This is a genomic window from Arthrobacter crusticola, from assembly GCF_004357995.1.
GTDB classification, from domain to species: domain Bacteria; phylum Actinomycetota; class Actinomycetes; order Actinomycetales; family Micrococcaceae; genus Arthrobacter_D; species Arthrobacter_D crusticola.
The window spans coordinates 55,794-113,464 of the sequence record NZ_SMTK01000005.1 but is presented as its reverse complement, the minus strand read 5'-3'; the positions used below and the strand labels follow the sequence as shown (position 1 = coordinate 113,464).

The following is a 57,671-nucleotide window of genomic DNA, read 5'->3' as shown; positions in this document are numbered from 1 at the left end:
AGCGACCCCAACTGGATCACCCCGGAGATCTACACGGCGTTCGAGACCCTCGACTGCCTCGACCCCGCCGCGCTTGAGCCGAGGACCGAACCGGCCCCCGCCGACCAGCCCCTCGTCGCCTGCGAGCCCGAAACCCAGGGCAAGTACATCCTGGGTCCGGTCGAGGTGCCCGGCACCGACATTGAGGACGCGACCTTCGGAACGGCCCGCAGCCAGCAGGGCCAGGCCCTCAACAGCTGGGTCGTCAACATCGACTTCAACGACAAGGCCACGAAGACCTTCCGCGAAGTCACGGAGCGGCTCTTCGCCTTCGAAGACGGCGACCCCCGCAACCAGTTCGCCATTGTGCTGGACGGACGCATCGTCTCCGCCCCCACAACGGAGGCCGTAATCCCCGACGGCAACCCGAGCATCAGCGGCAGCTTCACCGAGGAGTCGGCCGCCACCCTCGCCGAGCAGCTGAAGTACGGCGCCCTGCCGATCAGTTTCGAGATCCAGAGCGAGCAGCAGATCTCCGCGACCCTCGGCGCCGACCAGCTGCGCCTTGGCCTCATCGCCGGCCTGATCGGCCTGGCGCTGGTGGCCGTGTACTCGATGTTCCAGTACCGCATGCTCGGCCTGGTCACCATCGCCTCGCTTGTCGTGGCCGGCGTCCTGACCTACCTGGCCATCGCCATCCTGGGCTGGACGGAGAACTACCGGCTGTCCCTGGCCGGTGTGGCAGGCCTGATCGTCGCCATCGGGCAGACCGCGGACTCCTTCATCGTGTACTTCGAGCGGATCCGCGACGAGCTGCGCGACGGCAGGGGCATGATTTCCGCCGTGGAGAACGGGTGGCGCCGCGCCAAGCGGACGGTGCTCGCCTCCAAGGCGGTCAACCTCCTCGCAGCCCTTGTCCTCTACTTCGTGGCCGTCGGCAACGTTCGCGGCTTCGCCTTCACCCTGGGCCTGACGGCCATCGCGGACCTCGTCGTCGTGTTCCTGTTCACCCACCCGGTCCTGCGCCTGCTGGCCCGGACCCGGTTCTTCGGCGAGGGCCACAAGTGGTCCGGGCTTGACCCGGAGCGTCTGGGCGTGGCGCCGCTCTACCGCGGAGCCGGACGCTTCCGCAGCCCCGCCGAGACGGCCGCCCGGCCGGCCGTAGCGGCCAAGACGAAGAACAAGGCGGCCGCCGGCGAGGCGGAACGCCGCATGACCATTGCCGAGCGTCGCATCGCGGAGCAGCAAAAGGCATTGGCCGGACGCGGCCCCGCCGAAGAGAAAGAAGACAACCGATGAAGCGCAGCAGCTTCGCCGACTTCGGTAACGAGCTCTATTCCGGCAAGCGGTCCTACCCCTTCGTCGCCAAGCGGAACCTCTGGTTCATCATCGCCGCAGCCGCCGTGCTCCTCTCGCTGATCATCCCGGTGGTCAAGGGCGGATTCAACCTTGGCATCGACTTCCGCGGCGGCTCCGAGTTCACCGTGTCCGACACCGCCAACACCGACATCGCGGTGGGGGAGAAGGCCGTCACCGCCGTCGTGCCCGAGGCTGTCCCGCGGGTCACCAACATCGCGGCCGAGACCATCCGCGTCCAGACCGAGCGGCTCAGCGACGACCAGACGCTGAGCGTGCGCGACAACCTCGTGGAAGCCTACGGCGTCGGGCCCGAACAGGTGACCTCGAGCTTCGTCGGGCCCACCTGGGGCGAGGACGTCAGCCGGCAGGCGCTGATCGGCCTGGTGGTGTTCGTCCTGCTGGCCGCCGTGCTCATGGCCCTGTACTTCCGGACCTGGAAGATGTCATTGGCCGCCATGAGCGCCCTGGTGGTCGTCATGGTCGTGACCGCCGGGCTGTACTCGCTCAGCGACTTCGAGGTGACCCCCTCGGCGATCATCGGCTTCCTCACCATCCTCAGCTACGCCCTGTACGACACGGTGGTGGTGTTCGACAAGATCCGGGAAAACACCGCGGAGCTCTCCGTGGACTCCAAGCGGACCTTCGCCGAGCAGGTGAACCTCGCGGTCAACCAGACGCTGGTGCGCTCCATCAACACCTCGGTCGTGGCGGTGCTGCCGGTGGCCTCAATCCTGTTCATCGGTGCCTACCTCCTCGGCGCCGGAACGCTCCGCGACCTGTCCCTGGCGCTGTTCATCGGCATCATCCTGGGCACCCTGAGCACCATCTTCGTCGCCGCGCCGATGTACGCCTGGCTGCGGCTGAATGAGCCGGAGATCAAGGAGCAGGAAAAGAAGGTCCGGCAGCGGCGGGCGCTCCAGGCCGCAAACGCCTGATCCGGGGGTGCCGGCGGTGCAGCTCCTGCGCCGCCGGCACCGCTAGACTTAACGGTGTGCACTCCCGAAGGGCATGAGAGGTAGCCGACGCGCTGAGGATAAGGGCTGAAATGGCTGAAGCGGTAACACCCGCAGAGCGGTCCACCACCGGCCGGACACCACCGCCGGCCGCTCCATCGCGTCCTGTGCCCGGCCCGCCGCCCGCCGCTCCGGCCGCAGGTCCGAACTGGATCGCGGCGCCGGTCGCACCGGCGGCAGCCCAGGCCGCTCCGGCGGCCGCTCCGTCCCGCCTGCCCGGGTCCGAACCGCCCACCCCCGGCCGCCGAGGGCGCACCCGTGCCCGCATCGCGCGGCTGACCGGGCGCGGCTCAAGCGGCTACTCGCCGGTGCTGGAGCCGCTCCTGCGTACGGTGCGGGCCAACAACCCCAAAGAGGACCTGGACCTCATCCAGCGCGCCTACCTCGTCGCCGAGCGCAGCCACGAAGGCCAGATGCGCAAGAGCGGCGACCCGTACATCACCCACCCCGTGGCGGTCGCGACGATCCTGGCCGAGCTTGGGATGTCGGGGACCACCCTGGCCGCGGCGCTGCTCCACGACACCGTCGAGGACACGGCCTACACCCTCGATGAGCTGCGCCGGGACTTCGGCGCCGAGGTCGCCATGCTCGTCGACGGCGTCACCAAGCTGGACAAGGTCTCCTTCGGCGACGCGGCGCAGGCCGAAACGGTGCGCAAGATGGTCGTGGCCATGGCCAAGGACATCCGGGTGCTCGTCATCAAGCTTGCCGACCGGCTCCACAACGCCCGCACCTGGCGCTTCGTTTCACCCGAGTCCTCGGCCCGGAAGGCCCGGGAAACCCTCGAGATCTTCGCCCCGCTGGCCCACCGGCTCGGCATGAACACCATCAAGTGGGAGCTCGAGGACCTTTCCTTCGCTGCCCTCCACCCGAAGGTGTACGAGGAGATCGTGAGGATGGTCGGGGACCGCACCCCCGAGCGCGAGAAGCACCTGAACCTGATCCGCGACCAGATCGACGAAGACCTGCGCGCGGTGAAGATCAAGGCCACCATCACCGGGCGGCCCAAGCACTACTACTCGATCTATCAGAAGATGATCGTCCGGGGCAAGGACTTCGACGACATCCATGACCTCATGGGCGTCCGGGTCCTCGTGGACAGCGTCCGCGACTGTTACGCAACCCTCGGCTCGCTTCATTCGCGCTGGAACCCGCTGCCCGGCAGGTTCAAGGACTACATCGCGATGCCGAAGTTCAACATGTACCAGTCCCTCCACACCACGGTGATTGGCCCCGGCGGCAAGCCCGTCGAGATCCAGATCCGCACCCACGACATGCACCGGCGGGCCGAGTACGGTGTGGCGGCGCACTGGAAGTACAAGAACGGGGCCGGCAAGGCTGCCGAGGCCCCCGACAGCGGAGACCTCGGGTGGCTGCGCAGCCTCGTCGACTGGCAGCAGGAGACGGCCGACCCCAACGAGTTCCTCGACTCGCTGCGCTTCGAGATCAACGCCCGCGAGGTGTTCGTCTTCACTCCCAAGGGCGAGGTCATGGCCCTGCCGGCCGGCTCCACCCCCGTGGACTTCGCCTACGCGGTGCACACCGAGGTGGGGCACCGGACGATCGGTGCCCGCGTCAACGGCAAGCTCGTGCCGCTGAACAGCGAACTGAACCACGGCGACTGGGTTGAGATCTTCACCTCCAAGGCCGAAGGCGCCGGGCCGAGCCAGGACTGGCAGGGCTTCGTCAAGAGCCCGCGGGCCCGGAACAAGATCCGGCAGTGGTTCACGAAGGAGCGCCGCGAAGAGGCCATCGATAAGGGCAAGGACCTGCTCACCCGCGCCATGCGCAAGCAGAACCTTCCCCTGCAGCGGATGATGACTCATACCGCGCTGCTCTCCGTGGCCCAGGAGCTCCACCACCAGGACATCGCCGCCCTGTACGCAGCGGTCGGCGACGGGCACACCTCCGCCCAGAACGTCATCGAGCACCTCGTGGCGCTTATGGGCGGCCACCAGGAGGCCGAGGAGGACCTGGCCGAGCCTGCGGTCGCCAGCCAGCCGCGCCGGCCCAAGTTCTCCGACTCCGGGGTGACGGTGCGCGGCGTCGGCGACGTCTGGGTGAAGCTCGCCCGGTGCTGCACGCCGGTTCCCCCCGATCCGATCATCGGGTTCGTCACCCGCGGCTCAGGGGTGTCGGTGCACCGCTCGGACTGCCGGAATGTCCAGGAGCTGCGGGATCAGCCGGACCGCATCGTGCCCGTCGAATGGGCCCCGACACAGTCGAGTGTGTTCCTCGTCGAGATCCAGGTGGAGGCACTGGACCGGAAGAGCCTGCTCTCGGATGTGACCCGGGTCCTTTCGGAGAACCAGGTCAACATCCTCGCCGCGAGCGTCAATACCTCCTCGGACCGCGTGGCCATGTCGAAGTTCGCCTTTGAGATGGGCGATCCGAAGTACCTCAACCACGTGCTGGCCGCCGTACGGCGGATCGATGGCGTGTTCGACGTCTACCGGACCACCGGCTCGCAGCGGCGCACCTAGGACGGGACCTGGGCCTCTGTCCCGGTGAGCGGGACGGGCCGTGGGTCATCTCTCCCGGTCCGGGTCCTCGTCCTTTCACCGCTTGCGCAGCGTGCGCCAGGTTGGGTTCCCGGCGCCGTGCGGCTACGGCCGTGCCCCTGAACCGCCGGCGTCGGTCCGGGCCTGCCCGAGCCGGGCGAGGGCACGGGCCTTGCCCGGTACCCTGCGCACGCCCGCCAAAGCCGCCTCCACCAGCCGCAGCGGACACTCGAGCCCCGGCGCGGCGGCCAGGGCGGCCAGGATGTCGACGGCGGTCTCCTCGGGCCCGTGGACGGCGATATCGAGGGCGGTGCGCAGCGGCGTCGTCACCGGCACGCCGCCGACGAGATTGACGTCGAAGGGTCCCAGCGCCACCTGGTGCATCGTGGTGGCCCCGAACGCCGGGACCGCGGTAGTGCGCCGGCGGTGGTCCGTGACCACGCTCAGCAGCGGCGGTGGCGGCGCGCACCCGTACACCCAGGCCGCGCATTGGCGGGCCAGCGCCACGCGGCCGCGCAGCGGGGCCGGAAGCGCGTTCGCCGCCGCACGCGCGCGCACGGCCGCGTCTTCGGGGCAGTCGGTGCGCCGGTAGGTCTCCCGGTAGACCCTCCTGACCAGGCCGTCGAGGGTCATCCCCTGAAGTTCGACGGCGCTGAAGAACTCCCCGGCATGGAAGAGCACGGCCTCGCCGGGCGGCTGCCGCCCGGCGGGGCCGGCACGGGCCCACGTGTCGCGGACGACCCGGACGGGGGGAACAGTGGAGCCGGTGCTCAGCGGTGACATTGCTCAAGCATTCCGAACCCGGCACGGCAGGGAAAAGCCCCCGGGGCCCGATGTGGAAAAACGGGCTCCGGGGGCTTCCGCCCGGACGCGGGGCTGGGAGAAGCGTGCTAGGAGAAGTCCTGGGCCGACCGCTGCAGCATCTCGAGCCACTGCTCGCGGGCGGAGAGGGCATCCTTCGCGGTGGAGATCCGTTTGGCGTCCCCGGCCTTCTCGGCCGCCTCAAGGTCATCCTTCAGCGTGGCGATGGTGGCCTGCAGCTGGCTCAGCGCGCTGTTGGTGCGGGCCTTGGTCTCAGGATTCGTCTTGTGCCAGTGCTCGTCCTCGGCCGCCTTGACGGCGTCCTCAACGCGGCGCAGGCCGGCGTCCATCCTTCCGATGTCGGCGCGCGGCACCTTGCCCGCCTCCTCCCAACGGTCCCGGATCGATTGCAGCGCCTTCTTGGCCGCGGCGACGTCCCTCACGGGCAGCAGCGCGGCGGCCTCCTTCAGGAGGGCCTCCTTGGCCACAAGGTTCGCGCCGTACTCCTCGTCGACCGCGTCGTTGGCCGACTTGCGGGCCTCGAAGAAGCGGTCCTGGGCGGCGCGGAACCGCGCCCACAGGGCGTCGTCGTCCTTGCGGCTGGCCCGCTTCGAGGCCTTCCACTCGTCCATCAGGCGGCGGTATTCGGCCGCCGTCGCACCCCAGTCGGTTGAACTTGAGAGGCTCTCGGCGCGGGCGATCAGCGCTTCCTTAGCGCGCTTGGCCTCGGCGTTGTCGCTGTCCAGCTGGGAGAAGTACGCGCGGCGGTGCCGGTCGAAGATCGTTCGGGCGGAGCGGAAGCGCTTCCACAGGGCGTCCTCGGTGCCCCGGCCCAGACGCGGACCGTTCTTCTGCGCGGCCTTCCACAGCTCGAACAGCTCGTTCATGCGCGTGCTGCTGACCTTCCACTGGACGGTCGCCGGGTCGCGGCCCGCCAGTTCCTCCGCCTCGGCGACGATCGCCTCGCGGGCGGCAAGTTCCTTGGCCTTGAGCTCGTCCTGGGCGGCCCGCTCGGCTTTCTCGAGCCCCGTGATCGCCTCGGTCAGCGCGTCGATGCGCGCCTCGAGGGCCGCGACGTCGCCGACGAGCTTGCGCTCGGCCACCTGGCTGCGCAGGTGCTTGGCGGTCTTCAGCATTTCCGCCGACGGTGCCTTGCCCTTGACGCGCTGCTCAAGCAGTGCGACCTGGCTGACGATGTCGTCATACTTCTTCACGAAGTAGGCGAGAGCCTCTTCCCGTGAGGCGTCGGGGTACTGGCCGACCGGGTGCTCCTCGCCGTTGAGGAGAAGGAAAACATGTCCGTCGTCCTCGACGCGGGCGAACTTTTCCGCCTCGGCCAGCGGAGTGCTGTGCGCCGGGGGGACCGCCAGCGGGGTCTGGGCCTTCTTCAGGGGCCGCGGCGCCATCGCTGTCGGCAGGGGAGCGCGCGGGGCGGCGGGTGCTGCGGGCCTCGCCGGGGCGGGGGCCGGTGCCGGGGCTGCTGGGCTTTCCGCGGCCGGGACGGCTGGGCTCTCCGCGACTGGGCTTTCTGGAGCTGCCGGGGCAGCTGGGCTCTCCGCGGCTGGGCTTTCTGGAGCTGCCGAGGTGTCCGTAGCGGCCGGGTTCTCTGGAGCTGCCGGAGTGTCCGTAGCGGCCGGGGTCTCCGGAGCGGCCGGGGTGTCAGCGACAGCGGTATCGGTGGGCTCGGTCTCCGGAGCCGGCGGGGTCTCCGGAGCTGCCGGGACCTCCGTGGCCTCTGTCCCGAGTGCGGCGGGGGCCTGCTCCCCGGCGGCCGGAGCGGCGTCGGTGGGACCCCCAGCTGCGGGGGCGTCAGCGCTGGCCGTCGCTTCCGCTGGCACGTCAACGGCGGAATCCACGCTGGGGTCCTGGGCCACTGATTCGTCGTTGATGGTCATTTCGTCGGATTGCTGACTGTCTGTCACCGCTATAAGTCTTTCGCTCGATGGATGGCACGGACCGGTCCGCCGCCATTTCGTTCAGAGATAAGGAGTCTATCGTTCCGGGGGCCGCAGGGGTTCCGTGTGTAGCGCTGCTCTTTCAGGGGCCTTCACCGCGTTTTCGCGGGGCACCCGGTCAGCCCCTAAAATGAGTGCCGCACCGGTGGAAGCGCCTCCCTGGCTGCATCGATCAAGGAGAAACGCCCCATGGCCCGTAAGGCATCACTGTCCGGCTTCCCGGAATGGCTTCCGCAGGAGCGGCTGATCGAGCTGCATGTGCTTGACACACTGCGCCGCGTGTTCGACCTCCACGGCTTCTCCAACATAGAAACCCGGGCCGTTGAGACCGTTGATCAGCTGCTGCGCAAGGGCGAGATCGACAAGGAGGTCTACGCCGTCTCCCGCCTGCAGGCCGACGAGGCCTCCGCGTCCGAGGCGGGCCTTGCCCTTCACTACGACCTCACGGTGCCGTTCGCCCGCTACGTCGTCGAGAACGCCGGCCACCTCGCCTTCCCCTTCCGCCGTTCACAGATCCAGAAGTGCTGGCGCGGGGAGCGCCCGCAGGAGGGGCGGGCCCGGGAGTTCACGCAGGCCGACATCGACGTCGTCGGCGACGGCGTCCTGCCGTTCCGGTACGACGTTGAACTGGCCCTGGTGGTCGTCGAGGCGCTCGGCGCGCTGCCGATTCCCGACTTCACGCTTCGGGTCAACAACCGGAAGCTCGCCGAGGGGTTCTACCGCGGCATCGGGCTCACCGATACCGCCTCCGTGCTGCGCAGCATCGACAAGCTCGAAAAGATCGGCGCCGCCAAGGTGGGGCAGCTGCTGCGCGAGGAGCTCGGTGCCACCGACGCCCAGGTCGACGCCGCCATCGCCCTCGCGGCGATCCGCACCCCCGATACCTCCTTTGTGGCGCAGGTGAGGGCGCTCGGGGTGTCCGACGACCTGCTGGAGGAAGGGCTGACCGAGCTCGAGCAGGTCATCGCCGAGGCGTCCAAGCGGGCACCGGGGCGCGTCGTGGCGGACCTGAGCATCGCCCGCGGCCTCGACTACTACACCGGCACCGTCTACGAGACGGTCCTCAACGGCCACGAAAGCCTCGGCTCCATCTGCTCCGGCGGGCGTTACGACAGCCTGGCGGCGAAGGGCAACCGCACCTTCCCGGGCGTCGGGCTGTCAATCGGCGTCACGCGGATCGTCTCCCGGATCCTCAGCCAGGACTTCGCGGCAGTCTCCCGGCAGGTTCCCACCGCCGTCCTGGTGACCCTCGCCGACGAGGACTCCTGGTCGGCGGCCCAGGATGTCGCCGCGTCGCTACGGGCCCGCGGCATCTCCGCCGAAGTGGCTGCTACCGCGGAGAAGTTCGGCAAGCAGATCAAGTTCGCCGACCGCCGCGGCATCCCGTTCGTCTGGTTCACCGGCGCCGACGGCACCCATGAGGTCAAGGACATCCGCTCCGGGGCACAGGAGGCCGCCGACCCGGATTTGTGGACCCCGCCGGCCGAGGATCTGGCCCCGCAGGTGCTGCGCGTCCCGTAGCGCGGCGCACTCGAGGACGACTGGCCCACCCGAAAACGAGCGGCGCGCCCCACAGCGGCCGCTGCGCCCAAAACGACACGCGGGCCAGATATATCCGGCGCGGATGTCGCAATCGCGTGCGTTTTCCGCCCGAGGTCAGCGGCCGACGGAAGGGTCAGCCGCGGGCGGACCGCCGGTTCCGGCGCCGGAGCACGACGGCGCGGCCCGCAACGCCGACGGCGAGGATCGCCGTCATGGTCAGCACCGAGGTCACGGGCAGGGTGAACGCCAGCAGCAGGCACCCCGCGGCGCCGACGACATTGAGGATCTTCGGGGCGTACCACTGGCGTTCGGTGAGGGTGAAGGCAGCCACGTTGGCCACCGCGTAGTACAGCAGCACCCCGAAGCTTGAGAAACCGACGACGGTGAGTACATCCGTCGTCAGCAGCAGGACAATCACGACGACGGCGGTGGCGGTATCCGCCGCCCACGGCACTCCGAACCGGGACCAGATCGCCGCAAGGGCCCCGGGCAGGTCGCCCTCCCGGGCCATGGCGAGGGTCGTGCGGCCCACCCCGGCGATGAGCGCCAGCAGCGCACCAAGGCTCGCCAGGGCGGCGGCCAGCGTCACGGCCAGCACCGCGGTCCCGGCGGCGCTTCCCCCGGGCCCGCCGCCGGCATCGCCAGCCGCCAGGACGGCGTCGCGCAGGGGCGCCGTGGAATCGCCCAGCGGTCCGGCGCCCAGGGCGGAGAGCAGCGCGGCGGCGAGGACGAGGTAGAGCACGAGGGTGAACCCGAGGGCACCGAAGATCGCCCGGGGAATGTTCTTGCCGGGCTCGCGCACCTCTTCGCCCATGGTGGCGATGCGCGCATACCCGGCGAAGGCGAAGAACAGCAGGCCGGCCGCCTGAAGCACGCCCCAGGGCCCTCCGGCCGGGGGCGTCCACGGCTGCGGGGCCGACGGCCCGGCGAAGGCCACGACGGCGGCGAAAGCCAGAACCGGCACGACCAGGGCGACGACGGCCCGCGTCATCAGTGCGGTGCGGGTGACGCCGAGCAGGTTGACCGCCGTCAGCCCCACGACGGCGGCAACCGCGGCCGGGGTTTCGTACCCGGGGGCGGCGTACAGGCCGAAGGTGAAGGCCATGGCCGCGCAGGAGGCCAGCTTGCCCGTGACGAAGCTCCAGCCCGCGACAAAGCCCGGCCACGGGCCCAGCTGGCGCCTGCCGTAGAGGTAGGTGCCGCCGCTCAAGGGATGCACTGTGGCCAAGGCGGCACTGGCGGCTGCGTTGCAGTAGGCGATGAATCCGGCCAGCACGACGGCGGCGGGAAGCAGGCTGCCGGCGGCCGCGGCGGCCGGACCAAACACGACGAACACCCCGGCACCGATCATCGATCCGATGCCAACGGTCGTGGCGTCGAATCCGCCCATCGAACGCCGGAGTCCCGGAACGTTGCTCATCCGTTGTGCCCTTTCGTGGAATGCGACCCGATGGCCGGCGGAACGCCGTGCCGGGCAGGACGCCGGTCATGGCGCGGCTGCTGGCCGGGACGGCTGCGGTTGACCGGTAAACTCGGACACGTTTGATCTAACACTTAGCAGGTGAAGCTCCGCCTGCGGTACTTCGGTAGGAAGGAATGCTGTGCTGCGCACGCATGAACTCGGCTCGCTCGGATCCGGGCATATTGGACAGACCGTCACCCTGACCGGCTGGGTGGCCCGGCGCCGGGACCACGGCGGCGTCGCCTTCCTCGACCTCCGCGACGCCTCCGGCGTAGCCCAGGTCGTCGTCCGCGAGGAGGAGGTCTTCTCCACCCTGCGCAACGAGTACGTCCTGCAGATCACCGGTACGGTGCAGAAGCGTCCCGAGGGCAACGAGAACCCCGCACTGGCCACCGGCGAGATCGAGGTGATGGCCGACCAGGTCGTCGTCCTCAACACCGCCGATCCGCTGCCGTTCCAGATCGACGAGCACGTCGAGGTCGGCGAGGAGGCGCGGCTGAAGCACCGCTACCTCGACCTGCGCCGCCCTGCGCCGCAGAAGAACCTGCGCCTGCGCTCGGAGGCCAGCCGGGTGGCCCGCGAGCTGCTTCACGCCGACGGCTACGTCGAAATCGAAACCCCCACCCTCACCCGCTCCACCCCCGAGGGTGCGCGCGACTTCCTGGTGCCCGCCCGCCTGGCCCCCGGCTCCTGGTATGCCCTGCCGCAGTCGCCGCAGCTGTTCAAGCAGCTGCTTCAGGTCGGCGGGTTCGAGAAGTACTACCAGATTGCCCGTTGCTACCGCGACGAGGACTTCCGCGCCGACCGCCAGCCCGAGTTCACCCAGCTGGACATTGAGGCGAGCTTCGTCGAGGAGGACGACATCATCGCCCTCGGTGAGCAGCTGATCACGCGCCTGTGGAAGCTGATCGACGTCGAGATCCCCACCCCGATCCGCCGGATGACCTACGCCGACGCCATGGCCAAGTACGGCTCCGACAAGCCCGACCTGCGCTTCGGGCTCGAGCTCACCGAGCTCACCGAGTTCTTCAAGGACACCGGCTTCGGCGTCTTCAAGGCCCCCTACGTGGGCGCCGTCGTCATGCCCGGCGGAGCCTCCCAGCCCCGCCGCACGCTCGACGCGTGGCAGGAGTTCGCCAAGCAGCGCGGCGCCAAGGGCCTCGCGTACGTCCTGATCGACGACGACGGCAGCCTCCGCGGCCCGGTCGCCAAGAACCTCAACGACGCCGAGCGCGAGGGCCTCGCAGCCGCCGTCGGCGCGAACCCGGGTGACTGCATCTTCTTCGCCGCCGGCGAGAAGACGCCGTCGCGCGCCCTGCTCGGTGCGGCACGCGTCGAGATCGGCCACCGCACCGGACTCATCAAGGACGGGGACTGGGCCTTCGTGTGGGTCGTCGACGCCCCGATGTTCGAGCCGGCCTCCGCCGCCGTGGCCGCGGGTGACGTCGCCGTCGGCGCCGGTGCGTGGACCGCAGTGCACCACGCCTTCACCTCGCCGAAGCCCGAGTTCCAGGACACCTTCGACACCGACCCCGAGAGCGCGCTGGCGTACGCCTACGACATCGTCTGCAACGGCAACGAACTCGGCGGCGGATCGATCCGTATCCACCGGCGCGACGTGCAGGAGCGTGTCTTCGCCGTCATGGGCCTGAGCGCGGAGGAAGCCCAGGAGAAGTTCGGCTTCCTGCTCGAGGGTTTCAAGTACGGTGCCCCGCCCCACGGCGGCATCGCCCTGGGCTGGGACCGGGTCGTCTCGCTGCTCGCGGGCACCGACTCGATCCGCGACGTCATCGCGTTCCCGAAGTCCGGCGGCGGCTACGATCCGCTGACCGCCGCTCCGGCGCCCATCACCCCGCAGCAGCGCAAGGAGGCCGGGGTGGACGCCCGTCCGAAGTCGGCCGAACCGTCGAAGCCGGCCGAAGGCAAGACCGCCCCCGCGGAGGCTTAGCTCCCGGCCCAGGGACCCGACGCGCGGCCTACCGGCCAGCCCGCTCGAAACTGCAGCTCACCACGTCTCCGGCCACCGGAAGCGTGGTGACCTGCAGTTTCGGCGGGCTTTTGCATTTCCGGCGTGCTTCCGCCCGCCGTCGCCGCGCCGTCGCCCCGCTGCCACCCGGCTTCCGCCCGCCGTCGCCGCGCCGTCGCCCTCCACCCCGCCGAGTGTGCAGGTCACCACGTTCTGCGGCCGGGAAAGCGTGGTGAGCTGCAGTTTCGGGCGGGGGAGCGGGTGCGTGTCCACGCGGGCCTTGACGGTACCAACAAGCCCTCGGGCGTACCCGCATTCCCTCCGCAACGGGTGTGCCGTTCGCCACATCATTACGTCAAATAAGGGAAGTGAGCTGCCGGTTCGGGATGCAGGAGCAGCTCGAAATCCGGGAACTGGCGCGATTCTCCGGGGTTCGTGGAGCGCGGCCCGTCGAAAATAGCCGGCGGACCGTCACCGGGAGTGAAATAACTCGGTCAGGTCCCGCGTTGTGGAAGAATCATACAAGTACGTGCTCCGGGGTCGGTGTAATTCCGAACCGGCGGTTATAGTCCGCGACCCGGTGGTGACTGCGCATCCGCGCGGGAGCCCTCGGTTGAGCCGGTGAAATTCCGGCACCGACAGTTAAAGTCTGGATGGGAGAAGCACGAACAGCAGGACGCCGCCGACGCGTCCCCTTTCTTCGGGGACTGTGCCGCGGAGGTCCACGCTGGCGGCTCCGCCACGCGTGGCCTGAGTCGCTTCAGCTGTCGTCACCCCGAGCCGTTGAGACGGTTAGGAACGACATGGATCTTCTTCAGTGGCTCTTCGAAGCCCGCATTCCCGTAGGCAGCAGTTCCCTGCTGCTGCGTGAGGTCATTGGAAACGTTTTCGGCCTGCTCAGCGTCCTGGGCGGCATGCGCCGGCGCGTCTGGGCCTGGCCTGTCGGCATCGTGGGCAATGTCCTGCTCCTGACCGTCTTCCTCGGTTCTGCCTTCGGCGGAGCCGGCACCGTTGACCTTCTCGGTCAGGCCGGCCGCCAGGTGATGTTCATCGTCGTCTCGGTCTACGGCTGGCGCCAGTGGCAGGCAGGCCGGCAGGCCGCCGGCTCGGCCGTCACCCCCCGCTGGGCCTCCGGCCGGGCGCGCATCGGGCTGGTCGCCGGGATGATTCTCGGCACCGTGGCCCTTACCCCGTTGTTCCGTGCCCTGGGCTCGTACGAGCCGGTATGGGCCGACGCCTGGACCTTCGTCGGCTCCCTCCTGGCCACCTTCGGCATGGCCAAGGGCTGGGTCGAATTCTGGCTGATCTGGGTCGCCGTGGACATCGTCGGGGTTCCCCTGCTCTTCAGCGCCGGCTACTACGCCAGCGCCGTCATGTACCTGATCTACGGCGCTTTCACCATCATCGGGTTCGCCGTGTGGACCCGCGAGCGCCGACGGGCGGAGGCCCGGCTGGTGTCCGCCGTCGATGCCCCCGTGAAGCAGATCCAGTGACGCCAGCAGCACAGGATCCGCGGGCCCTGGACCCGGCCGAGGTCCGCGCCATGGACCGTGCCCTCGAGCTTGCCGCACAGGGAGTGCGCGGCGCCAACCCCCTGGTCGGCGCGGTCGTGCTGAGCCCCGAAGGGCAGGTGCTCGGCTCCGGGTACCACCGCGGGGCCGGCACGCCCCACGCCGAGGTCGCCGCGCTGGCCGACGCCCGCTCCCGCGGCGCGGACCCGGCCGGCGGCACCATGGTCGTCACCCTCGAACCGTGCAACCACCAGGGACGCACCGGGCCCTGCTCCGCGGCCATCCACGCGGCGGGCATCCGCAGGGTGGTTTTCGCCGCCCCCGACCGCACGGCCCAGGCCGCCGGAGGCGCCCGCTGGCTTCGAGACCGCGGCGTCGAGACCGACGGCGGACTCCGACAGACGCAATCGGAACACCTTAACGGCCGGTGGCTGCGCGCCACCGCCCAAGCCCGGCCCTTCGTCACCCTCAAGACCGCGTCGAGCCTCGACGGCCGGGTCGCGGCGGCCGACGGCACGAGCCAGTGGATCACCGGCAGCCAGGCCCGCGCCGACGGCCACGCCATCCGCGCCCGGGTCGACGCCGTCCTCGCCGGCACCGGCACGGTGCTCGCCGACAACCCGCGCCTGACCGCCCGGCCGGTCCCTACGGACGATGCCGGAACCGCCGGCAGCACGCCCCCGGCCCAGCCGCTGCGCGCCGTCATGGGACTGCGCCCGGTGCCCCAGGACGCCGCCGTCCGCGGCCCGGGATTCCTCCCGTTGGCCACCCGCGATGTCCCCACGGCCCTGGCCGAACTGCACAGCCGCGGCGTCCGCCATGTCCTCGTCGAGGGAGGCCCCGGAATCGCCGGGGCGTTCCTGGCGGCGGGGGCCGTGGATGAGCTGGTCAGCTACATCGCGCCGGTGGTGCTGGGCGAGGGGACGCCGATGTTCCCCCCGGTCGGCGTGCCGACGCTGGCCGCCGCGCACCGGTGGGTCCCCGACCCGGCCGGCGGAGGCGCCGTCACCCAGCTGGGGCCGGACGTGCGCCTGCGCCTGCGCCCCGCCGACGACGACAATGGCACACCAGCCGACCGCACCGCCGCCGACCGCACCGCCGCCGATCGCACTGCAACCGCAGCGGGCACCGCGACCGGCACACCGGCAACCCCGTCCACCCCCCAGCACAACCAGGAGTAAGCCATCTTCACCGGAATCGTTTCAGAACAGGGACGCGTCGTCTCCCTCGACCTCGCAGCCGACGGGGAAAGCGCGGTGCTCGTCTTCGAGGCGGCCGCCACCGGCACCGACCTCACCCCGGGTGCCTCCATCGCCGTGAACGGGGTCTGCCTTACGGCGGTCCAGCTCGACGGCGCCAGGGTGGCGGTCGACGTCATGGGCGAGACCCTGCGCCGCACCACCACCGGCACCCTCACACCAGGGGCACCGGTGAACCTCGAACGCTGCGTCCCCGCCGGAGGCCGGCTCGACGGGCATGTCGTCCAGGGCCACGTTGACGGTCTCGGCGTGCTGCGCGAACGCGAGGACCTCGGGACGTGGCACCGCCTCCGCTTCTCGCTGCCCGCCTCCCTGGCCCGCTATGCCGCCGAGAAGGGCTCAATCGCGATCGACGGCGTCTCCCTGACGGTGACCTCGGTCAGCGCCCCCGAGGAGCAGGACCCCTGGTTCGAGGTGGGACTGATCCCCACCACCCTCGCGGAGACCGGCCTGGGAACCAAGGTGCCCGGAGACCCGGTCAACCTGGAGATGGACGTGCTGGCCAAGTACACCGAGCGCCTGCTCGGCTTCGCCCGCGGAGCGACGACGTGACCTTCGAGACCGCCCCGGTGCGGCTCGACGGGATCGACGCGGCGGTTGCGGCCATCGCAGCCGGGGGAGCCGTCGTCGTGGTCGACGACGCCGACCGCGAGAATGAAGGCGACATCATCTTCGCCGCCGAAGCCGCAACCGCCGAGCTGATGGGCTGGACCATCCGGTACACCTCGGGCGTGCTGTGTGTTCCGCTCGAGCAGGGGGCCGCCGACCGCCTGAACCTGCCGCCGATGACCGCGGTCAACGAGGACGCCAAGGGCACTGCCTACACGGTCTCCTGCGACGCGGCGGCCGGCGTCACCACCGGGATCAGCGCCGCCGACCGGGCCCGCACGGCCCGCGTGCTCGCCGACCCCGCAAGTTCCGCCGGCGACCTCACCCGCCCGGGCCATGTCTTCCCGCTGCGGGCAGCGCCCGGCGGGGTGCTCCAGCGCCCCGGCCACACGGAGGCGGGGATCGACCTGTGCAAGCTGGCGGGCCTGCAGCCGGCCGCTGTCATCTCCGAACTGGTCCACGACGACGGCGGCATGATGCGCCTGCCGGCCCTGCGGGCCTTCGCCGACGAACATTCCCTTCCCCTGATTTCCATCGAGGACCTGACCCACCACCTGCGGTCCGCGGGCAACACCGCGCCGTCCCCAACCCCTACAGAAACACCAAGGAGAACCCCATGAGCGGCCACGGAGCACCAGTTATCGACATCAGCGGCGTCAGCACGCAGGAAACCCCGCTGAAACTGGCGGTCATCGCTGCGAGCTGGCACACCGAGATCATGGACGGGCTGCTCGACGGCGCCCGCCGCGCCGCCGCCGAGGCCGGCGTGGAGACTACCGAGGTGCGGGTCCCGGGCAGCTTCGAACTGCCGGTGGCCGCGGCGCGGATGGCACCGCACTTTGACGCCGTCGTCGCCCTCGGGGTTGTCATCCGCGGCGGCACCCCGCACTTCGAATACGTCTGCTCCGCTGCCACCGACGGCCTCACCGAGGTCAGCGTGCGCACCGGCGTGCCCGTCGGCTTCGGCGTGCTCACCTGCGACACCGAGCAGCAGGGCCTGGACCGCGCCGGGCTGCCCGGTTCCAAGGAGGACAAGGGCCACGAGGCGGTCACGGCGGCCCTCGCCGCTGCCGCCGCCCTGCGCCCCTGGAAGATGTAGTCCCCGGCCCGGGGGCGGAGGTTTTTGTCACACCCCGCCCCCCGGATGCGGAACCCGGCGGGGAACCCAGTAACGTTGGCACGGTGAAAACCTTTGATTCCCTCTTCGAGGAGCTCAGCGCGAAGGCCACCGCCCGCCCCGCCGGGTCCAAGACCGTGGCCGAACTTGACTCCGGCGTCCACGGAATCGGCAAGAAGGTCGTCGAGGAAGCCGCCGAGGTATGGATGGCCGCCGAGTACGAGTCGAACGAGAACGCCGCCGAAGAGATCTCCCAGCTGCTCTACCACCTGCAGGTCCTCATGCTCGCCAAGGGCCTGACGCTCCAGGACGTCTACAAGCATCTGTAGCCGCACCGCGGCGCAGATCCCAGACCCTCATCCTCTTCGAGCGAAAGACTCCCCAATGCTTCGAGTAGCAGTTCCCAACAAGGGCGCGCTGTCCGAATCCGCAACCGCCATGCTGGCCGAGGCCGGCTACCGCCAGCGCCGCGATCCGCGCGAGCTGGTCCTGGTCGACCCGGACAACGACATTGAATTCTTCTTCCTCCGCCCCCGCGACATCGCCGTCTACGTCGGCTCCGGCACCCTCGACGTCGGCATCACCGGCCGTGACCTGCTGCTCGACGCGCAGGTCAAGGCCGAGGAGCTCCTGCAGCTCGGCTTTGGCGCTTCCACCTTCCGCTTCGCCGGGCCGGTGGGGGACTTCTCCTCCCTCGAGGAGCTCTCCGGCAAACGCCTCGCCACCAGCTATGACGGGCTGCTGCGGGACTACCTCACGGAACGCGGCGTGAACGCCACGGTGGTCCGCCTCGACGGCGCAGTGGAATCCTCGGTGCGCCTCGGAGTGGCCGATGCCATCGCCGACGTCGTCGAAACCGGGACCACCCTTAAGGCCGCCGGGATGGAAATCTTCGGCGAGCCCATCCTTCGCAGCGAGGCGGTGCTGATCGGGCGGGCCGAAGGCCAGGCGCCCGCCGGACTCGACGTCCTCCTGCGCCGGCTGCAGGGCGTGCTCGTGGCCCGCCAGTACGTGATGATGGACTACGACATCCGCAAGGAACTCGTCGACGAGGCCGCCGCCCTCACCCCGGGCCTCGAGTCGCCCACTATTTCCCCGCTGCGCGACTCCGACTGGGTCGCCGTGCGCTCCATGATCAAGCGCAACCAGACCAACCGGGTGATGGATGAACTCTACGAGCTGGGCGCGCGCGCCATCCTCGTCAGCACCATCCACGCCTGCAGGATCTAGGGGGCTTCCATGGCTGTCGCAATCCGTGTCATTCCCTGCCTCGACGTCGACGCCGGCCGCGTGGTGAAAGGCGTCAAGTTCGAGGACCTCCGCGACGCCGGCGACCCCGTGGAACTGGCCCACCGCTACGACCGCGCCGGCGCGGACGAACTGACCTTCCTCGACGTCACCGCGTCCTCCTCCCAGCGGGAGACCACGTTCGACGTCGTCGGCCGCACCGCCGAAGAGGTCTTCATCCCGCTGACCGTCGGCGGAGGTGTCCGCAGCACCGCCGACGTCGACCGGCTTCTGCGCTACGGCGCCGACAAGGCCTCGATCAACACCGCCGCCGTGGCGGAGCCGGCCCTCATCGACGACATCACCCGGCACTTCGGCTCCCAGGTGCTGGTCCTCTCCCTCGACGCGCGCCGCACACGGGACGCGCAGACGCCCTCGGGCTTCGAGGTGACCACGCACGGCGGGCGCACCGGCACCGGGATCGACGCTGTCGCCTGGGCGCGGGAAGCCGCCGACCGTGGGGTCGGGGAGATCCTGCTCAACTCAATCGACGCCGACGGCACCAAGGACGGGTTCGACCTCGAACTGATCCGCGCGGTCCGCGCGGCGGTCGGGGTGCCGCTGATCGCCTCGGGCGGCGCAGGGGCGCCCGAGCACTTCCCGCCGGCCGTGGCGGCCGGGGCCGATGCGGTGCTGGCGGCCTCGATCTTCCACTTCGGGCCTCCCGACGCCATCGCGCAGGTCAAGAAGGCCATCCGGGATGCCGGGTACCCCGTCCGCTAGGACCCGACTTTCACGCGCCGGCTTCCGGCGGCAGGGCCCCGGAGGCCGTCAGGGCCCGACGTCGGCGCTTTCGAGCAGCGCCACAGCGTCGGGCCGGCCCTCGAAGGTGACCAGAGCCTGCCGCCGCCGTCCGTGGGCGTGGAGGAGCAGTTCGGAGGGTTCGCCGACGATCGCCACCGACACCGGCGCGCGGCGCGCCACATGGCGGGGCCCGTCGGGGCGCACCAGCACGACGCCCACATCCACTCCCCGGTAGAGCAGGGCGGCGCGCTTGATCAGTTCGGTCCACAGCGCCGACGAGTACCCCTCATCGAGGGCGCGCGGCGCCCACCGGGTTCCGGCCCGCCGGACATCCTCGGTGTGGACGAAATATTCGACGAGGTTCGCATTCCGGGCGATGCCGCCGATCCGCAGGGGCGAGAGCGGGGGAGGGCCGGCCCGGAACTTCTCCACCAGGGCGGTGTAGCCTTCCGCGGTGGCCGCGGCCTCCGCCGTCCTGCGCACCGCCCGGTCCGCGGCCGGCGCCAGCGGTTTCACCACCAGGCCCAGCCCGTGGGCCGGCCGGTGCTCCCGAAGGTACAGGTGGGCCGCCAGTTCCCGGGTCCGCCAGCCGTCACAGAGCGTGGGGGAGTCCGGTCCGGCCGCCATCAGGGTTTCGGCCAGAACCTCACGGGACGGAGTGACATAGCGCATCACTGGAAAAGCTAGCATGAAGCGGCTCCCGTGGGGACGCTGCGCGGGGCGCGTTGGCGCGGCACTAGAATTGGTTCCGATGTCTTCTCCCCAGTCCGGCCCCCCGCCCGCCGCGGACCCCGCCCTCCGCCTTGACCCCGACGTCGCCGCCGCGCTCAAGCGCGACGACGCCGGGCTCGTCGCCGCCATCGTGCAGCAGTACGACACCCTTGAAGTGCTCATGCTCGGCTGGATGGACGAGGAAGCCCTGCGGCGCACCCTCACCACCGGCCGCGTCACCTTTTACTCCCGCTCCCGCCGGGAGTACTGGCGCAAGGGGGACACCTCCGGACACACCCAGTGGGTGAAGTCGGTGTCCCTCGACTGCGACGGCGACGCCCTGCTCGTGGCCGTCGACCAGGTCGGCGCGGCCTGCCACACCGGCACCCGCACCTGCTTCGACGGCCGGGAACTCGATGCCGTGACCGGCAACAGGGACGACACCGTCGCCGCCGGAAGCAGCGCCGCCGGAAGCAGTGCCGACGGAAGCAAGGAAGGCTAGGCGCATGCAGCAGCTCGGAACGATCAGCCCCACCCTCGAGGAGTTCCGCCGCCTGGCCGCGGACCGCCGGGTCATTCCGGTCTCCGTGAAGGTCCTGGCCGACGCCCACACGCCCATCGGGGTGTACCGGAGGCTGGCCGACGGCCGGCCGGGCACCTTCCTGATGGAGTCGGCCGCCGGCGGGGGCGTCTGGTCACGGTACTCGTTCATCGGCTCCAAGTCCCGGGCCACCCTGACCTCCCGCGGCGGCGAGGCGCACTGGCTGGGCGAACCGCCCGCCGGGGTCCCGACCTCCGGCAGCCCCGTGGACGCGGTGCGGCTCACCGTCGAGGCGCTGCGCACCGAACGCTTCCCCGGGCTTCCGCCGTTCACCTCCGGCCTCGTCGGGTTCGTCGGCTGGGAGGCCGTCCGGCACTGGGAGCGCCTGACCAGCCCGCCCGAGGACGACCTCAACCTGCCCGAACTGGCCATGTGCCTCGTCACCGACATGGCCATCCACGACAACTCGGAAGGCTCGCTCACCCTCGTCGCCAACGCCATCAACTTCGACGGCTCCGACGAACGGGTCGACGAGGCCTGGCACGACGCCGTGGCCCGTATCGACCGCATGCTCGCCGCCCTCGCCGAGCCCGCCGACCAGCCGGTCTCGGTCCTCGGCACGGCGCCGGCGGCGGAGCTGATGGAGCGGGTCCGCGAACGCTGGGACGAACCGCTCTACCTGGCCGCCATCGAGCGCGGAAAGCAGGCGATCGTCGACGGCGACGTCTTCCAGGTCGTCATCTCGCGCCGCTTCGAACTCGACTGCGACGCCGCGGCGCTCGACGTGTACCGGATCCTGCGCACCACCAACCCGAGCCCCTATATGTACCTCTTCAGCCTCGAGGACGCCGACGGCAGGGAGTACTCCATCGTCGGGTCCTCGCCCGAGGCCCTGGTCACGGTCACCGGGGACGAGGTCATCACCCACCCGATCGCCGGATCGCGCCCCCGCGGGGCCGGCCCTGAGGAGGACCGGGCGCTGGCCGAGGAGCTCAAGGCCGACGATAAGGAAAAGGCCGAGCACCTCATGCTCGTGGACCTGGCCCGCAACGACCTCTCAAAGGTCTGCCGGCCGGGCAGCGTCGACGTCACCCAGTTCATGGAGATCGAACGGTTCAGCCACATCATGCACCTGGTCTCCACCGTCGTCGGGCGCCTCGCCCCCGGCCGGAGCGCCTACGACGTCCTCGCGGCCACCTTCCCCGCCGGCACCCTCTCCGGGGCGCCCAAACCCCGCGCCCTGCGCCTGATCGATGAGCTCGAGCCCCACCGGCGGGGCATCTACGGCGGCGTCGTCGGCTACCTCGACTTCGCCGGCGACATGGACCTGGCCATCGCCATCCGCTCCGCCCTGCTGCGCGACCGAAGGGCGTACGTGCAGTCCGGCGGCGGCATCGTCGCCGACTCCGTGCTGGCCGACGAGGCCCTCGAGACCGTCAACAAGGCTGCCGCCCCACTCCGGGCCGCCCTGGCCGCCTCCGGCCTCCGCCCGGCCGGCAGCTCCGTTCCTGTCGCCCCGGCGGCCGCGCGATGAGCGCCGCCCGGCCCCCGCGGGGACAGCGCCGCGGGACGGTGGTGCTCGTGATCGTGGCGGTGGCACTGCTCGCCTTCGGCACCACCACCCAGACCTGGCTCGAGGTACGCCTGCCCGAGGACGCAGTGCAGACCCCTGACCTCGCCGTTCCCGGCAGCGAGGCCGCCACCCCGGTGAGCGCCTTCGCGCTGGTGGCACTGGCCGCCGCCCTGGCCGTCTCCATCGCCGGACGGGTGGCGCGGTGGTTCGTGGCCGCAATCCTGCTCATCGCCGGCGGAGGCATCCTCCTGACCAGCATCCGCATCGCGCTCGACCCCGCCGCGGCCGCCGCCCCCGCCATCGGCGAGGCCATCGGCATCAGCGGCGGCACCGGCGCCACGGCCGCCGCCACCGCCCTGCCCTGGCTGGCCGCCGGCAGCGGGCTGCTCCTGGCCGCCGCGGCGGTCTGGGTGGCCCTGGCGGGCCGGCACTGGGAGCGGGCCCGGCGCTACGAAAGGACCACCGGGCCGGCCCCGGCGGCCCGGGGGGCGTCCTCCCACGCCACGGACATCGACAGCTGGGACCGGCTGACCCACGGGGAGGACCCAACCCGCTGACTCCGGTCCCGGAGGCCGGACGTGCAGGGGTGCGGCGGGTCGGTGGACCGGCGCCGATAATGGCAGAATGTACGAAGACACCCAGAAGGAGAATCACCATGGCAGAGAACACGACCGCAGCCACGAACCGGAACTCGCCTGAGAGCCATGCCCAGATGGGTGATGAGACGATCGGCCACGGCAACAGCCCGGCGGCGTGGACCTGCGTCCTGGTCATGATCCTCGGCGCTGCTGTGTCCTCCTTCGCGTACATCTTCGCCAGCACCGAGGGCAACCGCGACACCGGCACCGTGCTGTTCTGGATCGGCATTCTCATCATGTTCGTCGGCCTGCTCGTCGGCTTCGTCATGCGCAAGGCCGGCTACGGCGTGGGCGGATCGAAGCTCAAGAACAACGGCCACTAGGTGAGTGTCCTCGACGACATCATCTCCGGCGTCCGCGAGGACCTGAGCGTCCGGACGGCGGAGGCGCCCCTGGCACAGGTGCGTGCCCGTGCCCTCGACCGGGCACCGGCGGCCGATGCCCTGGGCGCGCTGCGCGGCGACGGACGCACCCTCTCGGTGATCGCCGAGGTCAAGCGCAGCAGCCCCTCCAAGGGCGCGCTGGCCGCTATCGCCGACCCGGCCGCCCTTGCCGCACGCTATGAGGCCGGCGGCGCCGCCGTGGTGAGCGTCCTGACCGAACAGCGCCGGTTCCACGGCTCCCTAGCCGACCTCGACGCCGTCCGGACGAGCGTGGACATCCCGGTTCTGCGCAAGGATTTCACCGTCGAGGACTACCAGATCTGGGAGGCACGCGCGCACGGCGCCGACCTGGTGCTGCTCATCGTCGCCGCCCTGAGCGACGCGCAGCTCGAACACTTCCTCGGTCGAACGCACGAACTGGGCATGAACGCCCTCGTCGAGACGCACACGGCCGAGGAGGTCGAACGCGCCGCGGCCGTGGGGTCCCGGATCATCGGCGTCAACGTGCGCAACCTCAAGACGCTCGACATCGACCGGGCGGTCTTCGCCGACCTGGCCCGCCGGATCCCGCAGGACGCCGTGACCGTCGCGGAGTCCGGTGTCCGCGGCATCGGCGACGTCGAGGAATTCGCCGCCCAGGGGGCCCGGGCGGTCCTCGTCGGCGAGGCCCTCGTCCGCGGGGAGGACCCGGAGGCCGCGGTGGCGCAGTTCCGTGCGGTGCCGGTGCGTGATCTTCCCGGACTGCAGCAGCGATGAGGCGCCCGCCGCTCTGAGGCGGGCAGAGGAGCCCCCGCCGGGGCCCCCGGAAGCGAATCCGGCCGGCAGCAGCCGGCCCGAATGGATCCAGAACAGGAAAGCTCATGACACACCAGCACACCGGCGGCCGGGCATCCGAGCCGGCCGCGCAGATCGACGGCGACGCCGCAGCGGCCTTCCTGAGCCACGAGGGCCGTCCGGAGAGCCTGCGCCACGCGCCCGGACCCTACTTCGGGGACTACGGCGGACGCTGGATGCCGGAGTCGCTGATCGCAGCCCTCGACGAGCTGCAGGAGACCTTCGAGGCGGCCAAGGCCGACCCCGGGTTCACCGCCCAGGTCGCCGAACTCAACGCCACCTACGCCGGCCGGCCGTCCCTGCTGACCGAGGCCAAGAGCTTCGCTGCCCACGCCGGCGGCGTGCGGGTCTTCCTCAAGCGCGAGGACCTGAACCACACCGGGTCGCACAAGATCAACAACGTCCTCGGGCAGGCCCTGCTGGCCAAGCGCATGGGCAAGACCCGTGTCATCGCCGAGACCGGCGCCGGCCAGCACGGGGTCGCAAGCGCCACGGCGGCCGCCCTCCTGGGGCTCGAATGCGTCGTCTACATGGGCGCCGAGGACACCCGGCGGCAGGCGCTGAACGTGGCCCGCATGCAGCTGCTCGGGGCGGAGGTCATTCCGGTGACCAACGGCTCCCAGACGCTCAAGGACGCCATTAACGACGCGCTGCGCGACTGGGTGGCCAATGTCGACACCACCCACTACCTGCTCGGCACCGCCGCCGGCGCCCACCCGTTCCCGGCGATGGTGCGCTACTTCCACGAGGTGATCGGCGAGGAGGCCCGCACCCAGATCCTGGAGCAGACCGGGAAGCTTCCCGATGCCGTCTGCGCCTGCGTAGGCGGCGGGTCCAACGCCATCGGTATCTTCCACGGTTTCCTCGATGACCCCTCAGTGCGCCTCTACGGTTTCGAGGCAGGCGGCGACGGCGTCGAGACCGGACGCCACGCCGCCACCATCACCCTCGGCCGGCCCGGAGTGCTCCACGGCGCCCGCTCCTACCTCATGCAGGACGAGTACGGCCAGACGATGGAGTCCCACTCCATCTCCGCCGGCCTCGACTACCCCGGCGTCGGCCCCGAGCACGCCTACCTCGCCGACATCGGCCGGGCCTCCTACGAGCCGGTCACCGACCGCGAGGCCATGGACGCGTTCAAGCTGCTGTGCCGCACCGAGGGGATCATCCCCGCGATCGAGACCGCGCACGCCCTCGCCGGGGCGCTGAAGGTCGGCCAGCGCCTGGCCGCGGACCTCGCGCCCGGCGAACAGGCCTCCGACAAGGTCATCATCGTCAACCTCTCGGGGCGCGGCGACAAGGACGTCGCGACGGCGGCGGAGTACTTCGACCTGCTGCCCGACGACAGTGCCGAACAGGAAATCGCCCAGGAAGGGGAGCAGCTGTGAAGACCCTGTCCTCGAAGGCCGCAGCGGCGGTTGAAAAGGCCCGCGCCGAGGGGCGCGCGGCCCTGATCGGCTACCTGCCCGCCGGGTTCCCCGACGTGCCCACCACCATCGAGGCCGCCCTGGCCATGGCGGCCAACGGCGTCGACCTGATCGAGATCGGCATCCCCTACTCCGACCCGGTCATGGACGGGCGCGTCATCCAGGACGCCACCGTCCAGGCCCTCGCCGCCGGGTTCACCGTGCCCCAGATCTTCGACGTCGTGCGTGACATCACCAGCGCCACGGACGTCCCGGTCCTGGTCATGACCTACTGGAACCCCGTGATGCGGATGGGCGTGCGCGAGTTCGCCGCGCGCCTGGCCGAGGCCGGCGGGGCCGGACTGATCACCCCGGACCTGATTCCCGACGAGGCCGCCGAGTGGATGGCCGCCTCCGACGAGTTCGGCCTGGACCGCGTCTACCTTGTGGCGCCCTCAACCTCGCCGGCCCGGATGCGCAGCACCGTCGAGGCCAGCCGCGGCTTCGTCTATGGCGTCTCGGTCATGGGCATCACCGGCGCGCGCACCTCCGTGGGCGCCGCCGCCCGCGCCGTCGTCGATGACGCCCACGCCGCCGGCGCCGAGCGCGTCTGCGTCGGCCTGGGCGTCTCGAGCGCCGCGCAGGTGGCGGAGATCGCACGCTACGCCGACGGCGTCATCGTCGGCACCGCGCTGGTGGCAGCACTGCGCGACGGCGGGGTGCCCGCCGTGGCCGCCCTGTGCAAGGACCTCAGCACCGGAACCGGAAAGAATCCCTCATGAACGCCGTCTCTGCCCTTCCCATGCCGGTTCCGGCCTCGATTCCCAGCCCGCCGGCGGAATGGGCGAGCTTCAGCCTGGGCCCGCTGACCATCCACCTCTACGCCCTGTGCATCCTGCTGGGCATCATCCTGGCCCTGTGGCTGACGCAGAAGCGGTTCGCCCGCTACGGCGGCCGGCCCGAGGCCGTCTGGGACGTCGCCGTCTGGGCCGTTCCCTTCGGGATCATCGGCGGCCGGCTCTATCATGTGTTCTCCTCGCCCGATGCCTACTTCGGCCCCAACGGGGACCTCTCGCTCATTCCGCAGGTCTGGCTGGGCGGCCTCGGCATCTGGGGCGCCGTGGCGCTCGGCGCCGTCGGGGCGTGGATCGGCTGCCGCCGGGCGGGGATCCGCCTGTCGGCCTTCGCCGACGCCGCCGCACCCGGGGTGCTGCTGGCCCAGGCCATCGGCCGCTGGGGGAACTGGTTCAACCAGGAACTCTACGGCGCACCCACCGACCTGCCGTGGGGCCTCGAGATCGACGCCGACAACCCCGCCTTCCCGGCCTCCGCCGAGCCGGGCACCCTCTTCCACCCCACCTTCCTCTACGAGTCCCTGTGGAACCTCGCAGGGGTGGCCCTGCTGCTGCTGGCCGACCGCCGCTTTCGACTGCGCGGCGGGCGGATGTTCTGGCTGTACGCCGCGTACTACACGCTCGGGCGCGTCTGGATCGAGGCGCTGCGCATCGACGACGCCGAGATGGTCTCCCTGTTCGGGATCACCGCACGGCTCAACGTCTGGGTTTCCATCGTGGTGTTCCTGGTCTCGGTGGCCATCCTCGTGTACCTCAGCCGCCGGATGCGCGGCACCGGTTCCCCCTCGGTGTACCTGCCCGGCCGGGAGCCTGCCGCCGAGGCCGTTGGTGACGGGACGGCCGGCGCGAATGCCGCCACCGACGCGAAAGCCACCGACGCGAACGCCGCTTCCGGAGCCGCTGAGGACGCGGATGTCCACGGGACGGACGCGTCGGCGACGCCGGAAAACGGCCGTGGTAATCTTTCGGAAACACATGGCTCCTCAGTGACCCCAGGGTCACAGGACCCCGCGAAGGCGGAGCCACGGGACTCGGCCTCCCGAACACAGTCCCCGGGCCACCGCCCTTAAAGGACGCATCCGGACCACACCGACGTGGCTCACCGGGTACCGGCCGGGCCACCCCTCCGGCGCCGCTACCCACGGCTTGCCAACGCGGCACGGCGACAGTTGTCTCCGCCCCGCGCCACCGGCTGCCCGGAACACCATTGCGACAAGTACGACCGGCGCCCGCCTGCTCCCGTGGGCGCCCTGGGGCCAAGGCCGTCCCCTCCCGACGCTCCATTCTGGGGGAAGGACTCTTCGAATGACCGCTGAACACCCGAACACCGCTCCCGTTCCGGGAGAGGCCACCGGCTCCGCTCCGTCCGAGGGGGAGGCCGGCACCGCCACCTCGCCCTTCGAGCGTTTCGCCGCGCTTCCGCCCGCCTCCGGGCTCTACAACCCGGAGAACGAGAAGGACGCCTGCGGGCTGGCGGTCATCGCCACCCTGCGCGGTGTGCCCGGCCATGACATCGTCGACGCCGCACTGACCGCGCTGAGGAACCTCGAGCACCGCGGTGCCGTGGGCGCCGACGAGGGCACCGGAGACGGAGCCGGGCTGCTCACCCAGGTCCCGGACGAGTTCTTCCGCGCCGTTGTCGACTTCGAGCTGCCGCCGGCCGGCTCCTACGTCGTGGGAACGGCGTTCCTCCCGGCCGAGGACAAGGAGCTGGAAACGGCGCGCACCGGCATCGAGTCGATCGCCGCGTCCGAAGGGCTGGCGGTGCTCGGCTGGCGGGTCGTGCCCGTCGTCGCCGACCTGGTCGGCGCCATGGCCCGCGCATGCATGCCCCACTTCGAGCAGGTGTTCCTCGCCCCCGTCGACGGCGCGGTCACCGACCTCGACGCCACGGCGTTCCGGGTGCGCAAGCGGGCCCAGAACAAATACGGAGTCTACTTTCCCTCGCTGTCCTCGAAGACGATGGTCTACAAGGGCATGCTCACCACCGCCCAGCTCGAGCCGTTCTACCCCGACCTCTCCGATTCCCGCTTCAAGACCCGGCTCGGCATCGTCCACTCCCGGTTCTCCACCAACACCTTCCCCTCCTGGCCGCTGGCCCAGCCGTTCCGCACCATCGCGCACAACGGGGAGATCAACACCGTCAAGGGCAACCGCAACTGGATGCGGGCCCGGCAGTCCCAGCTGGCCAACCCGCTGCTGGGGGACTCGCCCGAGGAGCTCTTCCCCATCTGTACCCCCGGCGCGTCCGATTCGGCCTCCTTCGACGAGGTCGCCGAACTGCTGACCCTCTCCGGCCGGCCGATCACCCACTCGATCATGATGATGATCCCCGAGGCCTGGGAAAACCACGCCACCATGGATCCCGCCCGCCGGGCCTTCTACCAGTACCACTCAATGCTCATGGAGCCCTGGGACGGACCCGCCGCGGTGTCCTTCACCGACGGGCGGCTCGTCGGGGCCGTCCTTGACCGCAACGGGCTGCGCCCGGCGCGGTACTGGGTCACGGAGGACGGCCTCGTGGTGCTTGCGTCCGAGGTCGGCGTCGTCGACATCGCCCCCGGCCGTGTGGTCCGCAAGGGGCGGGTCTCCCCGGGCAAGATGTTCCTGGTGGACACCGAGATCGGCCGCCTGATCGAAGACGAGGAAATCAAGGCCGAGGTCGCCGCCGCGAACCCGTGGGCGGACTGGGTGCGCGAGAACCTGCTCTCCCTCGAAGACCTGCCCGAGCGCGAGCACGTGGTTCACACCAAGGCCTCAATCAACCGCCGGCAGCGGACCTTCGGCTACACCCAGGAGGAACTGAGGATCCTGCTCGGTCCGATGGCGAGGACCGGCGCCGAACCGCTGGGCGCGATGGGCTCCGACACCCCCGTAGCGGTGCTCTCCAAGCGGCCCCGGCTGCTGTTCGACTACTTCGTGCAGTCCTTCGCGCAGGTGACCAACCCGCCGCTTGACTCCATCCGTGAGGAACTCGTCACCTCCATGGGCCTCTCAATCGGCCCCGACGGCAACCTGCTCTCCACCGGGCAGGTCCGCTCCAAGCAGGTGGCCCTGAAATTCCCGGTCATCAACAACGACGAGCTCGCCAAGATCGCCAACCTCGAATCCGACGACGGCGACCGCCTCACCGTCCGGGTGCGGGGGCTCTACCGGCACGACGGCGGAGAGGCCTCGCTGCGGGCACGGCTGGCTGAGATCTGCGAGCAGGTCTCCAGCGCCCTCAACCGCGGCGTGCAGTTCGTCGTGCTCTCGGACCGCGACTCGAACGCCCAGTGGGCACCCATCCCGTCGCTGCTGCTCACCAGCGCCGTCCACCACCACCTGCTGCGCAGCGCCAACCGCACCAAGACCTCCCTGGTCGTCGAGGCCGGCGACGTCCGCGAGGTCCACCATGTGGCGGTCCTGATCGGCTACGGCGCCTCCGCGGTGAACCCCTACCTCGCCATGGAGAGCTGCGAGGAACTGGTCCGTAACGGCGACATCACCGGCGTCACCGCCGAGGCGGCCGTCGCCAACCTCATCAAGGGCCTCGGCAAGGGTGTCCTGAAGATTATGTCGAAGATGGGCATCTCCACCGTGAGCTCCTACTGCGGGGCGCAGACCTTCGAGGCGCTCGGACTCGCGCAGGAGCTCGTCGACGAATACTTCCACGGTACGCAGACCCAGCTCGGCGGCGTCGAACTCGACGTGATCGCCGCGGAGGTCGCCGCACGCCACGCCGCCGCGTATCCGGAGGACGGCATCGAAGACCCGCACCGCGTCCTCGACAACGGCGGGGAGTACCAGTGGCGCCGCGAGGGCCCGGCGCACCTGTTCAACCCGGAGACGGTGTTCCGGCTCCAGCACGCCACCCGCGAACGCCGGTATGACATCTTCAAGACCTACACCCGCGGCGTGGACGACCAGTCACGTGAGCTGATGACCCTGCGCGGGCTGCTGAAGCTGCGCGGCGGGGAACGCCCGCCGGTGCCGCTCGACGAGGTCGAACCCGTCTCGAGCATCGTGAAGCGCTTCTCCACCGGCGCCATGAGCTACGGGTCCATCTCCAAGGAGGCCCACGAGACCCTGGCCATCGCCATGAACCGGCTCGGGGCGAAGTCGAACACCGGTGAGGGCGGGGAGGACACCGACCGCCTGCTCGACCCCGAGCGCCGCTCCGCCATCAAGCAGGTGGCCTCCGGCCGGTTCGGCGTCACCAGCCTCTACCTGACCAACGCCGACGACATCCAGATCAAGATGGCCCAGGGGGCCAAGCCCGGCGAGGGCGGACAGCTGATGAGCCAGAAGGTCTACCCGTGGATCGCCCGCACCCGGCACTCCACGCCGGGCGTCGGGCTCATTTCGCCGCCGCCGCACCACGACATCTACTCGATCGAGGACCTGGCGCAGCTGATCTACGACCTGAAGCGCTCGAACCCCGCGGCCCGGGTGCACGTGAAGCTCGTCTCCGAGGTCGGCATCGGCACGGTGGCTGCCGGCGTCACCAAGGCCAAGGCCGATGTCGTGCTGGTCTCCGGGCACGACGGCGGCACCGGCGCCAGCCCGCTGAACTCCCTGAAGCACGCGGGAATGCCATGGGAGCTCGGCCTTGCGGAAACCCAGCAGACCCTGATGCTCAATGGGCTGCGCGACCGTGTCGTCGTGCAGGTCGACGGACAGCTGAAGACCGGACGCGACGTCGTGATTGCCGCCCTGCTGGGAGGTGAGGAGTTCGGCTTCGCCACCGCGCCGCTGGTCGTCTCGGGCTGCGTCATGATGCGCGTGTGCCACCTGGACACCTGCCCGGTGGGCGTTGCGACGCAGAACCCCGAGCTGCGCAGCCGGTTCACCGGTAAGCCGGAGTTCGTGGTGAACTTCTTCGAATTCATCGCCGAGGAGGTCCGCGAAATCCTCGCCGAGCTCGGCTTCCGCACGCTCGAGGAGGCTATCGGCCGCACCGAACTGCTCGATATGAAGCAGGCACTCGACCACTGGAAGGCCGACGGACTGGACCTCGAGCCGATCCTGCGCGGCGGCGAAACCGGCCCGGACACCCCGCGGCGGAACCTCACCACGCAGAACCACGAGCTGGACAAGCACTTTGACAATCGTCTGATCAGCATGAGCGCCGAGGCCCTGGCCAACCGCTCACCCGTGCGGATCTCCGTGGACGTGGTCAACACCGACCGCTCGGTGGGCACCATGCTCGGCTACGAGGTGACCCGGCGGTTCGGCCTCGATACCCTGGCCACCGATACCATCGATGTGACCCTCACCGGGCAGGCCGGGCAGTCCCTGGGCGCCTTCCTCCCCGCCGGGATCACCCTGCGGCTGCTGGGGGACTCCAACGACTACGTCGGGAAGGGACTCTCCGGCGGCCGGATCATCGTCCGCCCGGACCGGGCCAACCTCTTCCACGCCGACCGCAACGTCATCGCCGGCAATGTAATCGGCTACGGCGCCACCAGCGGGGAGATGTTCCTCCGCGGGCAGGTGGGGGAGCGGTTCCTGGTACGGAACTCCGGAGCCACGGCGGTGGCCGAGGGGATCGGCGACCACGGGTGTGAGTACATGACCGGCGGCCAGGCCCTCATCCTGGGCCGAACCGGCCGCAACTTCGGCGCCGGCATGTCCGGCGGCACGGCCTTCGTCCTCGACCTCGACCGGACCCGGATGAACAAGCAGAGCCTCGACAGCGGGGAGCTGCTGCTCGTTCCCCTCGACGCCGAGGACGTCGAGATTGTGCGCCGGCTGCTGATCCAGCATTCCGAGGAGACCGAATCCGCCCTCGCGGCGAGCCTGCTGGAGCGCTTCGATGACACCGTCGGACGCCTCACCAAGGTGCTGCCCCGCGACTACGCCGCCGTCCTCGATGCCAGGGCAAGCGCCGTCCAGCAGGGGCTCGACCCCGACGGCCAAGAAGTATGGACCAAGATCCTGGAGGTGACCGGTGGCTGACCCACGCGGATTTCTGAAGGTACGCGACCGTGAAACCCAGCCCCGCCGCCCCGTTCCGGTGCGCATTATGGACTGGAAGGAGGTCTACGAGGCGCAGGAGAAGGGGGTGCTGAAGAGCCAGGCAGGCCGCTGCATGGACTGCGGCATCCCGTTCTGCCACCAGGGCTGCCCGCTTGGGAACCTGATCCCTGAGTGGAACGACCTGGTCTACCGGGACAAGGGCCGGGAGGCCGTTGAGCGCCTCCACGCCACCAACAACTTCCCCGAGTTCACCGGCCGGCTCTGCCCCGCCCCGTGCGAGGCCTCCTGCGTGCTGGGCATCAACCAGCCGGCCGTCACCATTAAGCAGGTCGAGGTGTCGATCGCCGACCTCGCCTTCGCCGAGGGCATGGTGGAGCCGCACCCGCCCGAGCGCCTGACCGGGCGCACCATCGCCGTCGTCGGCTCCGGTCCCGCAGGCCTCGCCGCCGCCCAGCAGCTCACCCGCGCCGGGCACACCGTGGCCGTCTACGAGCGCGACGACCGCGTCGGCGGGCTGCTGCGTTACGGCATCCCCGACTTCAAGATGGAGAAGATCCACCTCGAGCGGCGCCTCGACCAGATGCGGGCCGAGGGCACCCGCTTCCGCACCGGTGTCGACGTTGGCCGGGACATCAGCTGGGACCAGCTGCGGCGCCGGTACGACGCCGTCGTCGTCGCCACCGGGGCCACCGTTCCCCGCGACCTGCCCATCCCGGGCCGGGAGCTCGAGGGAGTGCACTTCGCCATGGACTACCTCGTGCAGGCCAACCGGGTGGTCGCCGGGGAAACCGTCGACGACCAGATTTCCGCCGAGGGCAAGCACGTTGTCATCCTCGGCGGCGGCGATACCGGCGCCGACTGCCTGGGCACCGCGCACCGCCAGAAGGCCGCCTCCGTCACCACGCTCGCCATCGGGCAGCAGCCGCCCTCCGAGCGGCGGCCGGACCAGCCCTGGCCGACCGTCCCGCACCTCTTCGAGGTGGCCAGCGCCCACGAGGAGGGTGGGGAGCGCACCTACCTCGCCTCGACCGTGGAGTTCCTGGGCGAGAACGGAAAGCTGACGGCCCTGCGGGTCGCCGAGACCGAAGTCGTCGACGGGCGCCGCCGCGCGAAGGCCGGGACCGAGCGGGAAATCCCGGCCGACCTCGTCTTCCTCTCCCTCGGGTTCACCGGTCCCGAACCGGCAGGGCTCACCGAGCAGGTGGACGCGGCGTTCGACGAGCGCGGCAATGTCGCCCGGGACGGGTACTACATGACGAACACCCCCGGCGTGTTCGCTGCGGGCGACGCCGGCCGCGGGCAGTCGCTGATCGTGTGGGCCATCGCCGAGGGGCGGGCCTGCGCAGCCGCCGTCGACCAGTGGCTCATGGGCTCGACCCGCCTCCCGGCGCCGGTGGCCCCCACCGACCGCTCCATCGCGCTCCTCTGAGAGCGTCCCTGACATTCGACCCCCCAAAACCCGACTAGGCTAGGTTTCATGAGACGCGCGAAAATTGTTGCAACATTCGGTCCTGCTATTGCCAGCTATGAGAACACTCTCGCTGTGATTGAGGCCGGGGTGGACGTGGCCCGGATGAACATGAGCCACGGGGACTACGAAGTCCATTCAAAGACCTATGAGAACGTCCGCAAGGCTTCGGCGGAACTGGGCAAGCCGGTTGGTATCTTCGCCGACCTCCAGGGGCCGAAGATCCGCCTCGGGCGCTTCGAGAACGGACCCTACGCGCTGGCGCGCGGGGACGTGTTCACCATCACCACCGAGGACATCCTGGGCACCCAGGAAATCTCCTCGACCACATTCAAGGGCCTTCCGCAGGACGTTCGGGTCGGGGACCTGCTGCTGATCGACGACGGTAAGGTGTCGCTGCGTGCCACGGCCGTTGACGACGTCAAGGTGGTCACCGAGGTCGTCGTCGGCGGCATGGTCTCGAACAACAAGGGCATCAACCTGCCCGGCGTCGCCGTGAACGTGCCGGCCCTGAGCGAGAAGGACGAGGAGGACCTCCGCTGGGCGATCCAGACCGGCGTCGACATGGTCGCGCTGTCCTTCGTCCGCAACGCCTCCGACGTCAACCGGGTCCACGAGATCATGGACGAGGAAGGGCGCCGCGTTCCGGTGATCGCGAAGATCGAGAAGCCGCAGGCGGTCGAGGCCCTCGAAGAGATCATCGACGCCTTCGACGCCATCATGGTGGCCCGCGGTGACCTCGGCGTCGAACTGCCGCTGCAGGAAGTGCCGATCGTCCAGAAGCGCGCCGTCGAACTGGCCCGCCGCTGGGCCAAGCCGGTCATCGTCGCCACGCAGGTGCTGGAGTCGATGATCGACAACCCCCGCCCCACCCGGGCGGAGGCCTCCGACTGCGCCAACGCCGTACTCGACGGCGCGGACGCCGTCATGCTCTCCGGTGAGACCAGCGTGGGCAAGTACCCGATCGAGACCGTGCGCACCATGAACGACATCATCGAGTCCACCGAGCAGCACGGCCTCGAGCGGGTCCCGGCTCTGGGCAGCAAGCCCAAGACCCGCGGCGGCGCGATCACCCGTGCCGCCGTCGAGATTGCAGACCAGCTGGACGCGAAGTACATCTGTACCTTCACCCAGTCCGGTGACTCGGCACGCCGGCTCTCCCGGCTCCGCCCCAAGAAGCCCATGTTCGCCTTCACCCCGGTGCAGTCGACGCTGAACACCATGTCCCTCATCTGGGGCATCCAGCCGCTGCTCGTCGAGTTCGTCGCCCACACCGACGAGATGACCGCACAGGTGGACCGGACGCTGTTCGACTCCGGGCTCGTCGAGGTCGATGATCTGGTCGTCATCGCGGCCGGCTCGCCTCCCGGACAGGCAGGGTCGACCAACTCGATCAAGGTGCACCGGGTCGGGGACATCACCGACGCCGGGCAGCGCCCCGACGATCACACCTCGCCCAGCAAGGAGAAGGTTGGCCCTTGGCCGGTCAAGGGCAAGAAGTAGCGCCCGCCTGACGCAGTAGAAACAGAAGGACCCCGCCCGGTGGGCGGGGTCCTTCTGCGTTGCTGGTCCTTCGGCGTTGCTGGTCCTTCGGCGTTGCTGGAGGGCCGGCGGCCCCGGGCCGGGTCAGTTGACCTGGTTGATGATCGTCTCGGCGACCTCGCGCATGCTCAGGCGGCGGTCCATCGACGTCTTCTGGATCCAGCGGAAGGCTTCCGGTTCGGTCAGGCCCATCTTCGTGGTGAGCAGGCTCTTGGCGCGCTCCACGAGCTTGCGGGTGGCGAACTGCTCCTGCAGGTCCGACACCTCGTTCTCGAGTGCGCGGATCTCCTCATAGCGGGACACGGCGATCTCAATGGCCGGCATGAGGTCCGCCGGGGTGAACGGCTTGACCACGTAGGCCATGGCCCCAGCCTCACGGGCCCGTTCAACGAGTTCCTTTTGGCTAAACGCGGTCAGCAGCACCACGGGGGCGATGCGCGCTTTGGCGATCTGCTCCGCGGCGGTGATGCCGTCCATGACCGGCATCTTGACGTCCATGAGCACCAGATCCGGCTTGTGTTCCTTGGCGAGCTCTACGGCCTTCTCGCCGTTGTCGGCCTCCGCCACCACGTCGTAGCCTTCGCCTTGGAGGATCTCCACGATGTCGAGCCGGATCAATGTCTCATCCTCGGCGACGACGACCCGTAGGGCGGGACGTGAGGCGGGCGATTCCTTTGATTCAGACACGGTTGCTCCTTGGTTACTACTTCGTACCGACCGGTCGGAGGCGTCCCAACCGGTTCACCGATCCAGCCTATCGGCATGTAGAGTTGTTTCGCGCACCGATGAATATGTGACTCCCTCCGATGGGGGTCATCCGGGCGTGGTAGAGGCCCGAATGGCGGAATTGGCAGACGCGCTGCACTCAAAATGCAGTATCGAAAGGTGTGTGGGTTCGAGTCCCACTTCGGGCACATGTTTCCCCTAGTCAGAGGCCCTTTTGCGCTCTGACTGTGGACAGCCGGCCCAATTCTGCGGTCCGGGTGCCGGTTCTGGTGGCTGTTTGGAGTTATCCGGGGGCGGGTGCCTCCTTTCTCTCGCGAAGCCCGGTTTGGCTTTCTTACTACTTCATGGGGGAGCGGCAGGGTAGCTGCATGACTTTGGTGAGGATTCCTTGACCAGACCATCCACCTCGCCGAGCAGCTCAGGCGAGGCAGCCACCTCGAGTCAGCGAGTCATGAGCATAATCACCACGAGCGGACGCAGGTTGCGGTGACGTCATAGTTGTTCGGTGGCGGCTACAAAGACACAAAGCGGTCCCCCTGGGATCGGGGGCCGACCCTCCGACCCCGTCATATGACCATTAGGCCCAGCCAACTCCGTCTGGTCAGGAGTCAATCAAACCCGGGGCAGTCCCTTCAGTCGCGAATACCCCGCTCGAGAAAATGCCCGGTGAAGGTAGGTCAACTGCGGTGTGTCGGAGCGGGGCGGGGGACAGTTCTCCTGATGCTCACCTGGTTTCGGCTAGGATCCTAACCAGGACTTCACAAGCCAGCCCACTTCTTCGGAACGTTGCATCGGAGCTAGGTGGCCGGTTTTAACGGCAGCCAGACATGACATCGGCACCGCAGCCGTGATCTCCCGATGGTACTGAGGAGGGCAGATCGTATCTGCAGTTCCCGATATCACCAGCAAGGGTGTCTTCAGATCTCGAAGCGAGGACAGTTGGTCAACCCTGCTCGCCTGCATGCGGAGCTGTGCGTCCAGCCGTTCCTCGCCCGTGTCGGAGCCCATGCGCAGAACGCGCTGCGCGAGTTGCGCGGCAGGCGGCCGGCCCGAGTACCCCAAGAGTGCATCAAGGATCTCGTGCTGCAGGTCCGCTGGCGTTGCCCCTGATGCCAGGCGGTCGCGCCAGATGCGCCAGCCCTTGCGCTGCATCTCTGTGGGGGCTTTCGCGTTTGTTGAGATCAGGCAGAGGCGGGTGACCCGCTCCGGTGCTCGACGGCACAGGGCCATTCCTACTATTCCGCCAAGAGACAGTCCTCCGAGGGCAAAGCGCGGAGGCAGTGTGTCCAGCAAGGCCTGGACCTGGCCATCTATTGTTGGTTCGTCCAACGAGGGCATGATAGACCCCTCGAGGCCGCATCCAGACCAAAGGTCGGCCGTACAGTTCATGCCCGGAAGCAGGACGAGGGGCACGCCGCCCTCCAACGCGGTCGACGACCCAAGATTAGTGGCTGACTGCATTGCTATCCTTTCTCTCCGCTGGAGATGCGCTCAACTGGACGTTGGATCTCTTTGTGCCACTAGATGCTCACGCTTCCGAGTCTCCCCGCTGCGTCCCCGATGCCGAAACATCGGGGACGCAGCGGGGACCGGCATAGGGGTTTCCTTCCTGCGTCGTGACATGAAGCCAAGCATGGTCTGCGGTTGTGGAGGAGCCGGGCGCAAGCATGCGCAAAGGTCCTGGTCGGACCACTTGCCGGAGTGGACCACAGCGACGGGCCGACCCGCGCCCGGGCTTGGCAACGGTCCCGGGTTTGAATCCCTGATCTGCTTGCCTCGGATCTCAGGCTGCGGGAGAACTGAAAGGGTCGTCGCGGTAGATCTGCTGCATGACCTCAAATTCGTTGAACATCATCCACTCCTCTGTGATCCGACCATTGACGATGCGGTGTTGAGTCACGCCCCACAAGTAGACTCGCCGCCCCGTCGGCTGTCCGTAGATTCCGAAGCCTCGGTGTGTGCCCACAGCGCTCCAGCGCGTGGACGTCAGGTAGCCGTCCTCCGGATTGCCCATTCCGTAGACGTCGTCAACTGTCAATGACAGATCGGGGAAAGTGGCGAGCAAGGACAATACGAAGGACTTGTACTCTCCACGCCCAAAGAACTCACGCCCGGTGGGTCCATGGAATCGGAAATTTGCGGTGTAGGCGTCGTCGACCTTACCGACATTCCGCCAGTTCCAGATGTAGTGGTAGCTGCGGCGCAAGAAGTCTTGGTAGCTGAATTTGTTCTCGTCCAATGCCGGCAAATGAGCTGGCTTTCCCTGACCTAGAACACGTTCCGCTTCACCGAAACGCTGTTCGATTGGAGGACGCAGTTCGGCGGCCTGGTTGCCAAACGCACGGGCAGTATCGCGGAGGTCCAAGCCTAATTGAACGATAAGACTGGAGTTGTTGTAGATGACGTGCTCTTCGAATATCTCGTTCTCCAAAGCCACGCAGTTCGCGATGCACCAGACGACGACTCGTCGCCCTGTGGGGGGCCCGTACTTTGAGAAGCCCGTGTTGGTGCCAACAATGACGGTACGGTGGGAGGTGTGGAACCCGGAGACATCGTCGCCGGCCCATACAATTTCATCGGCGTACAAGCGGGCGTCGGGGAAGGCGTTGAGCGTGTGGACGGTGTCGGCCACAATCTTGTCGCGGCCGTACTGCAGGCCGTAGTCATCAGTTACCCGGGCGTTGTGCCGGTAGGTGTCGTAAATGTATCCGATCTCCTTTTCTTCCCAGATCCGGTGTGTGATTCTGGCGATGTAGTCCACGATGTCCACGTACTCGGGTTCGAATCCGCGCATGGATTGGCGACGAACCGTCCCTGGGTTGAGGAGTAGCCGGTCGGTGCCTCCCTTCTCGCCAAGGGAAATATCGAAGTTTCCGGGTTCCGGACGGGCGGACCGGTACGGGTTCACGAGATCTGCCGTTTTGTGCTTTACACCACCACTTTGGTCTTTGCCCGGTTGGGGCGGCGGGGAGGCACCATTGGAGGCAGCTGGCGTTGGCGCAGCTGCGGTGTCATCGGCCCGGTTCGTCGAGTCAGAAAGTGGTTGTGAGCGGTTTGTCATGGTTGTCCTTTCGAGAGGTAATAGACGCGGGAATCGTTGCCTGTGCGTTGTCGGCTAGATTTCAGACCACGCGTGGAGGTAACTGATGGTGAAATGCGCAAGCTGGCCGATGGCGTCGGTGCGAATAAATTCGTCTGGTGCGTGTGGTCGCTCGCCCTGGCCGAGGCCCGCGAAACTGAACCCCAGACCTGTGCCGAGCTCCTGGAAAAGGGAGGCCGGGCAGGCACCGTTGTACATGGGCCACATATTGGTGCGGACGCCATATTCTTTTGCGGCATTGGCCGCTGCCTGAAGGATAGGGTCAGACGCCTGCGTGCGGGCGGCCGGATACCCGCCGGGTGTTCTTAAAGTTACGTTATTCAATCCCCGACGATCCAAGTGAGAGCGCATCATGTCGGCTATGTCGGCCCCGTTCATGCCAACGGGGAAACGCACGTCCAGAGTTGCCCTAGCATGTCCTGGAAGCATCGTGTAGAAGGAGGGCCCTTCGTAGCCGCCGTGAACGCCTTGAATGTTGACGTTGACGCCGAACATGAAGCGCTCAAGGTGATCGGCAAGATCGGCGCCTCCCCGCAAGCGCGTTACGTTAAGGGTCTGCAGCATGTCTCGATCTGCGAATGGATCCAAACGATGGCGGGCGACAAGTTCCCGCGCTTGATTGCGGTCTTCCTCTGTTATGTCAGCATTCAGGCTGTCCAAACCGTCGAGGCAGAATCTGTCCTGATCGTCGAGGAACGAAGCGACAGCCCGCACAACTTGCGTTAGTGGGGAATCGATCCATACGGAGTGACCGGCCCAAAGATGCCGGCCGTCCGCCGTGCCGCCCCAATCTCCTCCCCGGCATTCGAGCTCGGCCCATAGGCTGCCTTTAAATCCACGGAACAGCGTCATGGATTGATCAGCGCCTTCGTACATGCAAGGTAGCCACGCAGCGGATGCTTCCGAAAGGACTGGGCGCAATTGCTCAATAACGCCCGGCAAACTAGGGCTGCCGATCTCTTCCTCGCCCTCGATCAGAAATATCAGATTGCACGGCACATCTCCTTCGGTCTTGAGGAGCGCCTCAATAGCGAGAAGACTCGACAGCGTCGGCCCCCGATGATTATGTGCGGCACGACTGACGATGACCTCGCCCAGCGATGACGGCAAATTAAGTTTTGATGCGTCAACTATTGATGCGCCCAGGGGGTCGACACTCCATTCCTCTGCAATCACCGGCGTCATGTCGTACAGCCCGTAGAGAATGAGAGTCTTGGCATGTGGACGTTTTGATCTCAAGGTGCCATAGACCACCGGATGTCCCGGCGTTGCGATAAGACGGGCGTCTTCGCATCCGAGCCGCTGAATGTAGCTCAGCGTCATTTCAGCGGATTCCAGAATGCCCACGCCGGTGTCCGAAAAACCAGGTTGGCGCAAATAGCGGCGTACTTCCTCAACCATGTCCGCTTCGTCGGAATCGATTCGAGCATGCGCAGCGCGGTGCTGCTCGCGATGTGTGGTGTCCACAGGGGATTCCTATCTGCATTTGTACATACGTATTTCAGCACCAGCGTAGGGTACGTAACAAGCGAAGGGAAGCCTCCGGCGGTCGGGTCTTTCACCCGGTATGCGACTTTGGGGTCGGCACGCTCTGGAATCGACCCAAAACGTCATGGCACTTGCTAATTTATCTTTGAGAGGAGGTGCTCTTGACTCCATGTGATCTAAAGCATAGCGTCAGGCATACGTATTCAGAAGGATAGCCGCTGGAATCCCTCCGCGGCCTCCCCAGCGTTTGGAGAATCACCATGTCCTCCCATGTTCGCTCCGTTAGCCGCAGACGCATTGCGGCAGCTATGTTCCTCGTGACCGCCTTGGGCATTCTTGCCGGCTGCGGCACCGGGAACACGAGCAGTACGGCCGATGCCGCCAGCAGGGCATGCGACGTCGCTGCCCCCGCTGAGCCGCAGACCGTCAACATTCTCGCTTTCAGCGCTCCTTCGATTGATCCGTTTACTGACGCCATCGTTAAGGGCTGCAGCGCGGCTGATAACCTGACGCTCAATCACACGCCAGTTGATTTTACCGGCCAAATACAGAAAGCCCAGCTCGCCCTGGGATCCGAAGGCAATTCGCCTTACGACGTTGTCGAGGTCTACAACAGCACGCTTGTGGAATACGCCAGCAAAGGCTGGGTCGCCCCACTTGACGATTACATCTCCAAGTACGAGGACAAATACCAGCTCGGTGATGTCTCAGAAGAAGCGTGGGCCGGCGTGACCTACGACGGTAAGATCTATGCCGTGCCAAACCAGGTGAACACTCAGATCCTGATTTACCGAAAGGATCTCTTTGAAGCCGAGGGCTTATCGGCACCAACCACCTACGAAGAGCTGGTCGCTGCCGCGAGCAAGCTTGGTGGGAAAGTCGATTATCCCCTATCTATGGCGTGGGGTTCAGATGACGCACTCCTGGATGGGTTCCACGGCTGGCTGGCCGCTGGTGGAGGCAAATGGTTCAACGATGACAACACTCCGGCTTTCGACTCGCCCGAAGGTCGTAAAGGACTTGAACAGATGAAGGGGCTCCTGCCCTTCATGCCGAAGGACACCCTCTCGTTCGGCAACGGCGATGTCATGGGACTCATGCAGCAGGGCAAGGTTGGAATGGCAATAATCTGGGCCAGCCGGGCGGCACCCATCAATGACCCCAACGCGTCTAAGGTCGCCGGAAAGGTCGGCTTTGCCCCTGCGCCCCGGGGTATGAGCGGTATACCCGCTGGCGAAAACAGCGTCGACGGCTTCGCGATCGCTAAGAACAGCGCAGTGGATCCGGAGACCCTATTCCAGATCGTAGCCTCGACTACCCTGAACAAGGACGTTCAGCGTGATGCTTCAGAGGTCGTACTCCCGGCCCGCATGAGTGTGCAGAACGACACGAGCGCCGCCCAGCCACATTGGGGGGCATCGTTTGAAAACATTGCCGGCGGCGCCCAGGCCTTACCCGCTGTCCCATTCATGGACCCCCTAACGAAATCCGTGGTCAACCCTTTCCTTGCCAAGGCCGTTACCGGTGCGCTGCCTGTGGACGCGGCGCTCCGTCAGGCCTCTGCCGCGCTCAATAAGACCCTGCTTGATCAGGGTCACCTTAAGTAACAGCCCTACTGGGTGGGTCGGCAGGCCCGACCCACCCCCTGCTGGCCGGGAGGCCCTATGAAACGCAGAGAGTTCACACTGCTGGCAGCACCCAGCGTTGTGCTCATGACAGTTCTGATGATCGCGCCGTTAGTTACGACAGTGGTGCTCAGTCTCAATCAGTTCAGTTACGGAACGTCGCTGAAGTGGGTAGGTCTGAAAAACTACGCTCAGCTTCTCGCCTCACCGGAATTGCACTCTTCGCTGCTATTTACAGTTCTTTTTGTAATCGGCACCACTACGCTCAAACTGTTCCTGGGTTTCGCCCTCGCCCTTCTGCTCAATTTCGCGGTACGCGCGCGCTCAGTCTTCCTTGGTGCTTTGCTTGTTCCCCTGGTCGTCCCTCCTGTTGTCGGGGCCTTGATCTACGGGTGGATGTTCCGAGAAGACATCGGGGTCGGCTTTTACCAGTACTTGCTGACCTTGATGGGTATCAACATCGAATGGTTCTCCTCCACTCCGGGAGCGATAGCGCTTCTGGTGGGACAAAATGTCTGGCAGGACATTTCCTTTGCCGCGTTAATCTTCCTTGCGGGATTGCAGGTAGTCCCAGCCGAGCCTCTGGAAGCGGCACTCGTTGACGGCGCCAACTGGCTGCAGCGACAGCGCTATATCATTATGCCCAGCCTGTCAGGGCTGTTCGCTTTTGTATCCATGATGAGCGTCATGGACTCCTTCCGGATCTTCGACAGCATCGCAGTGACAACAGGAGGCGGTCCGAATGGAACGACTGAGAGTCTGATGTTCCTCGCTTACAAAGTTAGCTTCCAGCAGTCCCAGCTCGGACTTGGCAGCGCGATGAGTATGCTGACCGTCATTGGCATCGTGTTGCTCCTCGTCCCGTTCCTGGTGCTCACTAAACGACAATTCAGGAATGCCCGATGACCGCGACCGCGCAACATCCCGTAGATCAAAACCTCAAACGTACGGTCAGAACGACCGCCGTCCGGCCCATGCGCACACGGCGGTCCCGTTCCGCGACGACCGCCCTTCAGAAGACCATCGCCTACCTTCTGCTCAGCCTCGCAGGGCTGCTCAGCATAGGACCCTTTGTCTGGGTCGGGTTAGCCTCCTTGAAGCGCCCCGTGGATGCCTTCTCGCTTCCCCCGGTATGGGACTTCACCCCAACCCTGCAGGCTTATCAGATTCTCTGGAACGACCGAGGCTTTGGTCATTTCCTCCTAAACACCCTCCTCGTGGGGGTACTCACCACGGTCATTTCCCTGCTTGTCGCTGCACCTGCCGCTTACGCTCTGTCGCGGTTCCGGCACGTTAGCGGCTTGTGGATACTGCTTGCTGCCTTGGTCTTCAGGGCGCTGCCTAGAATGGCGGTCGTCCTGCCCTTCTATTACCTGGCGCGCCTCACAGGTCTCTACGACACACAGGTTCTGCTTATCGCCGTACTAGTGGCGGTAAATCAGCCGTTCACCATCTGGCTCCTCCGCGATTTCTTCGCTGGCATTCCAGAAGAGCTTGAGGAGTCGGCGATGGTGGACGGGTGCAGCCGTATCCAGGCCTTCCGGCGGATCATCCTTCCAGTGGCCGGTCCCGGACTTGTGACGGCCGCGGTCTTCACCTTCCTGTTGGCGTATCAGGAATACATGATTCCTTTGGTGCTGACCCAGACCTCTGCCGTGACGTTGCCGGTATTTATCGCCCAGTTCTCCACTGAGAACATTCAGGATTGGCCAGTAATCTCGGCAGCCGCCGTTTCACTCGCACTGCCGATCGTCGGACTTGTCATGCTGGCTCAGCGCTTCCTCGTCGCGGGACTAACGGCCGGCTCCACGAAGGGATAGACCAAGAAACGGTTCAGCGGCGGCCCCTTGACCTCGATGTCGGGGGCCGCCGCACTTGCGTGGAGCCTGCGTAAAACCTGGGGGTATCATCGCTGGCGAGACCGCATGAGATGCACCAGAGGTAGCAAACGGCAGCAAACGGCGGGGGGGGGGGGGGGGTGACGGAGCGCCTCCTTGCCGAAATACGTCGCGATGTCGGAAAGTCAACTGGGGTGACTGGGGGTCGAGAATGAGTCGGCTGGGGCGCTGCCACACGGCAGCAGGGTCTGTCGAGACCTACCAATTGCCTTGATAATGTGGGCCAGCCATCCGATGGAACCGCGGCATGATTCTCGCCGTGAATAGAGTAGTGCGTGCTTCGCCGATATGTGGCATAGCTGACGTACCCCTGCGGTGATGACTTGCCTGTGCGCCGTGCAGCAGAGAGAGTCGATGTTCTTGTGCCGCCGCTGCCGGGAATTGGGTGAGTAGGCTGGAGGATCGCCATAGCAGGCCCCTGACACCCGTGCGGCGCTTGCTGGAGCTGCGCGCACCGGTGCCTTGGGTCCGGCCCGGTTTGCGTACCTCCTGCATCGAACGTCTCCACGGTCCACCCATCCTGACGGGCTACCGTGACCGCCGCGCATTTCACCGATGTGGTCCCAGGAACCGGGGCCCGCCGCCGGGTTCAGGGCGAAGGAACGCCTGGTGCCAGGAATGTCACTGCAAGATTTGAATGAGAGACAGCGCTGTCATGCGTTGTAGCGGGGTGAGAGAGTGATAATCCGTAGCGGCTGTTGGGCTTTCGGCTGGAGGTGGGTCTACCGATAGTTTGTAAGCAGCCAAGTACGTGGGGTTGCCTCAATCAACCATGGCGCACCTTCCGCGACGGGTTACTCGCCCGACGGGACGACGGGCCGGTGCTAATGTGAAGGGCCGTGGCAGGGGCACCAGGAAGGCAATGAAGCTCTTCTTGCGGTCCCTGGTTTAGGATTGAATGGCTCAAAGGGCTTCCGCCAGGCGTGTCCTCTGGCCGACGTCCGAGCCGAGGAGTGCGGCTGCTGCCGCGGCGTCCCCTGTAACGAGGGCTGCAGTGCTCTCCGCACTTCATTGTCTGTACCGCCGAATCTCGTGCCAAAAGAGGCTGCTTGGGGTGATTGGCATGCGGGCAACAAAAAAGCAGCGAGTGGGAAAAGACCGATCGGACAGATATTCCAGTTTTCGGAAGGCGAGGCGACGCATTTCCCCGCCACAACACAAAGCCGAAGTTTTTCCTATTCGAGGCATAGATTCAACGCCTGAATTGGTGACCCAAAGGTCGGGGGAGAGGAAGTGCCAGCCTATGCGCGGGTGTCCACGCATGTGGTATGCCGCGCGGTTGGAATTGGCGCTGATGGAAAGGGGCGGCGCAGATCGGCGCCGCCCCTAACCTGTTGCCGTGCCGTCAGTCGTCCTCGGAAGCACCTTCCATGACGGCTGCGGGTGCGACATAGCCATTAGGGTCAATCACCCAGCCGGCGTCATGGGCCGAAGCTGCGACCTCGGGGGCCCATTCAAGGCTTACGCGGTCGTCGCCCGGGTTGATCACCAGAAGCTCACCGGTGCCCGGAGTCGCGGCTGTCTCCGATCCCTCCAGGCAACGAAACTCCCGCCAGCTGTTAGCAGGCACGGAGAATGAATCGGACGGGCCTAGCTCCAGAGTAGTTCCCATGTCGCTGTTAAGGGTGAGGGACCAGCGTCCGGACTTCACGAGCACCACCTGCGGCCGGTTGTGGCGGTGCCGAAGCATGCCTTCGCCTGGCTGCGCGCGTAGCCAGGCGAGATTGAAGCTGTGCGGCTCGTGGATGGGCGGGATCTGGCGCCTGTCCTCTGACATGCCGTAGCCGATCACCAGGCTGAGCTCGGCACGACCGCCCGGCAGCGCGTTGCACAGGAGCGCGTGCTGACTGTAGCTGCGGTCTCCGGGCTGGACCACTCGTGAGCGCATCTGTTCCGGGGTGTAGCTGGTCAGCTCCTCAATGAAATGCTGCTGCATAGGCTTGATGAGGGCCACGCCGTTGGGCAGTTCATCGCCCGCCACTGTGTCAATTAAACGGTTGTCGGCCGTAAGGTGCAGTCCATAGGACTCGGCCTCCCGGAGCACGGACGGCCCCCAGATGATTCCACCGGTGTTGTCCCTGCCGAGTACCGTGTAGAGAAGCCCCTCATCGGGTCCTTCGTTGGTGAAGCCGCGGAAGATCCAGGTCGGGACTGAGATGATGTCCCCGTCCTTGGCGACGTATTCTCCCTGCTTGCCGTCGGCGCCCCAGCGGAGTCTAAATTCACCTCCAAGGTTGATGAACACCTCTGCTGTGAAGTGCAAGTGAAGGTTGTTGCTTATGCCATTCGGCATACCGGCGGCGCCGGTATTGAAGCCGTGGGGTTCAGTCAGGTTGACGTACTGGTTGGGGTTCTGGGAAACGCCAGGACCGATGAAGGCATAATTTTCCTTCTTATCCGATCCTGGCGTGCGGCAGTCGATAAAGGCGGCGTTGCAGGCGACCCAGTCGGTGCGGCGGATGGTCCGTCGCTGGACTTCGCTGGAGTCGAGGTTCAGCTCGGAAGCGATGGTGCTGGTCATTATGGTCCCTCCTTTAGGGATAATTACTTGATCGGGAGCGGATGAATGATGGAAACTACTCTGGGCCTTGCCGCTGTCAGTGTGGGTTTCGCGTAGGCTAAAGATGCCGTCCCGCCGCTTGACCTCGTTGCGAGTGTGTCCTTCCGGATAAGCGGGCAAACTCGAGAAACCTATTCGATTTCCATTAAAGAATCGATGCGGTTTAGATAAGTCAGAGTGTATGCGTATGCACGAAGGCCCGCAAGCCTATTTTCGCCATATCTCCTCTTAGGGAACAGTGCCTAAAGTGTCTCTCTCGATCAAATGGGACGGGAACGCGGACTCTTCCAGGGGCCTACCTGGGCTTTGAATCCGGTCTATGAGCAGGTCGGCAGCACGGCGCACCATGGCATCCAAATCGTAAGCGATGGTCGTCAGCTGGATAATGGGCCACGAAGCCGAGGGGAGATCGTCGAACCCGATTATCGATAGGTCGTCAGGGACGCCGACACCCGCAGAGCGTGCCGCATTGAGCGCCCCGAAGGCTACAACATCGTTACCGCAAACAATGGCCGTCGGCGGCTGGGGCATTGTCAGGAAATGCTCTGTTCCGGCGTGGCCGGTGGCGGTGTCGAACGGGCCTCGGTGGATGTAGCGTGCAGGGATTGACATGCCCTGCTGGGCGAGTGCCTCGCGCAGCGCTATTTCTCGGTTGACCGCGGTACTAGTGTTGGCTGGCCCAAGGATTGCAGCTATCCGGCGGTGGCCGTGTTTCGAAAGGGCCTCGGCGGCTTCCCGCATCCCCTGCGTTGGGTCCACCACTGCGGAATCTGCGCTCACTGCGTCAGATGTCCTGTTGAAGTATACGAAGGGGAGCCTGCGGTCCCGAAGCCGGAGCGGGACAACAGAGTCGATCGTGGAGGTTGCCAGGAGCACGCCGTCGAGTCCGTTGGAGATGAGTCGTTCCGCGACGACATCGTTGTCCGCTACCTCTGTGTGCAGCATCAGCTGATAGCCATGCGACTCGAGCTGGTGGAACGCGGGTGCGATGATATGTGGATAGAACTGGTTTTCAAGGTCTGTGAGCAGGAGGCCGATGCGTCGGGTCCGCCCGCTGGAAAGGGCCCTGCCGGCGTCACTGGGGACATAACCCAGCCGGTCTGCTGCTTTGCGGACGCGTTCTCTCGTGGCCTTGGAGACACGCGGATCGTCGCGCAGAGCTCGAGACACGGTGGGCTGGGACACGCCTGCAAGCTGCGCGACGTCGTGACTCGTAACACTCATAAGGGTCTCCCAACGATCTCGGCGCCGTGGGCGCCACACGGTTCTATCCAATCAGACTATTGACCAATGCGTCTGCCCATTCCTAGTATAGGCATACGTATGCAATAACGAGGAGCAATTATGGTCAGATATCTGAAGCAGGCACCGTCCAAGTCCTTCGCAGACACGAGTCACGCAGATGTGGCCCAGCGCGTGGGCCAAATCATTGAAGAAATACGGTCCGAGGGTGACGCCGCCGTCCGCAAATACGCCGAGCTTTTCGACAGGCAGTCCCTTGATTCGTTTCGGCTCTCCGACGACCGGATCGAAGAGATCATGGGGACACTGGACCAGCAGGTGATCGACGATATTGTCTTCGTCCAAGAGCAGGTCCGAACCTTCGCGCAGGCGCAGCGGGACTCGATGCAGGACGTCGAGATCGAAACGCTCCCGGGAGTTTTCCTCGGCCACCGCCATATTCCCGTGCGCGCCGCCGGAGCGTATGTTCCCGGGGGTAAGTACCCCCTCACCGCCTCGGCCCATATGACGATCATCACCGCTAAGGTCGCCGGAGTCCCCCGTGTGGTGGCCTGTACGCCACCGATCCGGGGAGAAATACCGGCCGCAACCATCGCCGCAATGAAGCTCGCCGGCGCCGACGAAATCTATTTGCTGGGCGGGGTGCAGGCGGTTGCGTCGATGGCGCTTGGCACCGAGTCGATCAGCCGCGTCGACATGATCGCCGGGCCCGGCAACGCTTACGTCGCGGAGGCCAAGCGGCAGCTTTTTGGTGAGGTCGGCATCGATCTCTTCGCCGGTCCCACCGAGATACTCATCATCGCCGACGACGACGCTGACCCGTTCGTGATTGCCGTCGACCTCCTATCCCAAGCAGAACATGGGCCTGACTCGCCAGCGATCCTCGTGACCACGTCCACCGAGGTCGCCCGTGAGGCAATCGAGCACATTGAACGTATCCTCCCGGACATGCCGACAAAGGACTTCGCCGAGCCCGCATGGCGGAATTGGGGCCAGGTCATCGTTGTCGATGACCTCGAGGAGGCTTACAGCGTCGCGGACCAGTTCGCGGCTGAGCACGTGCAGGTCTTCACCTTGGACCCCTCGGCGGCACTCACCAAGATGCACAACTACGGTGCCCTGTTCCTTGGTGAGGACACGTGTGTCTCCTACGGTGACAAGGTCATTGGCACAAATCATGTCCTCCCCACCCTCGGGGCGGCGAGATACACCGGCGGCCTGTGGGTTGGAAAGTATCTCAAAACCGTGACTTACCAGACCATTGAGAATGCCCAATCATCTGCCGAGCTGGGCAGGGTTTTGGGCCGGGCAGCGCGCGTCGAACTTTTCGAGGGACATGCCCGTTCGGGTGACGTGCGCGCCTGGCGCCACGGCGGCGAGCAGTTCGAGTGGATCGACCGCGCCCTGGCGCGCACCACCTCCGCCGGAGCAACCCGATGACGTCCCTTTTCGGCCGCACCGCGTTGATCACGGGCGGCGGTACAGGCCTCGGCGCGGCCATTGCCCGCGCCCTTCACGGCGCCGGCGCGGAGGTAGTGGTCGCAGGCCGGCGTCAGGAGCCGCTTCAGAAGGTGGCGGCAGCGCTGGGGAACGGGGCGAGTTGGCGTCTCGTCGATGTCGCGGATCCCGTATCCGTGGGGCAGCTTGAAAAAGCCCTGCACGGGACGGAGGTGTCGATTCTCGTCAACAATGCCGGGATCGCCGGACCTGTTGCGCCGCTGACCGACGTCACACCCGGTGAATGGGACGAGGTTTTCGACGTTAACGTCCGGGGCACGTTCCTGATGTGCCGGGCGTTCCTGCCTTCGATGGTGGACCGCGGCCGTGGAGACGTGATCAATGTCGCCTCGGTGTCCGGCAAGCGGCCCCTCATTCGCCGGACACCCTATTGTGCTTCCAAGATGGCTGTGATCGGGCTCAGCTCAAGCCTGGCCTTCGAAGTCGGGCCAGCGGGCGTCAATGTCAACACGCTTTCCCCGGGGCCGGTGGACGGCTCAAGGATGGACCGCAATTTCCGCTTGGAAGCCGAAAGGACCGGCAAGACCTACGAGCAGGTTCAAGACATCTTTGTCTCCCGTGCGGCCCTCGGCCGAATGGTGACCGAGGAAGAGGTCGGCGCGGCGGTGGTCGCGATGTTGGGCATGCCAGGTCTCTGCGGTGCCGACGTCGACCTCTCTGCCGGGATGGTGGCGTGAAACCGCAACGCCGTGCCTTGCGCACCCGCATCCTCAGTGGCGAGCGCGTCTGCGGGGTCCTCCTCCGCATGCCGTCGGAGGAACTCGTGGAAATGCTCGCCGTGGCAGGGTTCGATTTCATCCTGATTGATTGTGAGCACGGGCCGGCGGATGTTGGGGCACTGCGCCAGCACATCGCCGCGGCCGCTCTTCACGGTGCCGAGGTCATGGTCCGCGTGGGGGAAGGCGAGGACGCCCTGATTCTGCGCGCGCTGGACAGTGGGGCGGCCGGGGTCGTTGCCCCGCACCTGGACAGCGTGGAACAGGCACAAGATTTCGTCGCCGCTGCGCACTACCCCCCGGTCGGACGTCGCGGGTTTGCGACCTATGGGCGGGCGGGGTTCTACGGAACGATGAGCAGCCGGGACCACCATGCCCGCCTCGCCGAGGAAACCCTGCTGATCGGCATGATTGAGTCGCCCCTGGCCGTATCGGCGGTGGACGAGATCCTGGCTGTCCAGGGACTGGATGGACTGCTGCTGGGGGCTGCGGACCTTGCCGCATCGAGCGGACCGGGCGCCCTGTCCGTGCCGGAATCGCGGAAGCGGTTCAACGCGGCGGTGGCCGCGGCCGGGACGCTGAGGATGGACCTTGTAGGGGACACAGACGCTGCGGCAGCATCCTACGCAGATGGCGCACAAATTGTCGTCTACAACCTCACTCAGGCACTCATGGCACAGTTTTCGGTGCTGTTGGAACCCCGTCCGCCCACTCGCTGATGGCCTCGCAACTGCTACTCGCCCGGGTTGGGCGTTCTTACTACTTCATGGGGGAGCGGCGGGTTAGCTGCATGACTTCAGCTCGGGTTTTGGCCCTGATCATCCTCCTCGGGCACCTTCATGCCACACTCTCGCGCACGCGGAAAACATGGCGTACTGCCACACCCAGTGCGATGCACGTGTCAACCGCTTCTATCGGGGCCATGGCCGGACACCTCAAGCTCGACTCGAGGGCGATCATGTCCGTTGGGACCGGTGCAGGAAGAGTGGAGGAGCAGAGGGAAACCCCAAAAGGGCCGGCGCGCCGGCGCTGGCCCTTTTGCTTCTAACCGCCGTTGCTCGGTCCTCTCCTGATCGCCTACGGCGCACAGTGAACTTTTCACACACCATCCGGGGCTCACGGTGTTTGGGCCAGTGTCTCCAAAACCCGGCTCAGCTTGTGACGGAAATTTGTCTGCTGTCCGGTGCTCGGGAATGGTATGCGTTCGTGGACGAAACGCGACCCGATTCGGGACTTCGCTAGTTGGCTCAGCCCGTCCTGGACTGTCGCTTTTACCGGTATGGCCACGAAGTCGTTGCGTCCCAGGATGCGCAACCTATTCAGCAGGTCTTCTTCGTTAGCGCTGATGGCCCGTTTGCGGAGAGCCGGCTTGCGGAGGGCGATCCGTCCTTCGATGGCGTCGATCAGCAGGTAGCCGTCGGTGGCGAAGCGCCGCAGCAAGGCCGGCTTGTTGATCCGCATGTAATCGGTGCCGTTGGTTCTCAACTCCGGGTAAAGGACGCGCAACAGTTCCAGAAAAAGGTAATCATGCCGGGTGCTTTCGGGGTAGTAGAAGTAGCGATCGTCAGGGGGTGGGGCTTCAGCGATGAACACCACCCGCGTGTGATCCGGGATGTAGGCGCGCCAAGCTGCCCGCCGACTGTCCAGATCCGGGTCCGGATGGCTACTGATTGAGTCAGGCACGGGTCTAGTCGTCGCCGAGTGTTTCAGCGAGTAGGCCCAATAGGTCTTCTACGTTGCCTGTCGGGACTGAATCTCCGATTTGTAGAAATGCTTTCAGCGCTTGCCTTCGCTCTTCAGACAGCGCGTGCAGCAGTGGGATGGAAACTGCGAGTACATCCTTCAGCAACGGCGTTCTGGTCGTTTTGGCAGCGGCGAGACTGGTTTTGAAGTTCAGAGCCAATTGGCCCTCGGGGAGTGGTACGACAGCCTTGACTACCGTGCTGCTCGAGGATAGACCCTGGGCGAGCTTGGCCAGGCGCTCGTCATGCCCTACGCCCTCATTGGAGGTGAATTGCACCGTCGCGCCCCCATCCCTCAGCGTGACTTCAGTGAGTTCGTACTCTGCAACTCGTCTACTGAGAGTTTCCACGTCGAGGCCATCGGTGGAAGCCATGTCGCTGGCAGCGACCTTACCCTCCACAAGTTCCTTCCGATCAGCGACGAACGCGGTGAAGTCAGGCCCTTCCAGGGCAAGAGCTTTGTTGCGGATCGACCAGAGGAACGGCTCGCTGTCCGCTGAAAAAAGGGTTTCCGCGCCGGAAGCCACGGCGGCCGCCCTGCAGGGTATGACATCCAAATTCGCATTTATAAGGTTTTGGAAGCTTTCCGTGTTTGAGGCGTTCAAGCTCATGCGGGACAGCTGCGACGTGGTTAGGAATCTGCCGATTCGGCTCCAAAAGTTTTCATCGCTTGCCGAAACGACATCGAGGATGTACTGAAGAGAGTCGTCGTTAAGGCTTCGAGAAAGGTCAGTCGGACCCGGGAACTGTTCCAAACGCCCGTCGCTTCCTTCCCAGACGGCTTGCAGCACTCGCGTCATACGCGCTGCCTGAGGATCGTCGAGGTATTGGGCAATAGCGTCTACCGCCAACCGCGTCGGAACGCTTCGCGTTTCGAGGGCGGCGCTGAACCCCTCAGAGACGGTTTTTGCGACAGTCTCAGCTTGCGGCTGGGCAAGGAGCCCACGGCCGCCACGCGTCAAGGCTTGACCAAGCAGATTAATACCGGCATCTTCACTTCGCTGCCTGATCAAGGTTTCGATGCCGGCGGCGTCCGTTATGAGTGCCTGATGATCCTGAGCTGATTGCTCCAGTTGAGGAAAACCTTCAGCATCTTCTTGGGGACGAGTAAGGCCGAAGACGAAAGCGTTCTCAAAATCGAGTCTTGAGATTCCTTCCCGTAATTCAGGCAGGTTGTCGGTGAATCTGAGGTAAACGGGTCGCTCGGTTGTTGCGTCCCAGTTGAGAATCAAATCGGGTGCGTAGGTGTGATTGAAGTAAGAAGTGTCTCTAATGCTCACGGAACGATCGAGAGTTTCTAGTTCCTTGATTACAGCATTTTTGATGGCGTTGATTGAGTCTTGGGGTGACCGTACGCCCAACGCGTTCACGATCTCTTGCGCGAAGCCAACTGATCGAACTTGGGTCATCTTCGTCCCCTCTCGGTGTCGAACTTTTCGATGAGGCCCCGATGCTCGGCCGAGATGGTCAGTGTCTCCTGCCGCTCTGACAAGACGATTATCCATAGCCTCTCGGCTACCGCGATACAGGTGTCCATATTGATGGAGGCCTTGGCTTCGGCCTCGTCTTCTATGCCCAAGGTGTTCAATCGGTGCAGGAAGACTGCGTCTCGGACTTCCTCTGCGGAGCAGAGCTCCGACCACTTCTTTAGGCTGAAGGGATGCCACGTTATCCACATGAAGTTGTCACAATACTTGGGACTGTCCAGGTAGGCGCAGTAGCACTTGGCTAGGTATTCGACGTACTCCGCGCCCTGGTTGTTACTGGCGTTGGTGTAGTTCTTGACCTCGGCGTAGAACCCCCGGCCTTCAAGGTCACCGCGAAGCAGTAGGCCGCCGAGATCGTAGGAGAATGGCCTTTTTTTACCGGCGGCCCATGGGAAGGTCAGCTTATCGACGGCAAATTTGTCGGGGTTCACCCAACAGGCATTCACACGAGTGGTTGATTCGAGCCACTCCTTTGCGCGACGCGCACCTTCGCGACCCTTTTCATGGGTCTCTTCCCCCGACATGAAATGACAATAGCAAGTTTAAGCAGCCCTGCTGTTTTCGGTTACCCTTCAGCAAGTCCAAAAGGCACGCCGATGGGCTTGCTTGGCAGGGCGGGACGCCTCGTACTAGCTTCGGCCTTCGACGATATTTTGCTGCGCACGCTGTTGAAGGCACCTCGCTCGACAACGACCTTTGAGGAGGGGTGTCTGACGTGCGCGGTCTGGTCAGGAGTCACCCAAACTTGAAGCAGTTCCGGATCCATGGGCCGTGAGACCGGTGGTGTTAAAGGTCCGGCCCTCGCTAGTTTTGGGACGGGCGGGTTCATTGCGGCACCGGGGATGGGACCTGCCGCGGCGACGTGGCAGGCGAAGGGCTGCCTAGGGCGCTGAGGCCGCAGATGATCGCGGCGACTATAAAGGCCGGGCCGGGTTCCAGTGTGCCGATCAGGGCGCCTACCAGTGTTGCTCCCAGTGCCTGTCCCAGGACGAGGCTGATGAAGAGCACTGACGTGCCGGCGGCGTTGCTTTCTGCCGTCCGGGCCGCCCAAATAATGAGCACCGATGTCGCGGCTGTGTAGGCGAGCCCGAACAGCGCCGCGGCCCCGAAGCTGAGGAGTGTGCTGTGCGGCGCGATACCGAACATCCCGGTCGCGAGTGCGACGGCCAGTACTGTAACCGGCCACGTTGTCCTGATAGCATGCCGCGCCAGCCAGGGTGAAGTGAGTGCCGCTGCGGCTCCACCGGCACCGAGCGCTATCCACGCGGCGGCGGAGGTTTCGACCGCCATTCCGCCCTCGCCTTCAAGAAGAGTGCGGCCATGGACCCAGATTGCGGAGCTGCCGATGCCGAGGATGACGGCGGCGGTGATTGGACGCCGAAGCGGACGCAGCCCTGCCCTTCGATGCCGCGTCCCCGGTACCGGCGGCCGGCGGGAGCCCGGGCCGAGGCCCTGGGCGGAACCACCGCGGGAGGTATCTGCCCGCAGTACGCCCATCATCGCACTGAAGGAGATGACAGCAATCAGTGCCCACGCAAGGCGCCAGGAGGATCCAAGAACCAAGGAGAAGGTCCCGGCAGCCATGACGCCGAAACCCGTACCCGAGTTCACGACCGATTGAAGCATGTCCCGCTCTGCTGGCTTGAAATTGCGTTGTACCAGTTCCACCAGGGCAGGGGAGGAGAACCCGGCACCCATTCCTGCGAGGAGCACCGCACCCACGAAGGACGTCGTGCCGGGGGCCGCAGCGATCCCCGCACTGCCTCCGGTAGCCGTCATCCCGGCCAAGACGGCGACCATTCGGGGATGGGTCGGTGCATGGCGGAATCCGAGCACTGCCGAGATGCAATACGTGACGGAGGCGCCGGAAGCGAGCAGGCCGCCGATCGCGGGGGTGAGGGCGAAGGCCGCCGAAAAGGCGGGAAGGAAGAGCCCGTACCCGAGCCTGGCCAGGCCGTAGGTGGCCGCGATGAGTGCCACGGATGACGCAGTGAAGATCGGGCCCGCGGCGCCGCCCTGAGGCTGTAACGATCGTTTCATTGAAACGAACGTTATAGGATGAAGTCATGGAAGTACACCCCCGCGCGCGGGAACGACTGCTTGACGCCACCGAGGACCTCGCCTTCACGCAAGGGGTCGCGGCCACGCCCGTGGACGAGATCCTGCGGAGCGCGGGTGTGGCCCCGGCAACCCTGTACGCGCACTTCGGCAACAAGGAAGGGTTGATCACTCAGGCACTTGAACGTCGCCTCATGCGCTGGGATGAAGTGTGGCAGTCGGCCATCGATGAAGCCTCCACCCCCAGGGAAAGGCTGCTGGCAGTATTCCCGGCCCTCGGCCGATACCGGATGAGTGTGCCGGCCGCCCGATGGTGCGCGTTCCTCGGGGTAGCTGCCGAATCACCTCATCCAGGACCGCAACTGCAGAAGACACTGGCCAGTGACACGCAGCTGCTAACAGCACGTTTGAAGGAGCTGGCAGTCCCAGTCGTCGCCGCGGACCACGCAGACGCCCTGGTCGCGCAACTGGTCCTCGTCTACACCGGGGTGCTGGGAATGCTGCTCCGGGGCATGGATACCGAACGAGCCGTTGGCCTCGGACTTCACATCGCAGGCGCCGTTATCGAAGCAGCTGAAGGTAGCCGTCGCTAGCCAGCAGAGCCGATTCCGAGGATTTTCGCAGTGGACGTTCAGACTGAGCACATCCCCGCTGAGCTCCCGTTTCTCGATGCAACAGTTGTCTGAAGTCGGGCAAGAATACCGGCTCCCATTGAAGTCGATCGACGCTGGAGTCCTCACGCCGTCTGGTAGGACCTGTATGTGTGCCTTGGTTTCGGATCACGGAACCTCTTGTCGAGTCAGCCGCACGCGTCGCAGATACCGGTGGCTGGGAGCTCATAGCCGCATGAACCGCAGACGAGACGCTCCCTGGACTCCGGCCTGCATCGCCAGTGTCCGCAGACATCGTGCATCACCGACCGATGACAGGTACCGAGAAGTGTCTACAGGGACCGCGTCCTCTTGGTCAGCGACTGGAGGGCACGTACGAGTGTGGCCTCGAAGCTGCTCGGCAGGTCGCGGTTCGCCGGGGTTGGTTACCGGTTCAGCTGGTGTGGCCGGGATTAGTAGTATCTCGCCTGGGGGAGGTCGATGCCGCGCCGGAATGTGCGTTGGCCGCCGCGGGGTGAGGTAGGGCTGGCGGATAGAGGGCGTCTTCGCGGCTGTAGTGCCCCACGACGTCGAACCATCGCTTCGCGGCGAGGGTTCGGTTCAGGTCGATGTCTGCGATCACGATCCCTTCCTCATCATAGAGAGGACCTGCGATAGCACGGCCATCAAGGGGTTCGAAGATCGCCGCTCCACCTCGTCCGAGCGCCGGACCGTCCTTGGGCAACCGAACCGGGAAGTCATCGGGAAACGCAGAGCGAGGGATGTATTGCGGGACTGAGATCACGAACGCGCCGGATTCTATGGCGATGTGACTCATCGTGGAAATCCAGCCGTCGGAATCATCAGCCGTCGGAGCCGCCCAGATCTGTACGCCCTGACGATAGATTTCATATCGGGCCAGAGGCATGCGGTTCTCCCAACAGATCAGTCCACCAACTCTTCCCAGAGTAGTTTCGATGACATTCAGGTCACGTCCGTACCCCACGCCGTGGAAAAGGCGTTCGTGCATCGTAGGCATCAACTTCCGATGTTTCCAAAGCAAACCCTCAGGACCAAGCAGGATCATGGTGTTATAGAGACTCCCGGGCCTGGCAGATTCCCGTTCGTTCACTCCCAGCACGCAGTACATGTTATGGGTGGCACACGCCTCAATGAAGCGGTCAATGTGCGGTCCGGGGACGTCGACCGAGTTCGCCCAGAGGCGGGTCCACAGTTCATCGAATCCGTCGAATCGGGCCGCTTCATGGGCCCACACCTCTGACGGGTACAGCGGTATAAACGTTTCGGGGAACACCGCGAGCTTCACACCCTGGCCAGCCGCCTCTCCCAGGAGACGGAGCGCCTTGGACACCGATGCCTCCGCCTCCAGAATTACCGGAGCGGCTTGGACAGCAGCGATGCGCACAGTTCCTGCGGCCATGACTCAACGGTGGCATGCACTCCCGCGCCTCGTCAACAGTGCGGCGGTTCATATGCCGGCAAGCCGGCTAGGACCCAAGGCACGGACCTGAACCGCCACGGCCAAGCGGACCTCGACGGGGTGGCCGCCGAACTCAACGACCGGCGGGGGACACGGCTCGATGAAGGTGTGGTGGGGTGTGCCTACTGTACGGCGAGGTTCTGATGTCATCGGTGAGTTCACGCACGATGTCGAGGTGACAGGCAGGGCCCGATGTCTCTGCGAGCACACGAAGCACGACCTCGCGCCCGTCTGACCTGTCCGCGAAGGATCCGCTCACCACCCGCATTGGCATGGAACGACGGACGACGGGTGTTGATCAAGGCTCGCCGGCGTTCAATGATGAGGACCGAGAACCGATGATGGGCCGGATGTCAATGCGCTCAGTTCGATGCGTTCGCTTCGTCCTGCAAAGAAGCGCCACA

At 66.4% G+C, this 57,671-nt stretch carries 46 protein-coding genes, 1 tRNA gene and 1 riboswitch (1 of these 48 only partly in view); of the genes, 32 read left to right on the top strand and 15 right to left on the bottom strand.

Annotated features, from left to right (window positions below):
• The 3 genes from secD to E2F48_RS14470 all read left to right on the top strand — a co-directional run.
• Positions 1 to 1,278: the 3' portion of a protein translocase subunit SecD gene (secD, locus tag E2F48_RS14480; RefSeq protein WP_133404677.1), read on the top strand. The gene continues 471 nt to the left of window position 1, outside the view; the window shows 1,278 of its 1,749 coding nt (coding positions 472–1,749); its start codon lies beyond the left edge, outside the window; it ends in the stop codon at positions 1,276 to 1,278.
• Positions 1,275 to 2,273 (top strand): protein translocase subunit SecF, encoded by a 999-nt coding sequence (gene secF / locus E2F48_RS14475; RefSeq protein WP_133404676.1) that lies wholly within the window; start codon positions 1,275 to 1,277, stop codon positions 2,271 to 2,273. Before secD ends, secF begins: the two co-directional genes overlap by 4 nt.
• Positions 2,274 to 2,383: 110 nt before the next feature.
• Entirely contained in the window at positions 2,384 to 4,834 is a 2,451-nt protein-coding gene (locus E2F48_RS14470) for a RelA/SpoT family protein (RefSeq protein WP_133404675.1), read from the top strand.
• Positions 4,835 to 4,957: 123 nt separating this feature from the next.
• Here the strand turns inward: E2F48_RS14470 and E2F48_RS14465 are convergent, their stop codons facing one another.
• Complete coding sequence (locus E2F48_RS14465; RefSeq protein WP_133404674.1) at positions 4,958 to 5,635, bottom strand: hypothetical protein; 678 nt, start codon at positions 5,633 to 5,635, stop codon at positions 4,958 to 4,960.
• Between the two features lie 107 nt (positions 5,636 to 5,742).
• Positions 5,743 to 7,575, bottom strand: a complete 1,833-nt coding sequence (locus tag E2F48_RS14460; protein ID WP_246019052.1) for a DUF349 domain-containing protein — start codon at positions 7,573 to 7,575, stop codon at positions 5,743 to 5,745.
• 222 nt (positions 7,576 to 7,797) lie between these two features.
• Here E2F48_RS14460 and hisS point away from each other — a divergent pair, with 222 nt between their 5' ends.
• Entirely contained in the window at positions 7,798 to 9,129 is a 1,332-nt protein-coding gene (gene hisS / locus E2F48_RS14455; protein ID WP_133404673.1) for a histidine--tRNA ligase, read from the top strand.
• Positions 9,130 to 9,283: 154 nt separating this feature from the next.
• Here hisS and E2F48_RS14450 read toward each other — a convergent pair whose 3' ends face one another.
• Positions 9,284 to 10,570 (bottom strand): APC family permease, encoded by a 1,287-nt coding sequence (locus tag E2F48_RS14450; protein WP_133404672.1) that lies wholly within the window; start codon positions 10,568 to 10,570, stop codon positions 9,284 to 9,286.
• Positions 10,571 to 10,751: 181 nt separating this feature from the next.
• Between E2F48_RS14450 and aspS the strand changes: the two genes are divergently transcribed.
• The 9 genes from aspS (at position 10,752) to hisF (ending at position 19,084) form a co-directional block, all read left to right on the top strand.
• Complete coding sequence (gene aspS, locus E2F48_RS14445; RefSeq protein ID WP_133404671.1) at positions 10,752 to 12,560, top strand: aspartate--tRNA ligase; 1,809 nt, start codon at positions 10,752 to 10,754, stop codon at positions 12,558 to 12,560.
• A 544-nt stretch (positions 12,561 to 13,104) separates the two neighbouring features.
• Positions 13,105 to 13,247: riboswitch (FMN riboswitch) on the top strand.
• A gap of 134 nt (positions 13,248 to 13,381) precedes the next feature.
• Positions 13,382 to 14,071, top strand: coding sequence for a nicotinamide riboside transporter PnuC (gene pnuC, locus E2F48_RS14440; RefSeq protein ID WP_133404670.1), 690 nt, complete (start codon positions 13,382 to 13,384; stop codon positions 14,069 to 14,071).
• Positions 14,068 to 15,270, top strand: coding sequence for a bifunctional diaminohydroxyphosphoribosylaminopyrimidine deaminase/5-amino-6-(5-phosphoribosylamino)uracil reductase RibD (gene ribD, locus E2F48_RS14435; protein ID WP_246019050.1), 1,203 nt, complete (start codon positions 14,068 to 14,070; stop codon positions 15,268 to 15,270). Before pnuC ends, ribD begins: the two co-directional genes overlap by 4 nt.
• A 3-nt stretch (positions 15,271 to 15,273) precedes the next feature.
• Positions 15,274 to 15,900, top strand: a complete 627-nt coding sequence (locus E2F48_RS14430) for a riboflavin synthase (RefSeq protein ID WP_133404669.1) — start codon at positions 15,274 to 15,276, stop codon at positions 15,898 to 15,900.
• The gene (ribB, locus tag E2F48_RS14425) at positions 15,897 to 16,577 is read left to right on the top strand and encodes a 3,4-dihydroxy-2-butanone-4-phosphate synthase (protein WP_185149827.1); all 681 of its coding nucleotides are present in this window, start codon (positions 15,897 to 15,899) and stop codon (positions 16,575 to 16,577) included. The genes E2F48_RS14430 and ribB overlap by 4 nt, the downstream gene beginning before the upstream one ends.
• Entirely contained in the window at positions 16,574 to 17,056 is a 483-nt protein-coding gene (ribH, locus tag E2F48_RS14420) for a 6,7-dimethyl-8-ribityllumazine synthase (RefSeq protein ID WP_133404668.1), read from the top strand. Before ribB ends, ribH begins: the two co-directional genes overlap by 4 nt.
• Positions 17,057 to 17,139: 83 nt before the next feature.
• Positions 17,140 to 17,403 (top strand): phosphoribosyl-ATP diphosphatase, encoded by a 264-nt coding sequence (locus tag E2F48_RS14415; RefSeq protein ID WP_133404667.1) that lies wholly within the window; start codon positions 17,140 to 17,142, stop codon positions 17,401 to 17,403.
• A gap of 55 nt (positions 17,404 to 17,458) precedes the next feature.
• On the top strand, positions 17,459 to 18,304 hold the full coding sequence (gene hisG, locus E2F48_RS14410; RefSeq protein ID WP_133404666.1) for an ATP phosphoribosyltransferase: 846 nt from the start codon (positions 17,459 to 17,461) through the stop codon (positions 18,302 to 18,304).
• A 9-nt stretch (positions 18,305 to 18,313) separates the two neighbouring features.
• The gene (gene hisF / locus E2F48_RS14405; protein WP_133404665.1) at positions 18,314 to 19,084 is read left to right on the top strand and encodes an imidazole glycerol phosphate synthase subunit HisF; all 771 of its coding nucleotides are present in this window, start codon (positions 18,314 to 18,316) and stop codon (positions 19,082 to 19,084) included.
• Positions 19,085 to 19,132: 48 nt separating this feature from the next.
• Here hisF and E2F48_RS14400 read toward each other — a convergent pair whose 3' ends face one another.
• On the bottom strand, positions 19,133 to 19,777 hold the full coding sequence (locus E2F48_RS14400; protein ID WP_133404909.1) for a TIGR03085 family metal-binding protein: 645 nt from the start codon (positions 19,775 to 19,777) through the stop codon (positions 19,133 to 19,135).
• 79 nt (positions 19,778 to 19,856) lie between these two features.
• Here E2F48_RS14400 and hisI point away from each other — a divergent pair, with 79 nt between their 5' ends.
• The 11 genes from hisI to pyk all read left to right on the top strand — a co-directional run bounded on the left by hisI (position 19,857) and on the right by pyk (position 34,977).
• The gene (gene hisI / locus E2F48_RS14395; protein WP_133404664.1) at positions 19,857 to 20,318 is read left to right on the top strand and encodes a phosphoribosyl-AMP cyclohydrolase; all 462 of its coding nucleotides are present in this window, start codon (positions 19,857 to 19,859) and stop codon (positions 20,316 to 20,318) included.
• 4 nt (positions 20,319 to 20,322) lie between these two features.
• Complete coding sequence (locus E2F48_RS14390) at positions 20,323 to 21,891, top strand: anthranilate synthase component I (protein ID WP_133404663.1); 1,569 nt, start codon at positions 20,323 to 20,325, stop codon at positions 21,889 to 21,891.
• Positions 21,888 to 22,487 (top strand): Trp biosynthesis-associated membrane protein, encoded by a 600-nt coding sequence (locus tag E2F48_RS14385; RefSeq protein ID WP_133404662.1) that lies wholly within the window; start codon positions 21,888 to 21,890, stop codon positions 22,485 to 22,487. Before E2F48_RS14390 ends, E2F48_RS14385 begins: the two co-directional genes overlap by 4 nt.
• Before the next feature lie 98 nt (positions 22,488 to 22,585).
• Positions 22,586 to 22,891 carry an HGxxPAAW family protein gene (locus E2F48_RS14380; RefSeq protein ID WP_133404661.1) on the top strand — a complete coding sequence of 102 codons (306 nt, stop codon included), beginning with the start codon at positions 22,586 to 22,588 and terminating at the stop codon, positions 22,889 to 22,891.
• On the top strand, positions 22,892 to 23,707 hold the full coding sequence (trpC, locus tag E2F48_RS14375) for an indole-3-glycerol phosphate synthase TrpC (RefSeq protein ID WP_133404660.1): 816 nt from the start codon (positions 22,892 to 22,894) through the stop codon (positions 23,705 to 23,707).
• 104 nt (positions 23,708 to 23,811) lie between these two features.
• Positions 23,812 to 25,173 carry a tryptophan synthase subunit beta gene (gene trpB, locus E2F48_RS14370; RefSeq protein WP_133404659.1) on the top strand — a complete coding sequence of 454 codons (1,362 nt, stop codon included), beginning with the start codon at positions 23,812 to 23,814 and terminating at the stop codon, positions 25,171 to 25,173.
• A complete protein-coding gene (gene trpA / locus E2F48_RS14365; protein WP_133404658.1) occupies positions 25,170 to 25,973 on the top strand; it encodes a tryptophan synthase subunit alpha in 804 nt (267 codons plus the stop codon). The genes trpB and trpA overlap by 4 nt, the downstream gene beginning before the upstream one ends.
• Positions 25,970 to 27,115, top strand: coding sequence for a prolipoprotein diacylglyceryl transferase (lgt, locus tag E2F48_RS14360; RefSeq protein ID WP_133404657.1), 1,146 nt, complete (start codon positions 25,970 to 25,972; stop codon positions 27,113 to 27,115). Before trpA ends, lgt begins: the two co-directional genes overlap by 4 nt.
• A gap of 235 nt (positions 27,116 to 27,350) precedes the next feature.
• The gene (gltB, locus tag E2F48_RS14355) at positions 27,351 to 31,985 is read left to right on the top strand and encodes a glutamate synthase large subunit (RefSeq protein WP_133404656.1); all 4,635 of its coding nucleotides are present in this window, start codon (positions 27,351 to 27,353) and stop codon (positions 31,983 to 31,985) included.
• Complete coding sequence (locus E2F48_RS14350; RefSeq protein ID WP_133404655.1) at positions 31,978 to 33,435, top strand: glutamate synthase subunit beta; 1,458 nt, start codon at positions 31,978 to 31,980, stop codon at positions 33,433 to 33,435. The genes gltB and E2F48_RS14350 overlap by 8 nt, the downstream gene beginning before the upstream one ends.
• Positions 33,436 to 33,483: 48 nt before the next feature.
• On the top strand, positions 33,484 to 34,977 hold the full coding sequence (pyk, locus tag E2F48_RS14345; protein WP_133404654.1) for a pyruvate kinase: 1,494 nt from the start codon (positions 33,484 to 33,486) through the stop codon (positions 34,975 to 34,977).
• A gap of 123 nt (positions 34,978 to 35,100) precedes the next feature.
• Here pyk and E2F48_RS14340 read toward each other — a convergent pair whose 3' ends face one another.
• Positions 35,101 to 35,703, bottom strand: coding sequence for an ANTAR domain-containing response regulator (locus E2F48_RS14340; protein WP_133404653.1), 603 nt, complete (start codon positions 35,701 to 35,703; stop codon positions 35,101 to 35,103).
• 145 nt (positions 35,704 to 35,848) lie between these two features.
• On the opposite strand from E2F48_RS14340, the gene E2F48_RS14335 reads away from it, so the two are divergent.
• Positions 35,849 to 35,930, top strand: a tRNA-Leu gene (locus E2F48_RS14335).
• Positions 35,931 to 36,480: 550 nt separating this feature from the next.
• Here E2F48_RS14335 and E2F48_RS14330 read toward each other — a convergent pair.
• From E2F48_RS14330 to E2F48_RS14320, 3 genes are all read right to left on the bottom strand, one after another.
• A complete protein-coding gene (locus E2F48_RS14330; RefSeq protein ID WP_342772605.1) occupies positions 36,481 to 37,131 on the bottom strand; it encodes an alpha/beta fold hydrolase in 651 nt (216 codons plus the stop codon).
• A 394-nt stretch (positions 37,132 to 37,525) separates the two neighbouring features.
• A complete protein-coding gene (locus tag E2F48_RS14325; RefSeq protein ID WP_133404651.1) occupies positions 37,526 to 38,803 on the bottom strand; it encodes a nuclear transport factor 2 family protein in 1,278 nt (425 codons plus the stop codon).
• A 54-nt stretch (positions 38,804 to 38,857) separates the two neighbouring features.
• Positions 38,858 to 40,309, bottom strand: a complete 1,452-nt coding sequence (locus tag E2F48_RS14320) for a M20/M25/M40 family metallo-hydrolase (RefSeq protein WP_133404650.1) — start codon at positions 40,307 to 40,309, stop codon at positions 38,858 to 38,860.
• Between the two features lie 329 nt (positions 40,310 to 40,638).
• Here E2F48_RS14320 and E2F48_RS14315 point away from each other — a divergent pair, with 329 nt between their 5' ends.
• The 3 genes from E2F48_RS14315 to E2F48_RS14305 are packed head-to-tail and all read left to right on the top strand — an operon-like array spanning position 40,639 to position 43,775.
• On the top strand, positions 40,639 to 41,937 hold the full coding sequence (locus E2F48_RS14315) for an ABC transporter substrate-binding protein (RefSeq protein ID WP_165968785.1): 1,299 nt from the start codon (positions 40,639 to 40,641) through the stop codon (positions 41,935 to 41,937).
• 57 nt (positions 41,938 to 41,994) lie between these two features.
• Positions 41,995 to 42,861: a carbohydrate ABC transporter permease gene (locus E2F48_RS14310; RefSeq protein ID WP_133404648.1), complete on the top strand. Its 867-nt coding sequence runs from the start codon at positions 41,995 to 41,997 to the stop codon at positions 42,859 to 42,861.
• Positions 42,858 to 43,775: a carbohydrate ABC transporter permease gene (locus tag E2F48_RS14305; protein WP_133404647.1), complete on the top strand. Its 918-nt coding sequence runs from the start codon at positions 42,858 to 42,860 to the stop codon at positions 43,773 to 43,775. The genes E2F48_RS14310 and E2F48_RS14305 overlap by 4 nt, the downstream gene beginning before the upstream one ends.
• Before the next feature lie 1,423 nt (positions 43,776 to 45,198).
• Here the strand turns inward: E2F48_RS14305 and E2F48_RS14300 are convergent.
• Both E2F48_RS14300 and E2F48_RS14295 read right to left on the bottom strand, forming a co-directional pair.
• On the bottom strand, positions 45,199 to 46,374 hold the full coding sequence (locus E2F48_RS14300) for a cupin domain-containing protein (protein ID WP_133404646.1): 1,176 nt from the start codon (positions 46,372 to 46,374) through the stop codon (positions 45,199 to 45,201).
• Between the two features lie 267 nt (positions 46,375 to 46,641).
• On the bottom strand, positions 46,642 to 47,637 hold the full coding sequence (locus E2F48_RS14295) for a LacI family DNA-binding transcriptional regulator (RefSeq protein WP_133404645.1): 996 nt from the start codon (positions 47,635 to 47,637) through the stop codon (positions 46,642 to 46,644).
• Positions 47,638 to 47,757: 120 nt separating this feature from the next.
• On the opposite strand from E2F48_RS14295, the gene hisD reads away from it, so the two are divergent.
• Genes hisD through E2F48_RS14280 form a run of 3 tightly spaced genes read left to right on the top strand, consistent with a single transcriptional unit; the run spans position 47,758 to position 50,608 of the window.
• Positions 47,758 to 49,095: a histidinol dehydrogenase gene (hisD, locus tag E2F48_RS14290; protein ID WP_133404644.1), complete on the top strand. Its 1,338-nt coding sequence runs from the start codon at positions 47,758 to 47,760 to the stop codon at positions 49,093 to 49,095.
• A complete protein-coding gene (locus E2F48_RS14285) occupies positions 49,092 to 49,850 on the top strand; it encodes an SDR family NAD(P)-dependent oxidoreductase (RefSeq protein WP_133404643.1) in 759 nt (252 codons plus the stop codon). Before hisD ends, E2F48_RS14285 begins: the two co-directional genes overlap by 4 nt.
• Positions 49,847 to 50,608, top strand: a complete 762-nt coding sequence (locus E2F48_RS14280) for an HpcH/HpaI aldolase family protein (protein ID WP_221411694.1) — start codon at positions 49,847 to 49,849, stop codon at positions 50,606 to 50,608. Before E2F48_RS14285 ends, E2F48_RS14280 begins: the two co-directional genes overlap by 4 nt.
• Positions 50,609 to 51,005: 397 nt before the next feature.
• Here E2F48_RS14280 and E2F48_RS14275 read toward each other — a convergent pair whose 3' ends face one another.
• The 4 genes from E2F48_RS14275 to E2F48_RS14260 all read right to left on the bottom strand — a co-directional run bounded on the left by E2F48_RS14275 (position 51,006) and on the right by E2F48_RS14260 (position 55,158).
• A complete protein-coding gene (locus E2F48_RS14275; RefSeq protein WP_133404642.1) occupies positions 51,006 to 51,572 on the bottom strand; it encodes a hypothetical protein in 567 nt (188 codons plus the stop codon).
• Positions 51,573 to 51,576: 4 nt separating this feature from the next.
• Positions 51,577 to 53,040 carry a hypothetical protein gene (locus E2F48_RS14270; RefSeq protein ID WP_133404641.1) on the bottom strand — a complete coding sequence of 488 codons (1,464 nt, stop codon included), beginning with the start codon at positions 53,038 to 53,040 and terminating at the stop codon, positions 51,577 to 51,579.
• The gene (locus E2F48_RS14265) at positions 53,037 to 53,549 is read right to left on the bottom strand and encodes a hypothetical protein (protein WP_133404640.1); all 513 of its coding nucleotides are present in this window, start codon (positions 53,547 to 53,549) and stop codon (positions 53,037 to 53,039) included. Before E2F48_RS14265 ends, E2F48_RS14270 begins: the two co-directional genes overlap by 4 nt.
• A gap of 394 nt (positions 53,550 to 53,943) precedes the next feature.
• Positions 53,944 to 55,158 carry an MFS transporter gene (locus tag E2F48_RS14260; protein ID WP_133404639.1) on the bottom strand — a complete coding sequence of 405 codons (1,215 nt, stop codon included), beginning with the start codon at positions 55,156 to 55,158 and terminating at the stop codon, positions 53,944 to 53,946.
• A 26-nt stretch (positions 55,159 to 55,184) separates the two neighbouring features.
• On the opposite strand from E2F48_RS14260, the gene E2F48_RS14255 reads away from it, so the two are divergent.
• A complete protein-coding gene (locus tag E2F48_RS14255) occupies positions 55,185 to 55,769 on the top strand; it encodes a TetR/AcrR family transcriptional regulator (RefSeq protein ID WP_133404638.1) in 585 nt (194 codons plus the stop codon).
• A gap of 451 nt (positions 55,770 to 56,220) precedes the next feature.
• On the opposite strand, the gene E2F48_RS14250 is transcribed toward E2F48_RS14255, so the two are convergent.
• Entirely contained in the window at positions 56,221 to 57,207 is a 987-nt protein-coding gene (locus E2F48_RS14250; RefSeq protein ID WP_133404637.1) for a carbon-nitrogen hydrolase family protein, read from the bottom strand.
• Between the last annotated feature and the right edge of the window lie 464 nt (positions 57,208 to 57,671).

Coding starts and splice junctions, on each gene's coding strand:
- E2F48_RS14390 (WP_133404663.1), top strand. CDS start 20,323: ATGCAGCAGCTCGGAACGATCAGCCCCACCCTCGAGGAGTTCCGCCGC.
- E2F48_RS14325 (WP_133404651.1), bottom strand. CDS start 38,803: ATGACAAACCGCTCACAACCACTTTCTGACTCGACGAACCGGGCCGAT.
- E2F48_RS14250 (WP_133404637.1), bottom strand. CDS start 57,207: ATGGCCGCAGGAACTGTGCGCATCGCTGCTGTCCAAGCCGCTCCGGTA.
- pyk (WP_133404654.1), top strand. CDS start 33,484: ATGAGACGCGCGAAAATTGTTGCAACATTCGGTCCTGCTATTGCCAGC.
- hisG (WP_133404666.1), top strand. CDS start 17,459: ATGCTTCGAGTAGCAGTTCCCAACAAGGGCGCGCTGTCCGAATCCGCA.
- lgt (WP_133404657.1), top strand. CDS start 25,970: ATGAACGCCGTCTCTGCCCTTCCCATGCCGGTTCCGGCCTCGATTCCC.
- ribH (WP_133404668.1), top strand. CDS start 16,574: ATGAGCGGCCACGGAGCACCAGTTATCGACATCAGCGGCGTCAGCACG.
- E2F48_RS14310 (WP_133404648.1), top strand. CDS start 41,995: ATGAAACGCAGAGAGTTCACACTGCTGGCAGCACCCAGCGTTGTGCTC.
- E2F48_RS14380 (WP_133404661.1), top strand. CDS start 22,586: ATGGCAGAGAACACGACCGCAGCCACGAACCGGAACTCGCCTGAGAGC.
- hisI (WP_133404664.1), top strand. CDS start 19,857: ATGTCTTCTCCCCAGTCCGGCCCCCCGCCCGCCGCGGACCCCGCCCTC.
- E2F48_RS14260 (WP_133404639.1), bottom strand. CDS start 55,158: ATGAAACGATCGTTACAGCCTCAGGGCGGCGCCGCGGGCCCGATCTTC.
- E2F48_RS14330 (WP_342772605.1), bottom strand. CDS start 37,131: ATGAACTGTACGGCCGACCTTTGGTCTGGATGCGGCCTCGAGGGGTCT.
- hisS (WP_133404673.1), top strand. CDS start 7,798: ATGGCCCGTAAGGCATCACTGTCCGGCTTCCCGGAATGGCTTCCGCAG.
- E2F48_RS14470 (WP_133404675.1), top strand. CDS start 2,384: ATGGCTGAAGCGGTAACACCCGCAGAGCGGTCCACCACCGGCCGGACA.
- E2F48_RS14465 (WP_133404674.1), bottom strand. CDS start 5,635: ATGTCACCGCTGAGCACCGGCTCCACTGTTCCCCCCGTCCGGGTCGTC.
- trpB (WP_133404659.1), top strand. CDS start 23,812: ATGACACACCAGCACACCGGCGGCCGGGCATCCGAGCCGGCCGCGCAG.
- E2F48_RS14295 (WP_133404645.1), bottom strand. CDS start 47,637: ATGAGTGTTACGAGTCACGACGTCGCGCAGCTTGCAGGCGTGTCCCAG.
- E2F48_RS14270 (WP_133404641.1), bottom strand. CDS start 53,040: ATGACCCAAGTTCGATCAGTTGGCTTCGCGCAAGAGATCGTGAACGCG.
- pnuC (WP_133404670.1), top strand. CDS start 13,382: ATGGATCTTCTTCAGTGGCTCTTCGAAGCCCGCATTCCCGTAGGCAGC.
- E2F48_RS14255 (WP_133404638.1), top strand. CDS start 55,185: ATGGAAGTACACCCCCGCGCGCGGGAACGACTGCTTGACGCCACCGAG.
- secF (WP_133404676.1), top strand. CDS start 1,275: ATGAAGCGCAGCAGCTTCGCCGACTTCGGTAACGAGCTCTATTCCGGC.
- E2F48_RS14285 (WP_133404643.1), top strand. CDS start 49,092: ATGACGTCCCTTTTCGGCCGCACCGCGTTGATCACGGGCGGCGGTACA.
- E2F48_RS14400 (WP_133404909.1), bottom strand. CDS start 19,777: ATGCGCTATGTCACTCCGTCCCGTGAGGTTCTGGCCGAAACCCTGATG.
- E2F48_RS14385 (WP_133404662.1), top strand. CDS start 21,888: ATGAGCGCCGCCCGGCCCCCGCGGGGACAGCGCCGCGGGACGGTGGTG.
- hisD (WP_133404644.1), top strand. CDS start 47,758: ATGGTCAGATATCTGAAGCAGGCACCGTCCAAGTCCTTCGCAGACACG.
- E2F48_RS14315 (WP_165968785.1), top strand. CDS start 40,639: ATGTTCCTCGTGACCGCCTTGGGCATTCTTGCCGGCTGCGGCACCGGG.
- E2F48_RS14450 (WP_133404672.1), bottom strand. CDS start 10,570: ATGAGCAACGTTCCGGGACTCCGGCGTTCGATGGGCGGATTCGACGCC.
- hisF (WP_133404665.1), top strand. CDS start 18,314: ATGGCTGTCGCAATCCGTGTCATTCCCTGCCTCGACGTCGACGCCGGC.
- E2F48_RS14300 (WP_133404646.1), bottom strand. CDS start 46,374: ATGACCAGCACCATCGCTTCCGAGCTGAACCTCGACTCCAGCGAAGTC.
- gltB (WP_133404656.1), top strand. CDS start 27,351: ATGACCGCTGAACACCCGAACACCGCTCCCGTTCCGGGAGAGGCCACC.
- E2F48_RS14305 (WP_133404647.1), top strand. CDS start 42,858: ATGACCGCGACCGCGCAACATCCCGTAGATCAAAACCTCAAACGTACG.